The 57,671-nt window shown below is 40.3% G+C and carries 55 protein-coding genes and 1 pseudogene (1 of these 56 running past the window's edge); 30 read left to right on the forward strand and 26 right to left on the reverse strand.

Annotated elements, in window-relative coordinates; genetic code table 11:
- The first annotated feature begins 415 nt into the window (after nt 1-415).
- Nucleotides 416-1,000, forward strand: a complete 585-nt coding sequence (locus ACROAE_RS17465; RefSeq protein ID WP_432404260.1) for a hypothetical protein — start codon at nt 416-418, stop codon at nt 998-1,000.
- Nucleotides 1,001-1,070: 70 nt separating this feature from the next.
- On the opposite strand, the gene ACROAE_RS17470 is transcribed toward ACROAE_RS17465, so the two are convergent.
- From ACROAE_RS17470 to ACROAE_RS17500, 7 genes and pseudogenes are all read right to left on the reverse strand, one after another.
- Nucleotides 1,071-1,229: a hypothetical protein gene (locus tag ACROAE_RS17470; RefSeq protein WP_432404470.1), complete on the reverse strand. Its 159-nt coding sequence runs from the start codon at nt 1,227-1,229 to the stop codon at nt 1,071-1,073.
- Nucleotides 1,230-1,307: 78 nt separating this feature from the next.
- Complete coding sequence (locus ACROAE_RS17475) at nt 1,308-2,186, reverse strand: hypothetical protein (RefSeq protein WP_432404263.1); 879 nt, start codon at nt 2,184-2,186, stop codon at nt 1,308-1,310.
- A 2-nt stretch (nt 2,187-2,188) separates the two neighbouring features.
- On the reverse strand, nt 2,189-4,039 hold the full coding sequence (locus ACROAE_RS17480) for an NACHT domain-containing protein (protein ID WP_432404266.1): 1,851 nt from the start codon (nt 4,037-4,039) through the stop codon (nt 2,189-2,191).
- Nucleotides 3,988-4,323 (reverse strand): hypothetical protein, encoded by a 336-nt coding sequence (locus ACROAE_RS17485; RefSeq protein WP_432404269.1) that lies wholly within the window; start codon nt 4,321-4,323, stop codon nt 3,988-3,990. Before ACROAE_RS17485 ends, ACROAE_RS17480 begins: the two co-directional genes overlap by 52 nt.
- Nucleotides 4,324-4,476: 153 nt before the next feature.
- A pseudogene (locus ACROAE_RS17490) lies at nt 4,477-5,390 on the reverse strand (nuclease-related domain-containing protein).
- 54 nt (nt 5,391-5,444) lie between these two features.
- Nucleotides 5,445-5,993 carry a hypothetical protein gene (locus tag ACROAE_RS17495; protein ID WP_432404272.1) on the reverse strand — a complete coding sequence of 183 codons (549 nt, stop codon included), beginning with the start codon at nt 5,991-5,993 and terminating at the stop codon, nt 5,445-5,447.
- A gap of 588 nt (nt 5,994-6,581) precedes the next feature.
- Nucleotides 6,582-8,162 (reverse strand): isocitrate lyase, encoded by a 1,581-nt coding sequence (locus ACROAE_RS17500; protein ID WP_432404275.1) that lies wholly within the window; start codon nt 8,160-8,162, stop codon nt 6,582-6,584.
- Between the two features lie 109 nt (nt 8,163-8,271).
- Here ACROAE_RS17500 and ACROAE_RS17505 point away from each other — a divergent pair, with 109 nt between their 5' ends.
- The 5 genes from ACROAE_RS17505 (at nt 8,272) to ACROAE_RS17525 (ending at nt 13,834) form a co-directional block, all read left to right on the forward strand.
- On the forward strand, nt 8,272-9,222 hold the full coding sequence (locus tag ACROAE_RS17505) for a LysR family transcriptional regulator (protein WP_432404277.1): 951 nt from the start codon (nt 8,272-8,274) through the stop codon (nt 9,220-9,222).
- A gap of 340 nt (nt 9,223-9,562) precedes the next feature.
- Nucleotides 9,563-11,749, forward strand: a complete 2,187-nt coding sequence (locus ACROAE_RS17510) for a malate synthase G (RefSeq protein WP_432404280.1) — start codon at nt 9,563-9,565, stop codon at nt 11,747-11,749.
- Between the two features lie 285 nt (nt 11,750-12,034).
- Entirely contained in the window at nt 12,035-12,760 is a 726-nt protein-coding gene (locus ACROAE_RS17515; protein ID WP_432404283.1) for a CBM9 family sugar-binding protein, read from the forward strand.
- Between the two features lie 65 nt (nt 12,761-12,825).
- Nucleotides 12,826-13,296: an acyl-CoA thioesterase gene (locus ACROAE_RS17520; RefSeq protein WP_432404286.1), complete on the forward strand. Its 471-nt coding sequence runs from the start codon at nt 12,826-12,828 to the stop codon at nt 13,294-13,296.
- A 115-nt stretch (nt 13,297-13,411) separates the two neighbouring features.
- The gene (locus tag ACROAE_RS17525; RefSeq protein ID WP_124729825.1) at nt 13,412-13,834 is read left to right on the forward strand and encodes a CBS domain-containing protein; all 423 of its coding nucleotides are present in this window, start codon (nt 13,412-13,414) and stop codon (nt 13,832-13,834) included.
- 92 nt (nt 13,835-13,926) lie between these two features.
- Here the strand turns inward: ACROAE_RS17525 and ACROAE_RS17530 are convergent, their stop codons facing one another.
- Nucleotides 13,927-15,120: a serine hydrolase domain-containing protein gene (locus ACROAE_RS17530; protein ID WP_432404290.1), complete on the reverse strand. Its 1,194-nt coding sequence runs from the start codon at nt 15,118-15,120 to the stop codon at nt 13,927-13,929.
- A gap of 566 nt (nt 15,121-15,686) precedes the next feature.
- Between ACROAE_RS17530 and ACROAE_RS17535 the strand changes: the two genes are divergently transcribed.
- On the forward strand, nt 15,687-16,436 hold the full coding sequence (locus tag ACROAE_RS17535) for a putative porin (protein ID WP_432404294.1): 750 nt from the start codon (nt 15,687-15,689) through the stop codon (nt 16,434-16,436).
- Nucleotides 16,437-16,560: 124 nt separating this feature from the next.
- On the opposite strand, the gene ACROAE_RS17540 is transcribed toward ACROAE_RS17535, so the two are convergent.
- Genes ACROAE_RS17540 through ACROAE_RS17550 form a run of 3 tightly spaced genes read right to left on the reverse strand, consistent with a single transcriptional unit; the run spans nt 16,561 to nt 19,428 of the window.
- Nucleotides 16,561-17,100: a GDYXXLXY domain-containing protein gene (locus ACROAE_RS17540; RefSeq protein ID WP_432404297.1), complete on the reverse strand. Its 540-nt coding sequence runs from the start codon at nt 17,098-17,100 to the stop codon at nt 16,561-16,563.
- Nucleotides 17,097-18,305 carry a DUF4401 domain-containing protein gene (locus ACROAE_RS17545; RefSeq protein WP_432404300.1) on the reverse strand — a complete coding sequence of 403 codons (1,209 nt, stop codon included), beginning with the start codon at nt 18,303-18,305 and terminating at the stop codon, nt 17,097-17,099. The genes ACROAE_RS17540 and ACROAE_RS17545 overlap by 4 nt, the downstream gene beginning before the upstream one ends.
- Complete coding sequence (locus tag ACROAE_RS17550) at nt 18,298-19,428, reverse strand: DUF2157 domain-containing protein (protein ID WP_432404303.1); 1,131 nt, start codon at nt 19,426-19,428, stop codon at nt 18,298-18,300. Before ACROAE_RS17550 ends, ACROAE_RS17545 begins: the two co-directional genes overlap by 8 nt.
- Nucleotides 19,429-19,756: 328 nt before the next feature.
- Between ACROAE_RS17550 and ACROAE_RS17555 the strand changes: the two genes are divergently transcribed.
- Nucleotides 19,757-20,005 carry a DUF3297 family protein gene (locus ACROAE_RS17555; protein WP_432404306.1) on the forward strand — a complete coding sequence of 83 codons (249 nt, stop codon included), beginning with the start codon at nt 19,757-19,759 and terminating at the stop codon, nt 20,003-20,005.
- 242 nt (nt 20,006-20,247) lie between these two features.
- On the opposite strand, the gene ACROAE_RS17560 is transcribed toward ACROAE_RS17555, so the two are convergent.
- From ACROAE_RS17560 to ACROAE_RS17575, 4 genes are all read right to left on the reverse strand, one after another.
- Entirely contained in the window at nt 20,248-20,580 is a 333-nt protein-coding gene (locus ACROAE_RS17560) for a hypothetical protein (protein WP_432404309.1), read from the reverse strand.
- A 146-nt stretch (nt 20,581-20,726) separates the two neighbouring features.
- Nucleotides 20,727-21,320 carry a hypothetical protein gene (locus ACROAE_RS17565; protein WP_432404312.1) on the reverse strand — a complete coding sequence of 198 codons (594 nt, stop codon included), beginning with the start codon at nt 21,318-21,320 and terminating at the stop codon, nt 20,727-20,729.
- Entirely contained in the window at nt 21,320-21,676 is a 357-nt protein-coding gene (locus tag ACROAE_RS17570) for a hypothetical protein (protein WP_432404315.1), read from the reverse strand. The genes ACROAE_RS17565 and ACROAE_RS17570 overlap by 1 nt, the downstream gene beginning before the upstream one ends.
- The gene (locus ACROAE_RS17575) at nt 21,658-21,900 is read right to left on the reverse strand and encodes a hypothetical protein (RefSeq protein WP_432404318.1); all 243 of its coding nucleotides are present in this window, start codon (nt 21,898-21,900) and stop codon (nt 21,658-21,660) included. The genes ACROAE_RS17570 and ACROAE_RS17575 overlap by 19 nt, the downstream gene beginning before the upstream one ends.
- Before the next feature lie 315 nt (nt 21,901-22,215).
- Here ACROAE_RS17575 and ACROAE_RS17580 point away from each other — a divergent pair, with 315 nt between their 5' ends.
- Nucleotides 22,216-22,857: a LysE family translocator gene (locus ACROAE_RS17580; RefSeq protein WP_432404462.1), complete on the forward strand. Its 642-nt coding sequence runs from the start codon at nt 22,216-22,218 to the stop codon at nt 22,855-22,857.
- Nucleotides 22,858-22,949: 92 nt separating this feature from the next.
- Here the strand turns inward: ACROAE_RS17580 and ACROAE_RS17585 are convergent, their stop codons facing one another.
- Together ACROAE_RS17585 and nqrM are read right to left on the reverse strand one after the other, a co-directional pair.
- A complete protein-coding gene (locus tag ACROAE_RS17585; RefSeq protein WP_432404321.1) occupies nt 22,950-23,570 on the reverse strand; it encodes a protein-disulfide isomerase in 621 nt (206 codons plus the stop codon).
- A 215-nt stretch (nt 23,571-23,785) separates the two neighbouring features.
- Nucleotides 23,786-23,983: a (Na+)-NQR maturation NqrM gene (gene nqrM / locus ACROAE_RS17590; RefSeq protein WP_188923367.1), complete on the reverse strand. Its 198-nt coding sequence runs from the start codon at nt 23,981-23,983 to the stop codon at nt 23,786-23,788.
- 148 nt (nt 23,984-24,131) lie between these two features.
- On the opposite strand from nqrM, the gene ACROAE_RS17595 reads away from it, so the two are divergent.
- Complete coding sequence (locus ACROAE_RS17595) at nt 24,132-24,641, forward strand: PaaI family thioesterase (RefSeq protein ID WP_432404326.1); 510 nt, start codon at nt 24,132-24,134, stop codon at nt 24,639-24,641.
- Between the two features lie 136 nt (nt 24,642-24,777).
- Here the strand turns inward: ACROAE_RS17595 and trmH are convergent, their stop codons facing one another.
- The gene (trmH, locus tag ACROAE_RS17600) at nt 24,778-25,479 is read right to left on the reverse strand and encodes a tRNA (guanosine(18)-2'-O)-methyltransferase TrmH (protein ID WP_432404328.1); all 702 of its coding nucleotides are present in this window, start codon (nt 25,477-25,479) and stop codon (nt 24,778-24,780) included.
- Nucleotides 25,480-25,749: 270 nt separating this feature from the next.
- On the opposite strand from trmH, the gene ACROAE_RS17605 reads away from it, so the two are divergent.
- From ACROAE_RS17605 to ACROAE_RS17625, 5 genes are all read left to right on the forward strand, one after another.
- Nucleotides 25,750-26,136 (forward strand): ribosome recycling factor family protein, encoded by a 387-nt coding sequence (locus tag ACROAE_RS17605; protein WP_432404464.1) that lies wholly within the window; start codon nt 25,750-25,752, stop codon nt 26,134-26,136.
- A gap of 414 nt (nt 26,137-26,550) precedes the next feature.
- Nucleotides 26,551-26,760, forward strand: a complete 210-nt coding sequence (cspE, locus tag ACROAE_RS17610) for a transcription antiterminator/RNA stability regulator CspE (protein ID WP_160055822.1) — start codon at nt 26,551-26,553, stop codon at nt 26,758-26,760.
- A gap of 236 nt (nt 26,761-26,996) precedes the next feature.
- The gene (locus ACROAE_RS17615; protein ID WP_432404331.1) at nt 26,997-27,230 is read left to right on the forward strand and encodes a hypothetical protein; all 234 of its coding nucleotides are present in this window, start codon (nt 26,997-26,999) and stop codon (nt 27,228-27,230) included.
- Between the two features lie 501 nt (nt 27,231-27,731).
- Nucleotides 27,732-28,748 (forward strand): hypothetical protein, encoded by a 1,017-nt coding sequence (locus ACROAE_RS17620; RefSeq protein ID WP_432404334.1) that lies wholly within the window; start codon nt 27,732-27,734, stop codon nt 28,746-28,748.
- A 329-nt stretch (nt 28,749-29,077) separates the two neighbouring features.
- Nucleotides 29,078-31,264 (forward strand): OsmC domain/YcaO domain-containing protein, encoded by a 2,187-nt coding sequence (locus ACROAE_RS17625; RefSeq protein WP_432404339.1) that lies wholly within the window; start codon nt 29,078-29,080, stop codon nt 31,262-31,264.
- Between the two features lie 101 nt (nt 31,265-31,365).
- Here the strand turns inward: ACROAE_RS17625 and ACROAE_RS17630 are convergent, their stop codons facing one another.
- Entirely contained in the window at nt 31,366-32,850 is a 1,485-nt protein-coding gene (locus ACROAE_RS17630; RefSeq protein WP_432404342.1) for a CotH kinase family protein, read from the reverse strand.
- Between the two features lie 362 nt (nt 32,851-33,212).
- Here ACROAE_RS17630 and ACROAE_RS17635 point away from each other — a divergent pair, with 362 nt between their 5' ends.
- Nucleotides 33,213-34,616 (forward strand): hypothetical protein, encoded by a 1,404-nt coding sequence (locus ACROAE_RS17635; protein ID WP_432404345.1) that lies wholly within the window; start codon nt 33,213-33,215, stop codon nt 34,614-34,616.
- Between the two features lie 129 nt (nt 34,617-34,745).
- Nucleotides 34,746-34,994 carry a hypothetical protein gene (locus ACROAE_RS17640; RefSeq protein WP_432404348.1) on the forward strand — a complete coding sequence of 83 codons (249 nt, stop codon included), beginning with the start codon at nt 34,746-34,748 and terminating at the stop codon, nt 34,992-34,994.
- 116 nt (nt 34,995-35,110) lie between these two features.
- On the opposite strand, the gene ACROAE_RS17645 is transcribed toward ACROAE_RS17640, so the two are convergent.
- The gene (locus ACROAE_RS17645) at nt 35,111-36,313 is read right to left on the reverse strand and encodes an ammonium transporter (RefSeq protein WP_432404467.1); all 1,203 of its coding nucleotides are present in this window, start codon (nt 36,311-36,313) and stop codon (nt 35,111-35,113) included.
- A gap of 369 nt (nt 36,314-36,682) precedes the next feature.
- On the opposite strand from ACROAE_RS17645, the gene ACROAE_RS17650 reads away from it, so the two are divergent.
- The gene (locus tag ACROAE_RS17650) at nt 36,683-37,852 is read left to right on the forward strand and encodes a lipid-transfer protein (protein WP_432404351.1); all 1,170 of its coding nucleotides are present in this window, start codon (nt 36,683-36,685) and stop codon (nt 37,850-37,852) included.
- Nucleotides 37,853-37,936: 84 nt separating this feature from the next.
- Here ACROAE_RS17650 and ACROAE_RS17655 read toward each other — a convergent pair whose 3' ends face one another.
- Nucleotides 37,937-39,019 (reverse strand): PepSY domain-containing protein, encoded by a 1,083-nt coding sequence (locus ACROAE_RS17655; RefSeq protein WP_432404354.1) that lies wholly within the window; start codon nt 39,017-39,019, stop codon nt 37,937-37,939.
- A gap of 475 nt (nt 39,020-39,494) precedes the next feature.
- On the opposite strand from ACROAE_RS17655, the gene ACROAE_RS17660 reads away from it, so the two are divergent.
- From ACROAE_RS17660 to ACROAE_RS17685, 6 genes are all read left to right on the forward strand, one after another.
- On the forward strand, nt 39,495-40,037 hold the full coding sequence (locus ACROAE_RS17660; RefSeq protein WP_432404359.1) for a carboxymuconolactone decarboxylase family protein: 543 nt from the start codon (nt 39,495-39,497) through the stop codon (nt 40,035-40,037).
- 692 nt (nt 40,038-40,729) lie between these two features.
- Entirely contained in the window at nt 40,730-41,014 is a 285-nt protein-coding gene (atcJ, locus tag ACROAE_RS17665; RefSeq protein ID WP_432404362.1) for a cold adaptation protein ActJcold adaptation protein ActJ, read from the forward strand.
- A 7-nt stretch (nt 41,015-41,021) separates the two neighbouring features.
- Complete coding sequence (atcA, locus tag ACROAE_RS17670) at nt 41,022-41,543, forward strand: cold adaptation protein AtcA (protein WP_432404364.1); 522 nt, start codon at nt 41,022-41,024, stop codon at nt 41,541-41,543.
- On the forward strand, nt 41,540-42,295 hold the full coding sequence (atcB, locus tag ACROAE_RS17675) for a cold adaptation protein AtcB (protein WP_432404368.1): 756 nt from the start codon (nt 41,540-41,542) through the stop codon (nt 42,293-42,295). Before atcA ends, atcB begins: the two co-directional genes overlap by 4 nt.
- Nucleotides 42,296-42,306: 11 nt before the next feature.
- Complete coding sequence (gene atcC, locus ACROAE_RS17680) at nt 42,307-43,200, forward strand: cold adaptation protein AtcC (RefSeq protein ID WP_432404373.1); 894 nt, start codon at nt 42,307-42,309, stop codon at nt 43,198-43,200.
- A 972-nt stretch (nt 43,201-44,172) separates the two neighbouring features.
- Entirely contained in the window at nt 44,173-45,387 is a 1,215-nt protein-coding gene (locus tag ACROAE_RS17685) for a dicarboxylate/amino acid:cation symporter (protein WP_432404376.1), read from the forward strand.
- A 32-nt stretch (nt 45,388-45,419) separates the two neighbouring features.
- Here the strand turns inward: ACROAE_RS17685 and ACROAE_RS17690 are convergent, their stop codons facing one another.
- Complete coding sequence (locus tag ACROAE_RS17690; RefSeq protein WP_432404380.1) at nt 45,420-45,620, reverse strand: hypothetical protein; 201 nt, start codon at nt 45,618-45,620, stop codon at nt 45,420-45,422.
- Nucleotides 45,621-45,718: 98 nt separating this feature from the next.
- On the opposite strand from ACROAE_RS17690, the gene ACROAE_RS17695 reads away from it, so the two are divergent.
- On the forward strand, nt 45,719-46,249 hold the full coding sequence (locus tag ACROAE_RS17695; protein WP_432404383.1) for an NUDIX hydrolase: 531 nt from the start codon (nt 45,719-45,721) through the stop codon (nt 46,247-46,249).
- Nucleotides 46,250-46,341: 92 nt separating this feature from the next.
- Here the strand turns inward: ACROAE_RS17695 and ACROAE_RS17700 are convergent, their stop codons facing one another.
- Genes ACROAE_RS17700 through ACROAE_RS17715 form a run of 4 tightly spaced genes read right to left on the reverse strand, consistent with a single transcriptional unit; the run spans nt 46,342 to nt 50,382 of the window.
- Entirely contained in the window at nt 46,342-47,589 is a 1,248-nt protein-coding gene (locus ACROAE_RS17700) for a glutamate-5-semialdehyde dehydrogenase (protein WP_432404388.1), read from the reverse strand.
- Nucleotides 47,586-48,692, reverse strand: a complete 1,107-nt coding sequence (gene proB, locus ACROAE_RS17705; RefSeq protein ID WP_432404391.1) for a glutamate 5-kinase — start codon at nt 48,690-48,692, stop codon at nt 47,586-47,588. The genes ACROAE_RS17700 and proB overlap by 4 nt, the downstream gene beginning before the upstream one ends.
- Nucleotides 48,693-48,705: 13 nt before the next feature.
- A complete protein-coding gene (putP, locus tag ACROAE_RS17710) occupies nt 48,706-50,202 on the reverse strand; it encodes a sodium/proline symporter PutP (RefSeq protein ID WP_432404395.1) in 1,497 nt (498 codons plus the stop codon).
- A 3-nt stretch (nt 50,203-50,205) separates the two neighbouring features.
- Entirely contained in the window at nt 50,206-50,382 is a 177-nt protein-coding gene (locus tag ACROAE_RS17715; RefSeq protein ID WP_432404398.1) for a hypothetical protein, read from the reverse strand.
- A gap of 639 nt (nt 50,383-51,021) precedes the next feature.
- Between ACROAE_RS17715 and ACROAE_RS17720 the strand changes: the two genes are divergently transcribed.
- The 5 genes from ACROAE_RS17720 to ACROAE_RS17740 all read left to right on the forward strand — a co-directional run.
- A complete protein-coding gene (locus ACROAE_RS17720; RefSeq protein ID WP_432404401.1) occupies nt 51,022-51,654 on the forward strand; it encodes a TetR/AcrR family transcriptional regulator in 633 nt (210 codons plus the stop codon).
- Nucleotides 51,655-51,778: 124 nt separating this feature from the next.
- Entirely contained in the window at nt 51,779-52,762 is a 984-nt protein-coding gene (locus ACROAE_RS17725; RefSeq protein WP_432404403.1) for an MDR family oxidoreductase, read from the forward strand.
- Nucleotides 52,763-53,025: 263 nt separating this feature from the next.
- Nucleotides 53,026-53,463, forward strand: coding sequence for a response regulator (locus tag ACROAE_RS17730; protein WP_432404406.1), 438 nt, complete (start codon nt 53,026-53,028; stop codon nt 53,461-53,463).
- Nucleotides 53,456-55,195 carry a putative bifunctional diguanylate cyclase/phosphodiesterase gene (locus tag ACROAE_RS17735; RefSeq protein WP_432404410.1) on the forward strand — a complete coding sequence of 580 codons (1,740 nt, stop codon included), beginning with the start codon at nt 53,456-53,458 and terminating at the stop codon, nt 55,193-55,195. Before ACROAE_RS17730 ends, ACROAE_RS17735 begins: the two co-directional genes overlap by 8 nt.
- Before the next feature lie 45 nt (nt 55,196-55,240).
- Nucleotides 55,241-57,671, forward strand: the 5' portion of a protein-coding gene (locus ACROAE_RS17740) for a PAS domain-containing sensor histidine kinase (protein WP_432404415.1). The gene runs 452 nt beyond the window's last position; 2,431 of the gene's 2,883 nt are visible here — the first part of the coding sequence; it begins with the start codon at nt 55,241-55,243; its stop codon lies beyond the right edge, outside the window.

Raw genomic sequence — 57,671 nt, forward strand, 5'->3', positions numbered from 1 at the left:
ACGATTATTCATTGCGAAGGTGAAAGTTACCGACGCAAAACAGCGCTCAATAAGAGCAAATAAAATTCGGTGTCAACCGGCCAAGATAATTGACGCGGAACCGGCCAAGTTAATTGACGCTAGATACATTTACTCGTGGTAATTTTTGTTTGGCGATAAATTTGATCACCCAATGCCATGAATGTTCCTTAGTTTTTAACCTATCTCATTATTTTATTCATTCTTTTGTGGGGTGTCAGGCTCTGCCCACGCTTATGAACTTATGAACTTATGAACTTATGCACTTATGTGATGTCCATGATAAGTACAACAAAGTGACAGCTTTAAATTAAAAGAGTGTATGTTTTAAATTTTTTCTGAAGAAATTTTAAATAGATTTCAAACTAGTTTATTTTTAACAAGGTAATTAAGGATTATGAAGCGTATATTTGTATTTTTAATGATTTTTTGGGCTGTTTCTGGGTGCAGTAGTATACCGCTAACAACAATGTATAAAATGATGAGTGTCAATCCATTAGAACTTGAACCAGGTGAGATTGTTGTCGCTGTTCAAGCCCCAAATGGAATAGTTGTTAATAATAACGATGTAGTGATTACATTTAACTTTAAAACTAATGACCCTAACTATAGTTTTGAGCATGAATTTTTTGTAAAAGTGAATGATCAATATGTATTACCTGATGAGTTGAGACAAAAAAGTAATAATGACAGTAAATTTTTTATTTTAAAATTGAAAAAAGATGATGCGTTAAAAATGCTACACGGGCAGGAAATTGTAAAGAAATATAGAATTAACAATAGCGATGGTGCTGGTAGTTTTAATCTTAGCGTCGAGTCTGCATGTAAAAACAGTCAGTTCTCCAATAATAATAATGAATTAAATGTGTATTTAAAACTTAATGACAATGATGATTTTTTTACATTTATGGAAGACCTAAACGTGTTAGAGCTTGGTGAAGATAAGCCTGGTTATTTTAAACCTATTACGTTTTGTACGTAGGCAAAAATAACATAGACATCCATAATTATTGCAGTGTATACCTTATAATGCTCTACCATTCATTGAGCTTTCAATTGCAGAGAACAGACTTTGTCGGCGAGTTTTGTGCCTCTTTTGCGATAAAAGGGCGGGCGACAAGTGAGAGGCATTTTGGTAAAACTTGTTTTGCATTCATGGCATTGACTCGTGGTAATTTTTTTTGGCGATAAATTTGATCACCAAATGCCATGAATGTTCCTCAGTTTTTAACCTATCTCATTATTCTTATTCATTCTTTTGTGGGGGAGGCAGACTTTACCCCCACTTATTAAATTATAGGGTTTGTCATTGCTTCAATCATTATCGGTGGAACTAGCTTATTAATGTCCTCATTTTGAATTATTGAAATATTCGCAAAAAATATAATATTTTGAATGCTCATTGGGAAAAAGTAACCTCTTCTACTCATATCTTTAATTAGCTTAATCCTATCAATTCTGAAAAATCGTTTTACTAATTCATTATCATTTTTAAAAATTTCTCTAATTTCGGGACTGATAGTATCATCAGTAAAGCGCAACCTGAATTTTTGTCTAAACATTGCAGGCCAATCTTTGCTTTTATAGTGACTATAAGCAACTTCCTCAAAGATTTTTATCATTGTCCACTCACTAGTTTCCAGTGTGGCATAAACCCCGTTCAACAATCTACTCTCATTATCAAAGCCATCCCAGTCGCCTTTACATTTATAACGAAGGTCATGTTCGACTTCATGCCAACCTTCGGAGAAAATTGTTCTAATTTGCAGCTCGAAAGTACTATCGATTATATGTTTTCTATCACCAATATTTAATCGCTTCTCTAACTCTTCCCCTAGCGTATAAACAATATTGAAACGTGTTGCTTTAAATTCGTCATTTTTGTTTTTATCAATACTTACATCATTTTCCCGTTCTTCAAACTCATTAGAAATAATATCTCTAACAGTATCAATGTCATCATTAAAGTACAAAACAATTCTCACACCTATTAAATCTTGTAGTTTTTTACTTTTACCATATTCAGGCTCTGAATCTATTTTTCGCTTAATTGACTCTTCATCTTTTGCTCTTGAAAAAATTCTAAACATCAACCCAACATCAGATAGCTTATTTGAGATTGTTTCAGTAATTATTTTTAAAATTACTTCTGCATTTATAACTCCCACAATTAATTCCTTCCTAATATTTCTTTTATTTCGACGATTTTTGTTTTGTTGATACTGATAAAGTTGACATCATTGGCACCTAATAATAACTCTTCACGTTTCAATCTCTTTATTTCTTTATTTATTTCTCTTCTGCTGAATTCATCTGTTTTAAATAAATTTCCTGTGAAATAATGTAAACGATCAATTGAAGAGCTACCGATAGGCCAGATTTTTGAAAAAATATAGTAAACAATGTTAGGTTTAGATTCTGAATTATCTAATATTTCTTGTTTTTCTATGTTATGAATGAAATCATTGTTGTCATTGCAATTGTAAAAGTTTACTTCAGGTGGTTTATGAGATTTGAACGTACAGTCCCAAAACGCACAATTTAGAAAGGTAATATCTTCAAAGTTGTCTAAGTTAAAGTTAATGCGAGTAAATAAACACTCGTTAAAAATGCTGCCTTGTATTTTTCCCACTTTAAATATATCTAAATCCTTTATATTTATTGATGTAATATCAGCATTGGAATAAACTTCATTTTCTATATTATCTGTTAGGTAGGCTTCAAATTTCATTCTTGTTGAAAGTTCTAAAAACTCATTCATCGATTTTAAATTATGCCATAATATTTTTTTTGATGCGTAATCTCTTGCTAGATAAGAAAGTACTGCAGGTTCAACAAACCTTTCATCACTTGCAAACCACTCATCATTACAGGATATTATACTTTCGGAAATATAATTACCAAATACAAATTCGTTAATAAATTGAATGTTGTTTTCACCCTGGTTACTGCGATCAAAAAAAGCATGATTTGATAATGTTGTTGCTAATTTATCAATAGTTGGCCTGTCTTTTGGTGAATATAATGTACGGACTTCATTTAAGAGCTCTGCACCTTGTTTTTTTATTACTTTAATTATTCTTTCTTTACTATCAGCTGTATAATTATTATCACACATATCTGTAGCAACAAATTTAAGCAGTTCAGTCTGTTGCTGTGGACTCATTCTCAACTCTTGACGGTCCATTTCTCGATTTAGCATTGATGAAAAATAATACTCCACTATTTGTGATGGTGTTTTACATAACTTTTCAAAAAGCTCATCATTAATGAATCGTAAAAAACTTAGTAGTACTGGGTTTGATAATTTAGTTATATCTATAGAGGTGTTGTTAAGCATTTCTAACCTTGAAGATGGTAACCAATTTTGAATCTCAGGTTTATCTAATTTATAGCGATTTATGGAAAATTTGTCTTCATATCTGCTTATCCATTCGTTAAACATTTCACCATCAAATATTGCTGAACGTCTCGATGTTAATATGATCTTTGCATTACTCGTTAATAGTTCTCCGATGGTTTCTAACATCGGTTCGGCATTTTCAAACTTTACATTGTCGTCAAGTGAATCGCCTTTGTCATGTAATAATTCATCAAAACCATCCAGTACTACGACTATTTTTCCTTGTTTCACTTCATCTATTACTACATCAGATTTTACTGAATTAAATGACCTGTCGACCTCTCTAACAAAAATATGGCTAAAAACCCTTGCTTGCCTGTCTCTCGAAAATTCGGTGAAAAATGGTATTGGTGCATTTTTATAATTACTTACTAATGTGTTGATTATTTCGTAAGAAGTACACGTTTTTCCAAATCCTGCAGGTGCTTCAATGATGTTTAATTGTGGCCCATCAACAAGTAGATTATCGCAAATGTCTTGTATGATATCTGTCTCTTCTTTCTTATTATTTTTTAAATAAGGAACGTGAATATAAGAGTAAGTATCAGCTTCCTCTGGGAGAACACTTAACGTTTTTGTACAGTGATCGTTATATTCTTCCTGTATTTTTTTTTCCATTCAGTGACATTAAAAAAGCCATGGAATAAAGTTTTTTCGATCTCTTCAACATTTTTGTAGAAAGCTTTTTTGGTGGAAAAACCTAAGGATTCAAGTTGGGTTACAAATAGTTCCATTTCTTGTTCTATCTTGTTTCTTTCTTCAATGTTTAGCGAAACAATTTCCGCATTATGAAAAAAACCAGATTTAAAGGTAAATGCTAAAAAGTTACCGTTAGAGCAGCTCTGTCTATGATCAAACCCATACTTTTTGTATAAAGCTATGATTTTTTCTTTCTCGTCCATTTTGTCTATATACCTTGCTTTAATAATCTGAAAGCTTAGACGAACTACCAATTTATTATTTTCAATAGCATGGTTGCCCGTAATTGTGAATTTGAAATGTCACGATGAATTATTATGAATAAACCAGCTTGGAGTAATCTTTTTCAACATTCATCATTTCCCTACCTCACTCTTACTCAAACACCGCTGCGCGACTTGATACACAATGGCATCAACCTGCTGTTGGCTGAGTGCTTGGGCTCTGACTGAGGGTATGGTTTTAACCAACTGCTTGTGATTTAAAATCGGAAACGGTGGCTTTGTTTGGCTTGTAACATACCAGCCGGGGAATACGAGTACTGGGCTGGAGAACACCTGTTGGCCAGTGGCTTTGGTTAACCATTGGCTAACCATTGGCTAACCCATGTTGCCTGTCGGGTGGCTTGTTCTATTGGCTTAGTTTCAGTCCACGATGGAAAGCATAAGCGTCCGTCTTTATAGCATAGTTGGTAGTCTTTGCCTTTAGTGGCACTAGTTGCTTTACTGTCGCGTTTACGCTTGTGGCGGCCTTTGGTTTCTATGGCGAATACGCCATTTCTACCTATTGCTAAATGGTCGATGTTAAAGCCGTCGGCTTGTATGTCGTGAAACACTTGATAGCCCAAAGCTTGTAAGCCGATTAGCTCATTGGCAGTGGCGATTTCTGCGGTGTGGCCTAGACGTAATTTTGTGAGTTTGGAAAAGTTTTTCCACGTCTTGTGTCCGTAATATCCTATGCCTATGATGACTATCGGGGCGAAAGCGTATGGGAATGAATTGTCGCTAATATGCTTGACGATACTTTCGTAGGCAAACGGAAATGTCACTACAATAACGGCCATTGTTAGGCCAGCGATTAAATCAAACTGTAAGTCTTGAATTTGTTGTTGTAGGCCATATGCGGGGATGCGCTGGAGTTGTTCACGATCGACAGGTAGTTTTACCGTTTGGTCACGGTATTTAAGCATTAGGTGCATAATCAACACCATCAAAAACATGCCCGAAAGTAAGATGATGGTGGCGAATACATTGGTAAACAAGCTTGTCATTGTCGTCCTTGATATAAAACGAGTCCTATATGACTCGTTTTATAAATTTAATCGTTAACCAATAGCTCGACATTTTTGTAACTCAGCACTGTATACTTCAGTTAGTTCATTAGACTTACGCGTTAATTCTTTAATGTCTTTGCGATATTTGGTTCTTATTTCAGCAGATTCAGCGTGATACTTTTCGCTTGTTTTTTTACAGTTTAGTCTCACGTTTTCAGCATCATTGAAATCCATTTCGGCTTTAACTTGTATTTCACTTAGCTGCTGTTGAGAAATTCGTTCGTAAGTTTTTTTTCCAATAAAGAGTTTCTTGTTATCAGGTGATAAGGCAATCGGTTGTATGCCCATAATGGATAATTTCTCATTGTTATTTTGTAATAGGGTAGGTTTCGACGGCTTTATTTCTTTACCCCATAAATTTAACCCAGTTTTCTTTAGAATATTTTCACTGAAAAAATAGTTTTCACCATTTTTTGATATTTCTGCAACTTTAAGGGGTTTACTATCAATAGGTTGCCAATAACCTATATGATTGTCCATTGAATTACCGCCACAACCAATGAGCAAAATACTGATACAAAATAAAAATAACTTCTTCATATGTTCTAACTTCCTTGTTGATATAAATAGACTAGAAATAAGTGGGTAGAGTAAATCTTTTAAAATCTATTTCTGTTCCCAGTTTTCACCTGAAATACATCAAAAAGATCAAAGGGGTAGGGCGTTAAGCGTTTGGTGTGGCTTTATATAAACGATAGCGGGCAGGCTATGGTTTCATCCCTGATTTCGATTTGATCACTTGTCGCTTTGACTGCATTCGAGCCTGCATTCCTTGTGTGTTCAGACAATAACCGATTTTTACGCTTTTATTCAATCTATTTTTAACAATCTTGTGACTATTATGTATGTCAAAATGTCATTGCATAATAATGGCTTGTCTCAGGGGATATCTTAATAGGTAGCAGTAAAGGAGGCGCAGAATCAGCGTTAGCGTCACAGTGACCAATTTCCCTAACGTTTACCCTAATGCGAAACATAAAAAAGGCCTGCTTATTTTAAGCAGGCCTTTTGGGTTTAGTTTTCGCTGTTAGTCATGTTCACTTCAAAAACATCGCTTAAGCTAGTCACTATTTGGGTAATTTACTTTCTAGTTTCTACTCTCTACACAAGCAGTTTATAAAAGCTGTCTTAGAACTGGTTCATTGTGTTGTCTTTACCAGACGCTTTAAGCGCTTGGTCACCAGAGAAGTACTCTTTATGCGCATCACCCATGTCTGAACCAGCCATGTTTTGATGTTTAACACAGGCGATACCTTCACGGATTTCCTTACGTTGAACATTGGCAACATAACCCAACATACCTTGGTCACCGAAGTACTCTTTAGCCAAGTTATCGGTAGACAGTGCAGCTGTATGGTAAGTCGGTAGTGTAATAAGGTGATGGAAAATACCTGCTTCACGTGCCGAGTCAGCTTGGAAAGTACGAATTTTTTCATCAGCCTGGATAGCAAGCTCAGTGCCATCGTAATCAACACTCATTAATTGAGGGCGGTCGTAAGCTGATACGTCTTGTCCTGCTTTTTGCATCGCATCAAATACTTGCTGACGGAAGTTAAGCGTCCAGTTAAACGATGGCGAGTTGTTATACACAAGCTTAGCGTTAGGAATAACTTTACGGATTTCGTTAACCATGCCACCGATTTGCGATACATGCGGCTTTTCAGTTTCAATCCACAATAAGTCAGCGCCATTTTGCAATGAAGTAATACAGTCAAGTACACAACGCTCTTCACCGGTACCAGCACGGAACTTAAATAAGCCATTTGGTAGACGAGCTGGTTTCACCAGTTTGCCACCTTGCTTGAATACCACATCACCGTTTTCAAGTTTTGCTGCATCAACGGCTTCAACTTCAAGGAAGCTATTGTATAAGTCGCCTAGATCGCCAGCTTCTTTAGTGACAGCAATTTTTTGCGTTAAGCCAGCACCTAATGAATCGGTACGCGCAACAATCACGCCGTCATCGATACCAAGTTCTAAAAATGCATAACGAACCGCGTTAATTTTTGCTAAAAACTCAACATGTGGCACGGTGACTTTACCGTCCTGGTGGCCACACTGTTTTACGTCTGATACTTGGTTTTCTAATTGAATACAACAAGCACCGGCTTCAATCATCTGTTTTGCCATTAAGTAAGTGGCTTCTTCGTTACCAAAACCGGCATCAATGTCGGCAATAATCGGTACAACGTGGGTTTCGAAGTTTTCAATTTTGTGTTGAATTGCGGCTTTATCTGACTCTTTGGCCTTATCTAATTCGCGGAAAAGACCACCTAGTTCACGGGCATCAGCTTGACGTAGAAAGGTGTATAGCTCTTTAATCAACGCTGCTACAGAGGTTTTTTCATGCATAGATTGGTCAGGTAATGGACCAAACTCACTGCGCAGTGCGGCTACCATCCAACCTGAAAGGTATAAGTAACGACGCTTAGTCGTTAAAAGATGTTTTTTAATCGAAATCATTTTTTGTTGGGCGATAAAACCATGCCAGCAACCTAAAGACTGAGTGTACTGTGACGAGTCTTTGTCGTAGTTGTCCATGTCTTCACGCATGATCTTGGCAGTGTACTTTGCGATGTCTAACCCAGTTTTAAAGCGATTTTGTAGACGCATACGAGCGACTGACTCTGGGTTGATGGCATTCCATGCACTACCTTCTGAATTAATCAAGGTGGCAGCTTCATCGATATTATTTTTGTAGTGAGTCATGTGTTTATTCCTTAACAAATAGATTAGCGGCAATTGATTACGTTGAAAATAATAGCTAGATTTGGTTAAATAAGCCTAATTTATACTTACTATTTTCGGTATTCACCATATGAATGTATCTCGTATCGACTTGAACCTCCTTGTTTATTTAGATGTTTTACTACGTGAAAGAAATGTTACTAAAGCGGCAGACCAGCTTGGGATCACCCAGCCTGCAATGAGTAACGGCCTAAAACGCTTACGAAACTTGTTTGATGATCCGTTACTTATTCGCACGAGTCAGGGTATGACGCCGACCGAACGCGCAAATGAATTACAACCCATTATTAGTGAGTTGATTATTGGGCTGGAAAAGGCCGTACAACCGCGTGCCAATTTTGATCCACTCGACAGTGATAAAGTCTTCCGTGTTATGGCAAGTGATTATGCTGAAGCGACGTTAATTCCACCTCTTATTGCCAAGCTTCGTACTCAAGCGCCCAACGTTATTTTAGATATCATGACCCCAAGTGATGTCAGTTTCCCTGATGTAGAACAAGGAAGAGTCGATATGGTGATCAATCGTTTCGACAGTATTCCGCAATCATTTCATCAAAAAGTATTGTGGAGTGATGATTTTAGCTGTTTGATTAGTAAGAATAATCCTGTTTTAAAGAAGTTTTCTTTAGACAGTTATTTAAAAGCTAAGCATGTGTGGGTGAGTAAAACAGGAATGGGCGTTGGGGTAGGGATGAACCCAGATGATGTTCAGCGTTTAGGTTGGGTAGATGAAGCATTAACGCGAATAGGTGTTAAACGCCAGATCACCGTTTTTACTCGCCATTATCAAGCTGCCTGTTTGTTGGCTGAGCAACAAGATTTGATCGCAACCATACCAAGTAAGATGGCGCGTCATCATATTAATAATGATCGGGTTTGCATTGTGCCGCCGCCTTTTATTATCCAACCCATTGCATTAACTATGGCCTGGAGCCCTTTGCTTCAGAATAATCCAGCGCATCAGTGGATGCGTCAACTTATCACTAAAACCGCAGAAGAGATAAATAGAGGCGACGTTTAATGTTATTGGCATTATGATATTTAGTTACCTATATGTTGTAAAGTAACCAAAAAATGCCATTTTGCCATATCTTTGGTGAATAGTGGTGATAACGGGTATAAATTGGATAAATAAGATAACTTTGATATAGAGTAAAGTATTACTGCGTATGAACAGTATGCTGTTAACAGTGGAATGAGTTTGCGCTAGTGATTTGGACTAATGACTTATTGCTAATGATTTAGGACCAATGATTTATGGCTAATGATTTAGGGCATATGATTTAGGGCATATGATTTAGGGCATATGATTTATGGCTTAGTTTACGGTCAACGCACAGAAATTAAGGTAGGGATTAAACATGACAGCACGTATTCAAGTTGGTGGATTACAAATAGCGCAAGCATTGTGGCAGCTGGTCGACAGTGACATTTGCCCGGGTACTGGTATTGATTCAGCAACCTTTTGGGCAAAATTTGAGGACATTATTAACGAATTTTCTCCGGTTAATGTGAAGCTGTTAGAAAAAAGACAACAACTACAACAGCAAATTGATCAGTGGCATATTGACCATCCCACCAAAGATTTTGACCCTGTAACATATAAAGCTTTTCTGTCTGAAATAGGTTACCTGGTGCCTGAAGGTGAGGCTTTTCAAATTAGCACTGAAAATGTAGACCATGAAATTGCCGCACAAGCGGGGCCACAACTTGTAGTGCCAGTTAAAAATGCGCGCTTTGCGCTTAATGCTGCCAATGCGCGTTGGGGCAGCCTGTATGATGCGCTATATGGCACAGATGCGATATCTGAAGAAGGTGGCGCAGAGCAAACTAAACAGTACAACCCTGTACGCGGTAATAAAGTTATCGCTTTTGCCAAACAGCACTTAGATACCGCTTCGCCCTTAGCACAAGGCAGCCATGCCGATGTGACCCGTTATTACATCGACGCAGGTGTGTTACGGATGCAATTAACTGACGGCTCGACTACCACTTTAGCCCAAACCGATAAGTGTGTGGGTTACCAGGGTAGTGCTGATGCACCCAGTGCTATTTTGTTAGTGAATAATGGTCTGCATATTGAAATTCAAATAGACCCAAGCAGTGTAATTGGTGGCAGCGATCGCGCTGGCGTTAAAGACTTACTGGTTGAAGCCGCTGTTACCACCATTATGGACTGTGAGGACTCTGTCGCGGCAGTGGATGCTGAAGACAAGGTTGAAGTTTATCGCAATTGGTTAGGTTTGATGCAAGGTAACTTATCTGCCTCGTTGACTAAAAATGGTAAAGAGATCGTTAGAGAACTTAACGACGATCGCGTGTATACCGCTACTAATGCCCAGAGTGCCAAAACCGTTACTTTACCCGGCAGAAGTTTGTTATTTGTGCGTAATGTGGGTCACTTGATGACCATTGATGCCGTGCTGGATAAAAATGGCAACGAAATACCTGAAGGAATACTTGATGGCATGATCACTGTGCTTGCTGCGATGCACGACCTTAAAGGTAACAATAATGGTCGTAGTAATAGCCGCAAAGGTTCGGTGAATATTGTAAAACCTAAAATGCATGGCCCTGAAGAAGTGCAATTTACCTGTGACCTGTTTACTAAGATAGAAGATGCGCTCAAGCTACCGCGTAATACGATTAAGGTCGGCATTATGGATGAAGAGCGCAGAACGACACTGAATTTAAAAGAGTGCATTAGGGCTGCCAAAGAGCGCGTGGTGTTTATTAATACAGGCTTTCTTGACCGCACCGGTGATGAGCTGCATACCTCAATGCTCGCAGGCCCGTTTGTGCCTAAATCGGTGATGAAACAGCAAAAATGGATTAGTGCTTACGAAGATTGGAATGTTGATATTGGGCTTGAATGTGGCTTACAAGGTCGTGCTCAAATCGGTAAAGGCATGTGGCCAATGCCAGATGAAATGGCCGCGATGCTTGAGCAAAAATCGGCTCATCCTAAAGCGGGTGCAAACACTGCATGGGTGCCGTCGCCAAATGGTGCCGTGTTGCATTCTATTCATTATCATCAAATTAATGTGGCAGATGTTCAGCAAAAAATTAAGCAACGCCCACGTGCTAGCATTGACAGTTTGTTGACCATTCCTTTACTTGCTGAAGGGGTAACACTCACCAATGAGCAAATTACTTTTGAACTGGAAAATAATGCCCAGGGTATTTTAGGGTATGTTGTGCGCTGGATTGATCAAGGTGTAGGTTGTTCAAAAGTGCCTGATATTAATAATGTCGGCTTGATGGAAGACAGAGCAACCTTACGAATTTCATCGCAATATTTAGCTAATTGGCTTGAACATGACCTATGCAGTGAAGCTCAAGTGATGGCGGCGTTGAAAAAAATGGCCGCGGTGGTCGATACTCAAAATGCCGGTGATCCGCTGTACACTAATATGGCGCCTAACTTTGACGGCATCGCCTTTAAAGCAGCATGCGATCTGATTTTTAAAGGTAAATCTCAGCCTTCTGGTTACACAGAGCCGTTGCTACATGCTTATCGAATTCAAGCGAAAGCTAAAGCAGGCTAATCAGTACCGTTAATACTGGCTTTAAGCCTATGTAGTTACGCAATTAATAAGCCCTGATCTTGCAAAGATTAGGGCTTTTTTTGTGGTCATTTTTTAGTTGGTGTAAGAGTGATGTCAGAGTAAATTTTTAAAGTACTAGCTAGCCTACGGGGTGTTGACCAGATTGTTGGGCCGATTTATTTCAGACATCGCTTGATGCAGAGCTTTTAATCGCTGGTCTGATTTATGATTGTTTTCGCTGCCAGATTAAGCGAGGCTATATAAAACTGACTAGAAATGAGCCTTATGAAATATTCGTTACTTGCTTTGGGATTACTGTTTAGTAGCCCGACACTGTTTGCTATGGATGTTGACTATACTGCAACGCCTATCGATATTGATGGGGTTGCTGATCCTGCCTGGCAGAAAGCGAAGTGGCATACGATGCCGCATTTAATGGATGGGGTGTTGCCCGATTCTGCGAGTGATTTTAGCGGTAAATATAAGTTGTTGTGGGATGAACACTATCTTTACCTGCAAGCTGAAATTACCGACGATGTGTTGCTTGATACCCATGCCGACCCAAGGGTGAATTATTGGGATGATGACACCTTAGAAGTGTTTATTGATAGCGATGCCTCTGGTGGCGATCATCAATTTAATCACAGTGCATTTGCTTACCATATTGGCCTAGATAATCAGGCGGCTGATTATGGCCCAGACAAACAAGCTCACCTGTATACGTCGCATTTAAAGAGTCGTTGGCAGCGCAGTAGTGAGGCGCCTTACAATGTGATTTGGGAGGTCGCGATTAAGCTGTATCCTAATGATTTTAAACAAGGCCAACAAGATAAGCCTTTGCTGTTAACACCGAATAAAATCATCGGTTTTATGCTCGCCTATTGCGATAATGACGGCAGCCCAGTAAGAGAGCATTTTATGGGATCTCATGAGATTACTCCGGTTAACGGTGACAAAAACAGAGGTTTTATTGATGCCAGTGTGTTTGGCAAAATAACCCTGAAACGCTAGTGCCTGTTAATCTATCAAGGTTGTTTGTGCGTTTAATCGATTTTAATTACCAATAGGCGTAACGGATGCCCGATTCAAGTAACACTATTGCAGCTCAACAATGGCGGCATGCCGATCCTTTTATACTGAGTTGGACTGTTAGCCCAGATCAAATTGATCATTATCAACATGCCAACAATGTCGCGTATGTGAGCCAATTAGAGCAAACCTCCTGGGCACATTCTAATGCGCTTGGGTTAACGATTGAGCAATATAAATCGTTAGATAGAGGCATGGCGATTAGCCGACATGAGATTAATTATTTGGCTGCGGCTTATCTTAATGATGTGATCGATTGCGCCACCTGGATTGTTGAGTGCGATGGCAGGTTAAAGCTGGCGCGCCATTTTGAGTTTATTCGCAGAAGCGACGGGGTGTCTTTACTCACGGCCCGCACCGAGTTTGTGTGTATTGCCTTGTCTAGCGGTCGCCCAAAACGCATGCCTGAAATATTTGCTGATATTTATGGCCGAGCTAGCATTCAGATTAGCCCCTAGCATTCAAATTAGCGAGTAGGATCACAGTGTAGCGTTGTGCTTATTAGTTAAGGTTGTTAGCGTAACGTTTTACTTTTGACTAGTATTTAACCTATGTGAGTTAAGGAGATAGACCATGAATGTGCGCGATATTATGACCCCTAATCCGGTGTGTATTAGCCATGAGGCAAGCCTTAAAGATGCGCATCTGTTAATGCAAAGTCGAAATGTGCGCCATTTGCCGGTGATCAGTGAATCTACAGGTGAGTTTATTGGCATGCTGACACATAAAAAGATGATTGCCATGGTATTAACCATGCTTAATAAATATGGCCAAGGGGCACTTGATCGAAAAGAGCGTTACACCCCAATTGCCGAGGTGATGGATACTCAAGTGCAAAAGCTTGGATTAGATGAACCGTTAACCATTGTGGTGCAGTATTTTATCGATAACAAATTAGGCTGCTTGCCAGTGGTCGATGAGCAAAACCAGGTATTAGGAATTGTCACCTCGTCTGATTTTGTCAAACTGTGCCAGCGTTTATTGTTACAACAATAAACGCCGGCTGGCTTTGATGATTATTTGATGCGTTGTGAGTGTAAGGGCTTGAGTTGTCACGTTAGCGTAATACCATTAATAGCAGATACCTTTTACTCTAATGACGCGACAATCTCACGGAAAAACGCGATGGTTTCATGTTTTGATATTAGACTATCTTGAAAGCCTAAATCGGCGCTGTTTTTTACAATAACCACATTGTGTTGTTGATTGACATAGATATATTGCCCATATACGCCCACGCAAAAGAATTCCCCTTGCTGTGCTTGTGGTGGTAACCAAATTTGGTAGCCGTAGCCGAGTGTGTCTGTTTGCGGTTTAAGATATTCAGCTTGTGGTGTGGTGGCGGCTTTTATCCACTCTGCCGAGACGATTTGCTTGCCGTTAAACGCACCATTTTTTAGTAATAAACGGCCAAAGCGGGCGTAATCACGGGTAGTGACATTTAAGCCGCCTAATGCAAATTCAGCCCCTTGAGAGTCGGTGAGCCAAAACGCATCGCTTTCCATGCCGATGGTGTTCCACAGGTTTTGTTGGATCAGTTCGACTAATGATTTTCCGCTCACCCGCCTGAGGATCATGCTAATTACGTGGGTGTCCATGCTGACATAGTGGAAAGCTTTACCTGGCTCAGATTCATTCACCAGTTCACTGGTCATGTCGTCTAACGAGCCGCCAATGGCCAGCACTCGGCCCATTTTGTTAATGTCAGAATTAAAGTCTAGATAGTCTTCGTTCCACTTAACCCCAGACGACATTTGCAGTACGTGTTTAACTTTAACGTTGCCATAACCAGAGTTAGCAAGTTCAGGCAGATAAAAGCCGACTGTTTTGTTGATATCAATGTTGCCGGCATCGACTTGCATACCAAATAATATCGACACAAAGGATTTGGCCATCGACCACGAAATCCGTTTGTCGTCACTTTGGGTGCCTAAATAGTATTGCTCAAAGGTGATGTTGTCGTCTTTAAGCACTAACAATGCGGTTGTTGCTCTGCGCGCTAAAAACGCTTCGCTATTAGTTACTTTGTCTCGATAGGTGAAAGAGTCTGGCAAGGCTTTTGGTTCGACGCCAAATGCATAAGGTTGACCTTGATGAACAATTTTTTTGTTGAAAAAGACGTCATTCATGTGGGAAAAGTTATTCACGATGAGTGCTTCATCAAACAGGCTGATGACGCTGTATAAGCGGTTTGCGCTTTGCCAATTAAATGCCAGTAAAATAACGGCAATGGTGATAAGGGCTATAAAAGAGCCTTTGATGAACTTGAGCAAAGTCGACATGAGTATTTCCAAATAGCGTAGGCGTTAGCAATAACCTAATGCTATCGAGACTATAAATCAAATAGTTAACGAATTGTTATGGTTAGCTTTGGGAATGGTATGCCCTGTGTTGAATGGCTAACAAGACTCTTGGCATTAGGTTGTTGTTAATCAAAAACAGCCATTAGATTTACCATTACTTTTGTTAATTTCCGTGAGTCTTAAAACCGCTATTTTGTTTATTCTTGATGTTATTTACCTTGCTGCCATTGGCTTATTCGTTAGAACAACTGTTTTAATTAACATTTTTGCAACCAAATGATTACGAGTTTATCTATTGCTAAAGTAGGTGGTGGCGATATGGCTTACATTACATGTAATGTATTTAATTGAAAAATATCATTAATTCTTTGTTTTGGGTTTATTTTAGCATTTTATTATTTTAGAGTATGCGCCGCTAGGAAAGCACGTTGGCCAACATTACGGTTAGCCCACTGTTGAGTTAAAGGATTAACCCATTTGGTTAACCCACTCTATTTATCTGCTTGAATCACCTAGCGTAAAATAATCAAATAAAGGAATGATTGATGAAAAACGTTACTGCATTAGCATTAGTATTAGGTTTTACTGCTTTACCTGTTATGGCTGCACAAGATGCGCCATTTCACCACGAAGCGGGTCTAGGATATTCTGCTAATACTGAAGAGTTCGGTGATGGTCAATGGGATCTAAACTACCGTTTTTATCTTGACTCAGTATCACAAGAAAAAGGCCCATATGCATTAAATGGCTTTTTAGCACAATCTACCAATGTTGGCGCTAGCTATTCAATGATTGATGATGCTGACCTTGATATTTTTAATGTCGATGGCACCTATGTTTTCGATTCTAAGTGGTTTGTTGGCGCGGCAATCCAACGTTATGACGCTGGTGCTTTTGATACTGATACTTACAAACTTGATGTAGGTTATTACTTCAACGACAGCTCAAAAGTTGCTGCGTTCTATGTTGATGGTAGCGATATTGATTCAATCTATGGTCTTGAAGCGCGTAGCTTTATTGATCTTAAGAGCACTACTGGTATCGATTTAGGTGCGATGTGGACTCATACTGATGATGACGATATGTTTAACGTAAACGCTGACTGGTATGTGACTAAAGCATGGTCTGTGGGTTTAGGTTATGAAGATAACGGTTTAGACGATAACTTTACTGCCAAAACAGCTTACTGGTTACGTATGTCAGATTCTTTTTCAGCGACTTTTGAGCTAGCAAAAGTACTTGATTCTGACGTAGACGGTTTGTTTGTTGGTGTAGGTGTTGTTGGCCGTTTCTAAGCTAAAACATCTCTAATAAAATGTTATCAATAAACGCTTATTGATACAGATCATCTCCCTTAAAGAAAGGAGCCTTAACCAGGCTCCTTTTTATTTTTTATTATCTTTAATCATTCGCTGTCGCTTAAATCCGCTTAAAATCTTTGTCTATCATGTTACTCAGCAGTATTTGTCCTGCTTGGTTAACTCTAAACTCGCCATATCTAGCTTCTTCAAACTCTTCTGCTCGACCTTCTTGAAAGAAAAAAGCGTTGCTGGCCAGTTTCACACTGCCGTCACGAACACGGTATTGGATCAGTCGCTGTGCTGGTGTTAACGCTGCACCGTGGTAGATGCCATCGAACTGAGCAATGCGGTTATTGTCGAGTGTGACAATAAAAAAGCCATCATGGTTATTTGGCGTGTTTGAGAGTTCATCAACTGACTGGCTAACGATTCGGGCAATGTCGTAATTTAATGCCATGTAATCGCCTTGCATTAACGACCTTGGATCGACAGGTGCGAGTTCAAACAGGATTATTTCGCCATTAGCTAACAGCTGTTCTTGCTGAAAAATCTTGTAGTTAATACCGGCGAGTATCAACAATGCTGCGATAATAGCCCAAAGTGATCGCTGACTTAGCTGGCGTGAATTGAGCGGCGCCACAGTATTTAACACCATCATGGTTGCTCCTTATTTTGCGCCGTTGTAACTGTATTTATTATGGTTTCAGCTGTCTTGCTAGTATTCATGCCCATGGCAAATCTCAGCAGGAGTAATACTATGCCGCTGGCCATTAACCACAATGACTTATCAAACAAGTCGATGTGGAGTGAGTAATAATACATGCTGATAAAGGCGAGCAGGGCGCATACCGAAATGATGACTAATTTACGTTCGTTATAAAAATAACCTAGCAGTAGCATGAGTAGTGCTGCGCTTAATCCGCTCATGACGATGGACAGTAGACCGATTAATATCGCCGTTAGGATAACCATTAACATGTCACGAGGACGTATAGTAATCACTTGATCGCGATTGCCATATTTAGTGTTATCGGTATTAGCAGTGTTATCGGTATTGCTATTGCTATTGGCATTAGTATTAGCATTAGAGTGGAGCTGGTTATAAATTTGATTCATCAACCATAGCGCTGATAACAAGCTGATGACGATCGCTAAGTAGTCACTGAGGCTAGAGCTTAGTGCCATGAGTACGTTGGGCAATTCCATTGTGTCGCTAATTTCAGACAACATGATATTGACGAGCAGTAAACTGATAGCAACAGCGTAGCCTAGCATTCTAATGCGCTGGTAATGTTGTGGCCATCGATAAAGTTGAGTCCAGATAACCACTAAACTCAATACCAATAATGGCAATACAAGTAATGATAAATGGTTAATCACTAAGATGGCTAATAAGCTGGGCACCATAGCTAATGCCGCGACAAATTGGTTAGCTTTGTGGGGTATGACGAGCCAGTGTATGGCAAAAGTGACCCCATAAATGACTGCGATGAGGGTTTCGTTACTCGATTCTAAGCTTTCGAAGGTCCCCCCAAGCAGCATTATTTGTCCGCATAGGCTAAACGCAAATACCATTTGTAGAATAAACTCTTGGCGATTTTGCCCTAGCCGGTAATACGCTAAGCATCCGAGAGTGAGCGTGGCGCCAAAGCCAATAAACGATTCGGTTATATCACTAACAGATGACACGCCCAGCATGACAAAGGCCAATAAGAATAGCGAGGCAACCCAACCGCCAAGCATTTGTGCTGCAATGATATACCAAGGGCTAGCTAACAAGGATTCTGGTGCGGTATCTGCGTTAACCAGGTCTTTGTTTCGCAGTGACAACCATAATGCGTTGGATGATTTTATGTTACTCATGGCCAGTCTCCTCAATATTTAACATTGCCGTTTGAGCAAACTCTTTTTGTAATTGTTTTAGCCAATATAAACTGCCGCTGGTTAGGCCTATAACCACCATCGCTATCAGAAAAAAGCCTTCAATGGTGTCGTTGCTATCAAATAGCGCTCTTGAAAGTAGCGAGACAATCGCGGTACTTATGCTGGTTAACACTAACGTAATGGGATATAAGGCTGGATCGCGGTAACGATACCAAACAAATACGCAGGCCAGAGTGACGAGATAAAGCAGTGCATAATAGGCAACATGTTCGCTGGTATCGTAATTATAACTAAAGTCAAAAATGAGCCACACTATGAGCCAGGTAAATGCACTTATACTAGCCAGTAAACTGCTTGCTTCTACCATGGGGCAGTTAAAGCGCAATTGTCCACGCCAATGACAGCGTTTCGCAACAATAAATAATAGGTGAATAGCGAAGTTAGCTAAACCAAACAGAGCGATTTGCTGGATGTCTTCGAGTAAAAAACTAAATACCGATGCAAAGGATTGCAGATATAGCCCTAAACTGACGTTGAGTAATACCACAATGAGTAACCACAACAGATCAAAACCTGCAATGTAAGCAAAGGGTAAAACTAATACTGCCCAAATAGCGAATAGTTGCCATGGGTCAGCGCCTGTTTGATAGGTTTGCCCTACTAATGCCAGTAAAGCCCCAAGCATAATGCTGGCACCCAATAACATGGCGTTAGGCAGGTTCCAACCATAAATAGTTGAGCTAGGCTGGCTTTGCTGAAAATGCGGCGCATGCTGATTATGTGGAAAACTGGATGGTGGAAGGTGCTTTTTTTGTGCGTGATTAGCGAGATAAAATCCGCCAATAAACAGCGCAAATAGGGTTTCGACTATGGCAAATTTATTCAGGTGCGATAGCGCATCCCAGTTAAACGCCATGAAAAATATCACGCCCGCGCCCACTAATAGCACCCCGAGATACAATAATAGATTGGCAATTAATTGCTGCCACTTGTTTGCATTGGGGTGAGGGTAGGCCTCTAACATTGCGGCCTTAAAGTTAGCGCGGTCTATCTTACCGTCTAAAAACCAATGCCATATAGTGGATCGTTTTTGCGTCATCATTCCCTGTCCATTATCCCTTTATTGAAGTGTCCGGCTAATTCAACCACAACAACTGTAGTCTAGCGCTTCATTCTTCCCTACTTTAATTCAAGTTAACGGTATCGATATACAATTTAAAGGTATTAATGCATAAAACGATTAATCATTAAAACACTGCTTAGGTGAAAAATTGACTGATAACAGGCGTTTTCGTGATAGTTGATCGCAGCGGTTTTATTATCGGCACCGGTATCTTTTGATTGGGCCTCACATTTATGATCGCCGCTATTGAGCATCTTGCTGCTATTGCCTACAATAACGCACGTTTTATTAATTACAGAATATGATCATGAACGACACTACTGCTAAACCTGCTTTACCCGATCGCCTTAGCGTTAATCCACGTAGCCCACACCATGTGGCTGCCATTTTCGAACATGAGATTGGCATTTTGTTTAATGGTAAAGAGCGAAATGATGTAGAAGAATACTGCATCAGTGAAGGCTGGGTAAAAGTTGCCTCGCATAAAGCATTAGATCGTCGTGGCCAACCGCTTACGATGACAGTAAAAGGCAAGGTTGAAGCGTTCTACAAGTAGAACTGAGTAAGCTGACTCTTAGCGTCAAAAAACGAAAGGCTAGCCCAATGGGCTGGCCTTTTGCTTTGGTGAAAGTTTAGATAAACAATTAACGCTAGATTTACTTATCAAGTATTACTCATTAAGTTTCGCTCATGGCAGCGCATGTGATGTTTTATTGCAGTTAAAAAATCCATAACAATATATAAAAATTGATTAGACTAATTCTTAGCAATGCTACAATCTACCTTGTAGACTTGTTATTAATCGATCACGAAGCCTGAAAATGTCAAAATGAAATATGCGGCGATACTGATAACGAATAAAACAAAATGACTTATTATACAGATAAGCATGACTGCTCCAGTACCTGTTACATCGCCTGCTAGTTTTGCTTGTCCTATCGATATAGATGTAAGGAATGCAACTATTATACTCACGAGTAACTGAGACCAAAAATCACCTGTAAAAAAAGGGAGTATGTAGCATAATGCCGGTCCTAAGATGTATGCTACCTCATTATCTTTAGATGAAGAAAAGGCAATACTTAGAAAAAAAATTAATATATAACTTCCTATGATTTCTGTTAATTCCATTTATCTATGATCCTATTTAGTCTGGTCTTGTATTAAAATTGATACTACATCGGAATTCAGAAGTATTAGGTAGTTCAAATTCAACTATTTATGTTAATTCATGTACTTAAGTGAGCGCATATTATTAGTCCCAATCTGGTATGAGTTTACTTGCATTGCCATGTATTAAGTTTATTGAGTACGAATTCATCAATTTTTTGATGTAAAAGTATATTTTCATCTTTAATAGCATAAGTTCCAACTGTGTCTCCGATGTTGAATTGATGTGTACATCGATAACTCGGATCTGTTTCGCCGTGACCATCTAACATACAATCGCCCCAATATAAGTAATCGCTTCCAGCCTTATCATATGCCACCCAATGATATGGGCTTTGATCTTCAAATTTGATGTTTTCCATATCAGAATGTCTTAAATCTTCAATATTCAATACATGTTTAATAATTTTATTGTTAGAAAGATTAACTTGAATATGGTGATAGATATTACCTATTGAATGGCTAGGTGATGTTACTTTAAAAGCAGAAATATGTTTGTGTAGCTCTTTACCTTCAAAAAAAATTGAAGGGCCATAACCTGTATTTTTATCAAAGTTTGAATCGTTACTTGATGCGGTAGATAGTGACGCTGGGGTTAAATATTCCTTCGGTAAACAGTATTTATCCCATTTTATTGTACTGGTACTAGGGCTGCATGCCGCGATTAATAATAGTGGCGTTAATATGATTAATTGATTCATTAGTTAGCTCCTTTATATCCAACAGCAGAATCACAGTCATGGCAGTAAAGTTCACCATACAATGTAAATTCCGCTTCATCAGGAACATTATTAAGCCAAGTACCACCATAAAAATGGTTAGGGATATTGAACAATTTAAATGCGATGTGATGGTAGTCAGCCATTTGCTTAAGGCTGAGCAAACCTTTTACTTCGCCAATATTGCCATTGTCATAGTCATGTGTAACGAAGGATATATGTTGATTTGCCACTTCAATACCGACGTCTTTAATTTTCGCTCTCATTTGTGAAAATGTACCCCGAAAGCCGCCACTTTCAAGTCCGGTTGCCAAATTAACTACAGTCGAACGAGCCATAAACTCCCAGTAAGCAAACCCTTTGTTATTCCAATATTCCAAAAATTAGTATCGCCGCTTTGAATAACATGTTTTAATTTTGTGGTATCGGTTACCCATAAAGCATATCCAATCCGAGCGACAGGATCTTTTTTGCTTAGTCTACTTCTCCAGAAAGCTTCTAAGTTGCCATTAAGCACATTTGTTCGTTCTTGAGCGGTAATCGCCAAATCACTAGATGCCATATTTAATTCCTTTTAAATTATTCTATTTGAACCATTCTCATACTATAACTGATATTGACTTAACTGAATAATTATTAGCCATATCTATATGAAATATATTGTTTTATTTTTTTATCCTATTATAAATGATTAGTCTGTAGTAATCAGAATAGCTAGTTTGAGGGTAAAATTTGTCTACTTCTTATTTCATCATCTCATCTGTAAACAAACTCTGCCAAGCGTCACTCTGTTTAAACACAACATGACTTTCATTCATGTTCAATCACTGTAGAATCCGCGCCGTGTTTTACCATTCTTATAATTTGTGTATTTATGATGATTGATCTGGCGTTACTTCCTGTTTACCTGACCACTGTGGTGGCATTACTGTTAATTCCTGGCCCTGATATGTTGTTGATTGCCAGTTCGAGTTTGAGCTATGGCCGCAAAGTGGGCGTGTATGCCAGTTTTGGCAATGCGACTTCGGGTCTTATTTTAACCTTACTTGCGGCAATGGGTGTTTCGGCGCTGGTGGCGATGAATCCAATGGCATTAGAGTTATTACGGATTTTAGGCGGCGCATATTTGCTAAAAATGGGCTGGGATTGCATGCGTAGCAGTGCCAGTGAGGCGCCCGAGATTGCTCAGCAGAATAACTTAGCCAAATTACTTTATCGCCGTGCAGTAATGAGCAATTTATTAAATCCTAAAGCATTACTGTTTTTTGTGTTGTTTTTGCCCCAGTTTGTGTCGACTCAACTCAGTGCTAGTTCTGGTGAGCAAATGTTGGCGTTAGGGCTATTACTGAATGTGATGGGACTGGTGTTTAATTTATTGCTGGTGGTTTTAGTGGGAAGTTTGGGTAAGTCATTACTCAATAATGCTAAGTTTCGTACTTATCAAAACAAGTTTATGGGCGTGATATTTTTTGCGCTAGCACTTTGGTTACTGGCATCCCAAGTACAAAGTGTAAGTTAACGCGATTGAGTGTTACATATATAAAAACCACGGTTAATACCGTGGTTTTTTGTTATGCGCTGTTTAACTCATTTTAACTATGATGAGTGCGATTAATGTTTTGACTGTTTGATCGCTGCGATCTCTTGCTCTACCGCAGCAACCACGTCTTGTGGATTTTTGAGGTATTTAGAGTGGTCGATGAATATGGCATTATCATTAACGGTCATAATTAATGCCGGAAAGCTCGTGGTGCCAATGGATTGCTGTATCTCTTCAATGGCTTCTAAAATGTATTCAGCATCGGTACTCAGCTCGTCTTTAAACACTTTATTGGTCGGCGATAACTTAAACTTTTCGACGATGTCGTTAAAGTCGTGTTTATTGTTAAATGGATTGCCTTCAATAAAATGCGCAGCTTGAATGGCATTAAGCACTGGTAATTGTTTACTGGCTTGCTTGTCTTGCATCCAGGCCATAAAGTTAGCTGTTTTTATTGAGTTTTTTGGGCTGTTTACATAACGAATATGCTCACGTCCAAATTTAAGGCCACTGGCTTTGGCTGCCGCTTGCATTTGCTCTTCGCCGGCACTGTCTTTACCAATGTAATGCGCACTGTGCAGTAAATGTACTGTCATGTCTGGATAGGCTTGTTGCAGTGCATTCACCAACGGAGTCGTGGCGTAGCTCCAGGGGCAGTGTGAGTCGAAGATAAAATAAAGCTCAGTGGTCATGATATTGATTCATATTGGCGATCAGATGAGCCGATCCTAAATAGTTTATCGCCAATATACAATCATTGTCGTCGTGCTGTTTTAATGGTCTGTTCTGTATCGCTTAGTTGAATGCTAGACCATTATTGCTCAGTCACAATCAAAGATACAATTTTAGGCTGCTGTAAACGGTCGCCTAAATTAAGGCGTAATCAATGCACAGCAGGTCCTAAGGATTATTTTTGAGTGGGCTCTTGTATTTGGTATAGGGGTTTGTGTTCTTCGCAGGTGACTTCACAATCACAGCTCTTTTCTATTCCTACATTCGCAAGCCCTGCACAGCTGCCTTGAATGGGTTTTCGTCCTAAAAAAACACCTAATGCCATCACTGCAAAAAACACTAAAAACACCGTAAAAGTTATTATAAATTGCATGCCGATTTCCTTTGTTGTTGCAATGATTGGCTTAAACATCACGTTTTAGCACGCATCAAGTTACTCAAATTGATATTGATGTGGTATTCTAAAATAATTAATAGCATATGCCAATAATGGTTTTGTGTTTTTCTTTTTGTGAGGTTTTATGAGTCAGCAGCATCAATCTGAAAAAGCGTTATTAATTGAAAGCTTAAGCCTGGTTTCTCCTGAAACATCAGCAGATGATTTATGCGCAGTCGTTAAGCCATCGAGTCATCAGCATTGTATGTTATGTGGTACGCAGCCTTTATTAGGATTGCATTTGCAATTTTATAGCACTGCAGATCAGCAAGTATGGGCTCGCGCCAAAGGGTCGATTCATCAACAGGGGTATCAAGGGATTTTGCACGGTGGATTTTTATCAGCACTACTTGATAGCGGCATGTGTCAGGCCCTTTTTCAGCAAAATATAGAAGCTGTTACGGCTGATATGAATATTCGTTATTTGCATGAAGTCCCTGTAAACAGTGAGATTTTAATTAAAGGTAAAATTATCTCATCCCGCTATCCATTATATAAAGTTGAGGGCGAACTTTATGTTGCAGGCAAACTCGTGGTGAAAAGTAGCGCGCGCTTTATGGCAAAAGGTTTTGGTAAAAAGCGCAATGCTTGTTAGTACTGCTTGACGCTAGATTGATCTTTTATACTCTAAGCAGAATAGCTTGAAGATATAACTGCAGAGTTTGTTCACAAACACGAGGTGACTAATGTGATTAACCACCTACATGAGTTACGGTTGTTTACCTTAATGTTTATACTATTAAGGCTTCTGGATCGGGTGCGCGCATTCTGTCCCACCATTCTTTGTTAGCAACAATTTGGCCTTGATCATCAATGGCTGGATAGGGAATTTGTTTGCGCCGACAGGCTTTGGCGTAAATGGGATGACCTTGTTCAAATAACATGGTTTGGCAATAGGCAGCATCAAGTTTACGGGTGCCGTACATATTGGCGACTTCACGTTGACGCTGAGCTTCATACATCACTAATGCCGATGCAACAGAGACGTTGAGAGACTGCACCATGCCGCGCATTGGAATAATAATATGCTGATCTGCTGCTGCAATAGCTTCGTCGCTCACACCATCACGTTCATTGCCCATGACGATCACTGTGGGCTGCGTGTAATCAATCTCGCGAAAATCAACGGCAGAGTCAGAAAACGTAGTGGTTAATACCTGCATGTTTTGCTTTTTAAACGCTTGGAGAGCTTCATCAAAGGTGTAATGTTTAACCGTACTCACCCATTGCTGGCTACCAGAGGCTGTGTTCCCTGACACCCGCATATCAATATCGGGCCACACCGCATGAATTTGGTGGATACCCACACAGTCGGCTGAGCGAATAACCGCGGCAATATTATTGGTCATATGCACTTTATCAAGGCAGATGGTGAGGTCTACCTGGCGGTTATCTAGCATTTGATTTATTCGGGCAAAACGTTCTGGGCTCATGAGGTAACTCTATTGATTCATCTATTTATTCAACGATTAATTTCACTGATGCATATCATGCTGGTCATGTGTTTGATGTTGAAGAGGTTCTATAAGGTCGAGATTATTTGAGCAGCATTATAACGCATAAATAATCTTAAATCGGTAATGATATGTTTTATGTGAAGTACTGCTTGTGGCAAGCTTGCCTATTAATGTTTTTTGTTAAATACATTATGATTTTACTGATTTTAGATTATTTCGACATTAGAGGCGGATGTATTGACTGGCATAAATGATGACATCACGATTCGATTACCTTCGTTAATTCATCGTATTGGTAGTGAAAAAACCAAGCAAGCCAAAGCAATTGCGCTGCAATATGACTGCGAGCTCAAGCGTGTGCGTCGATCTCGCAATTGGGCATTGATTGGTGAGGCGCTCAAGATTCAAGCTTTTACCATCGATTTACGTGCACTAGATGATGATGGTTGGCGTTATCTTATTCAAAAAATTACCACGGCGCTTCTTGAACATGCTGACAAGTTAGAACCGCTTGACACTAAACTAACGCGATTAATCACTGAAACCCCTGGCATTACATTAGGGGAGTTAATGCAACTGACTCAATGCAGTATTGCTGAAGCTCGCATAGCCCGTTTTAATGCTGAAGTGTAGAGATTGTAATCAAGACTTTTGTACAGCCGCTGCTGGAACATATGGTTAGATTACAGTGAAATAGTTGTGTAGATTGCTTTGTCGATTATCGTGTTGGGTATTGTTTAAATCACTGGGTAGGGAGTTGACCGTTTTAGCGCGATTCGAAGACCTACAGGATTGTGTGAGATATATTATTATCATGGAAGTTAAAAGAAATGCTTTACAATATTTAAAACTCATGTAGTATCTACCTCGCTCTGACATTCAGAGTTATTAATGAACACCAAGTAAAAAGAAAGCCTTAGAATCTCTTCGTTATCGTTGTTATCCTCTGTGTTTCCCTTAGCTTCATAGTGCCATTCAATAATTCAAGCTTGAGCGCATCGCATTTTCGCGACAGATTGATTAATTTAAATATATAAGGGACATAACATGTCTAAAACTACTGGTTTAGTAAAATGGTTCAACGAAGATAAAGGTTTTGGTTTTATCACTCCTGATAACGGCGGCGCTGACGTGTTCGTTCACTTCCGTTCAATCACTTCAGAAGGTTTCAAAACTTTAGCTGAAGGCCAAAAAGTATCTTTCGAAGTTGAGCAAGGCCAGAAAGGCCCTCAAGCTGCTAACGTAGTAGCTGAGTAACTCTTACTTTGTAAGATAGCGCAAATAGTCTAGCGACTGTTTGCGCTTTTTTTTGCCTGTTTTTTAGCAACATTAATACCATCAAACTTTATGGGTTTACTCTTTGTCGAGTTGCTCGCCCCGCGGCTATTTCGTTTTTCTCCTCGCACTTCTATATTGATCTACATCAACGCCAATTTGTCTAAAACACGCCATTATATTAGTCGTACTTAATGCTAATTTTATAGGCGCCAGCAATGACGGATGAAAAGTTAATGGTATGCCTAAAAGTCTGCATTTTTACTGGTATCTGTCTCATTTTATTGGGTGTGTATTTACATAATTTTAGTGATGTGATTGAAGCGATGGCTGTAAACGGCATTATCATCAGTGCAATGTGTGTCGCTTTTGGCATGATTTTGTCTCTACCGACCAAAATGTATCTGACATTTTTGTTAGTGATGCGTGAAGCTGAAATCTGCCATAAATAGCAAACGTACGGCCTTTAATACTTCAAGAATGGTGTTGTACACCTTACTCAATTAACGATTCTGCTTTTACGCATATCCTCATTTTCTGTTGTCTTTTTTGTTATTAATGATTGTGCATTAATTTGCGCTATTTGCTGTGCTACATGTATTTCTGATGCCAATTTGGAATGAATTGTATTGCTAATCCTTCATTTTTTTTCATTAGCTGCTTTTAAGTTCGCCAATCTATTTCTAGATAAATAGCAGTAATAAAGTGGTAATGCAGCAGTGATTATTACTTAATTGATACAACAGGTTTTTAATGCAGGATTAATTCTTAATGTATTGATTTAAATGATTTTTAAAAAATATTACTTACAGTCATTATGTAGTTTTAATCATTTTTTGTAACATTTTTGTGTGATTTATGCAGCCTTTTCATATTGAATCGGGTGACATTCAGTATTGGATCCGTTATTACTGTTAATGACACGATAAATAAATGACATTTAAGGGAAAAAAATGAGTCCATGGTTTACTAATGTTCAGCTTGGCTTTGACATGGCGACCAGCCTGACGATTGTTGGCGCTGCGATTACTTGGGTTATACGAGAAAAGAAGCAAGCGGAAGCTGAAAAAGCCCGTGGTATTAATCAACAAGTGAGATCGACCAGTCTTAAAAAAGTGCAAGATGTACTGTTTGAGATGGAAGATAAGTTTTCCGTGTTGATTAATGAAACGCAATCCTTTGAAAATATGATTGATAACCGGGTGCGTAAAGTTAATGACCAATTAGACTTTACTCGTTTAAATGCGGCACTTAAACGAGACGAGAACTTTTTAGTGAAAGCCATCGACCGCCTACAAGCCATTCGTTTAGAGCTAGGTCAATTTTATGAGCTCATCCAGGTGAGACGTTATAGCTTAATACCGTTACTTGATGCGATTGAAGAGGGCGATAAGTACATTGGTGTGTTCCAGCGTAATATTGATGAAGTGGGTGATGCATACAATCAAATGACATCGGGTAATGTGTCACTGCTTAAAGAGTTACAAGCGGTTGTCACCTTACTTAATAATGAATACGGTGACGAGCTGGTTGACGTGACTGATGAGCTTAAAAAAGAACTGTTTCAGAAAATTTCTGCAGATGAAAAATTCATGAAACCGATTCAGTCTATTATTTATGATGAAGACTATTTTTACTGGGTTCAGCGATTTGTTCCTGCTGGCAAAGAAGAAGACTACTTAGAAAAAGTCGTTAGACCGAGTAAAATTGAAGACAAAGATTTGTGTTCTGAAGTGATGGTTCACTTTATATTAGCCTTGATAGGTAAGAACCATGAATTGATCTCTCAAGTGCTCAGAACCGCTTCTGGCTCGGTGATGAAAGCGCGGATTGAATGTAAGGATATCTTGATTTCACTGAGTGCGATTTCACATAAGTTGGTGATGGATAATAACAGTGAATCACTCGAAAAAGTGATTGAGAAGTATGAAGCTGAAGAATATTTTGGCAGAAATGTCACGATTCGCTAACTGTGTTGATTCTTAAACCATAACTGCAAATATTGTCATACTCATAAATCGTCTAGAGAGAGCTACCTTTCTAGGCTTTTTTGTATTTAGGCTGCTCAGTTAATATAGCTGGTTGTTCATCTTACGTTTCTGAAACCGTTTAATATATGCCGTTTAACATCGATATCTGATCAATTTTGATTTGTCTCATTCGACACTTTTTGGGGCTTAATAAGTTAAATTGTATTCTTTTCGGCAATTAACCCAAGACTAATGAGGCAAAAACACCGATAATTCACGGTAATTAGACAAGCTGGCCGTTTGGCTGCGCACGACTGTGGAAATATTCAATGGAAATCAAAGTAAACTTTCTCGATAACTTGAGACTCGAAGCCAAATTTGACGACTTTACCGTTACGGCAGACCAACCGATCCGCTACAAAGGTGATGGCTCAGCCCCTAGTCCTTTTGATTATTTCTTAGCATCGTCAGCGCTTTGTGCTGCTTACTTTATCAAGGTGTACTGTAAGGCTCGTGATATTTCAACTGAGCACATCAGGCTGTCGCAAAACAACATTGTTGACCCTGAAGATCGCTATAACCAAATCTTCCAAATTCAGGTTGAATTACCTGATGATATTTCGGCTAAAGACCGTGAAGGTATTTTACGTTCTATTGATCGTTGTACCGTTAAAAAAGTGGTACAAACTGGCCCTGAGTTTAAAATCGAAACCGTTGAAAACCTCGCTTCAGACGCCAATGCGATGTTAATGGGCCAACCCGATGGTGATAGCAATACCTTTATTTTAGGTAAAGACTTACCGCTTGAACAAACCATTCAAAACATGACGGGCTTATTAGCTGACCTTGGGATGAAGATTGAAATCTCATCATGGCGAAATATTGTACCTAACGTGTGGTCTTTACACATTCGTGATGCCGCATCACCGATGTGCTTTACCAATGGCAAAGGTGCGACCAAAGAGAGCGCCTTATGTTCTGCTTTAGGCGAGTTTATTGAGCGTTTAAATAATAACTTTTTCTATAATGATCAATTCTTTGGTGACGAGATTGCCAATAGCGAATTTGTCCATTATCCAAATGAAAAATGGTTTGCACTTGAAGATGATGATGCGCTGCCTACGGGATTATTAGATGAATATTGCCTAGACATCTATAACCCAGATGAAGAGTTATGTGGCTCGCACTTAATTGATACTAACTCAGGCAATAAAGCTCGCGGTATTTGTGCTATTCCTTACACGCGCCAATCTGACGGTGAAACGGTGTATTTCCCGTCTAACTTGATTGAAAACTTGTTCTTAAGCAATGGCATGAGTGCAGGTAATAACTTGCAAGAAGCCCATGTTCAGTGTTTGTCTGAAATTTTTGAACGTGCAGTAAAACGTCAAATTATTGAGCAAGAAATTGTACTGCCAGACGTGCCAATGGCGGTATTAGAGAAGTACCCAAGTATTTTAGCGGGTATCAAAGGCCTAGAAGAGCAGGGCTTCCCTGTTGTAGTGAAAGACGCATCATTAGGCGGTCAATTCCCAGTGATGTGTGTCACCTTAATGAACCCACGTACTGGCGGTGTATTTGCCTCGTTTGGCGCACACCCAAGTTTTGAAGTGGCATTAGAGCGTAGCTTAACTGAGTTATTACAGGGCCGTAGTTTTGAAGGCTTAAATGATGTGCCAAAGCCTACATTTAATAGCATGGCCGTGACCGAGCCAGAAAACTTTGTTGAGCACTTTATTGATTCTACTGGAGTTATTTCCTGGCGTTTCTTTAGTAGCAAATTTGATTATGAATTTTGCGAATGGGACTTTAGCGGCACTAACGAGCAAGAAGCTAAGGCGCTGTTTGGCATTTTAGAAGACATGGGCCGCGAAGTGTACATTGCTGAGTTTACTGATTTAGGTGCATCAGCATGTCGTATTTTAGTGCCTGATTACTCTGAAGTGTATCCGGTTGATGATTTGATTTGGGATAACACCAACAAATCACTTAACTACCGCGAAGACATTTTAAATCTGCACTCATTAAGCACTAAAGCCTTGTCTAAGCTTGTTAATCGTTTAGAAGAAAGCCAATTAGATAATCAAACCGATATCCCGACATTGATTGGCATCGTGTTTGATGAAAACACCGTTTGGGGCCAGTTAACCATTATCGAGTTAAAGATTTTGATTTATCTTGCACTCGGTGAGCATGAAGATGCGTTAGAGTTAGTTGAAGAGTTTTTGCAGTTTAACGACAATACAGTTCAGCGCCGTTTGTTTTATCAAGCAGTCAATGCCGTGCTTGAAGTGACTTTAGATGAAGACTTAGCACTTGAGCACTTTATTGGTAACTTTACCCGTATGTTTGGTCAGGAAGTAATAGACAACGTGGTGGGCTCGGTCAATGGCACGGTACGTTTTTATGGCCTAACGAAAACCAGCATTAAGCTTGAAGGTATTGAGCCACATTTACGTTTAATTGAAAGTTATAAAAAGCTGCATCAAGCGCGTAAAATCAAAGCGGGTTTGTAACGTTTAGACAGATAAACGATTAGCATAATAAAAAAAGCGAACCTAACTGGGTTCGCTTTTTGTTTTTGTCAGCGGTTCTGCTGTCAGCTTGCTTACAGTAATTATTGTTTATCTAAATAAGTATCTACTGCAGCTGCTCTATCTTCAGCGTGCTGTAACAACGCATCAACAGCGCGATAAAAATCACTGCTGCTTTCTAGGAAGCTATAGCCCGATACTTCAGTAGTCGCATAGGGTTCAATAAGTGCTGAGTAAGCATTGTAGCTTGCTTGCATCTTATTGGTTTCAAATGCATCGCTAATCACCTCAAGTAGATACTCGTTATAACGGTCACGATATACATCATCTGCGTATAGCTTAGAGATGAGTGGCCAGCTGCTTGAGTTGAGGTCAGAGAAGTCTAATGCTAATGCACCACCTTGCTTGCCGTCTTGCAATGCTTCGTTATTATCCCAAGGGATCCAGGTGAGCTTTGATGTGTCAGGATCGTTATATAAATAATAGTTGTGTGGCATTAAGCCGTAAGTGTCCCAGTTTTGAATGATGCCATTAACGGCTAAGTATTTTAAAAATACATCAACATCAAATACCGCTTCTAGATTCGCTCGCCATGTTTCTGGATCTGTGGTGCGAGTGTCGTCATGCAAGGCGGCAAATAGAGCTTCAATGTCTGACCAATCTTCGTCGTCTTCATTGGTTTTTTTCTCAAAGTCTGTTTGGTTAAACGAACCCTCAACAAACATTGCGCCATCATCTTCGGGTTTATATAAGTTACCTTTGTCGCTAGAAAATTGTGTGTCGATTACCGTGTCATCAATTTCTTCTACAAGCGTATATAAACCAAAATATTCAGGGCCGTCTCCATGGTCAACGTATAAAGTATAAAATCCGGTGTGTGATACCGCCAATCCGGCGTCTTTAAACACATCAGCAGCGACTTTTTCACGTAATAATGATTCGTCGTCATAGTTGTTTTTTAGACTAAGTTTTTTGAAGCCATAAAATCGTTGGTTTTTAATTTGCGGGTAATCGTCTTCGTACTCATCAAAATCGAGTTTGAAGGCTAACTTTAAAATGCCTTGCTGCCAGCTGGTTTGTAGTGACGAGTTGCCTTTAAAGCGGATGCCAACGCGATACCATTCAATCCCATTATAAAAGACCTCAGCGGGAACAAATATTGCGTCTTCTTCAGTATCGGTTAATCCATTTGAAGTGGTTCTTCCAAACTCACCATAGGTAGCCGTCATATCATCTAACATGCTCTGCCAACGCTCTTCGGTGACAACGATATCGAATCGTTTGACTTCAGTATCATTAAATACTTCATCAAAGTTAGGGTCGATATTTTTACTGTGAGTTTCGTCAGTCCAATCGGTCGCTTCAAAATCTGCGTCGGTGACTTCAGTTGTCGTGGTATCGGTTTCGGTGGTGTCGGTACTTGTTACTGTTTCTACGGCATCAGTTGTACTGTCGCTTTCACCACAACCTGTCAGTAATAATAAGCTACTGAGTGTGAGTGTAAATAACAACGTAATCGGCCGGTTAAACAACCTATTGATTGGGTATAAATGATTACTGGTCACCATCAGATTCTCCTAACATTTGCTTATGCTGAGTGATACGATTAATTGAAATAATCTCGTTAACAGTATGTTAGAGAACAAAAGTGTAAAAATTGTGCAGATAGCGTGGATATCTACAGCAAGTCAATAAAAGTGAGGTGTGGGTCATTACTCATGTATTGGGTGCACTTTATTAATCGAGTCAGTATCCATTGAGGCAGTGTTTACTTATCGCAATAGAGTGACCATAAGCGTTAATCGTTTACGCTGTTTTAGCGCTTAGCAAGCTGTGGGTTTACTGTGATTGCATTTTACATTAATGTAGTGAATACGATTAAGTGTTAATAATATGTAAAAACAAAATCTTAGACACTCAAGGACGATAAATGAAATCTTCACTTTTTTTGCTCAGCTGTGCAATGTTAAGCCCTATTATTAACGCCAATGAGCTACCGCCAATTTTAGATTTTTACCCACTTTGTACACCGAAAACTATCGATACTGCCAATGATAAAATAGTCTACGATATTGACCCAGGCTTGCTGGAATCGTCTAATGATGGTGTGCTATCCCATCGTGATGTTTATGTTCAACAAGCCTTGGTGGAAATACAGCGCAAAGCCGCAGCAGCAGGAGCTGATGCGGTTATTGTTGATAGATTAACAGTAGGCGGAATTGATCGAAGTATTGACTTGCAAGATGACAGTAGCCGAGTTAAGTCGAACACCCAACAAATCCATGTGATTACCACTGTGCAATACGTTAACTTGTGTGACGATACACGGCTTAGCAGCGACCCCACACCTTATAACAGTAAGGGTAAAGCTGTTTCGTATACCCAAACCACCGTTAAGTTGACAATGCCAAACGAGGGCAATGTATTAAAGCAAGCGCAAAAACATCAAGCACCTGATGCGCTTATTACAACCGACAGTGCTTATGGCATACACATTGGTGATTCGGTTGATGATTTATTACCTGCATTAGGCCCTCACAGTATTCAATTGCAACTCGACAATGGTGCAACCGTTTTTGGTTACGGGCGCAGTTTATGGTTTGTGATTAAAGACAGTCGTGTCGCAATGATTACCCAGAATTTAGGCTTGTTAAATGGTCATGGTCAAAACCAAATTGCCTTAAGCGAAAACTATGATAGCGATAATTGGGTGATTGCGAACCAGGTACATCAAGGTGATGAGCTTTCTAGTGTGAAAGCGCATTTAGCGCTTAAAAAGCAAGGTGATGTTTACAGTGTGGCAGGTAAAAATAGCCGCTTGTTATTAACCTTTGAAGACTATAATGAAAGTCTAGATAATGCGGCTATTTCTCGGCTTAACAGTTTTGCCATTATGCCATTAACAGTAACCGATGAGCATCACGTTAAATTGGGTAATTTTGACGATATTGATATCGCAACATTGCTGACATTAACATCTAAGCAAGCTTATACCCTACAATCACAACAGCTTATCAATCAAATCCAATTGACAGACAGCGGCCCCAAAGTGCTGGTGAATAGTAATGTATTATTGGGATTTGACCGCCAAGGTGTCGTTAACTCAATCAAAATTACTGAGTCCATGCTGGGCAAGCAAACGGTGAGTGAATTTAATGCAGTGCTTGCTAGTTACAACTTGCCCACTATTAAGTCTGAATTGTTAGCGCGATACCCAAATGCAGAGGATAATTTTGATAACATCATGCTGACAAAAGGGGTGGTAATGTTGTCAATTAATTTTGATTCATACGATGATGATGCGCAGCTAATTGATCTCACTTTACGATTTTAATTTAGATAATCACGAAAGAGAAAAGTGGTGTTAAGAGTGAAACCTCCGCGGATAAAGAGAAGATTATTGAGGGTCAATGCGCTAAAGTACCCCCCAAGTTAGTTGGGTATTAAGTTGTTAGGAAGTGAAATGAATATTGAAAATGCTGTGATTGATAATTTGGCTGATTTAGAGCGCTTTTTAGTGTTAGTTGAAAAGGGTGGTTTAGGTTTAGAAGGCGTTGCTGGTGTAGGTATGGCAACCAGTAAAGCTGATGGTCGTCATTTTGTTGCGGTATTTGGTGATAACCATAAGCTTTTACTTAGCCGCTGGGTGACACCTGAAATTTTTGAAACGGGTCAAGATATGGTTAAGAATGGGGTTAAGTCTAAGCACTGATCACCCTAGGTCAAATCAAGACGAATACCGTTTAAACAAAAAAGGCAGAATAGATATTCTGCCTTTTTTAATGGTTATGGTGCAGTTATTTCATCATTTAGCTTACGGTAAGTGTATTACTTATCTGAATTGGTTGAGCCAATTTTATGGATGGCTAAGTCGGCGCCAATAAATTCGTCTTCCTGGCTTAAGCGTAAGCTGGATACTTTATTGACGATACCGTAAACAATGAAACCGCCAATTAACGCCACCATCACGCCAGCAATACTGCCGACTAATTGCGATAGAAAGCTCACCCCACCAAGGCCGCCTAATGTTTGCTGGCCAAAAATACCGGCTGCAATACCGCCCCACACACCACATAAACCGTGAAGTGGCCATACACCAAGTACATCGTCTATCTTGCTGCTGCGCTGTAATTTAGTGTACACCCAAACAAATAAACCGCCAGCCACACCGCCGACAACAAATGCGCCAACAGGGTGCATTAAATCAGAACCCGCACATACGGCAACTAAGCCTGCTAAGGGGCCGTTATGAATAAATCCTGGGTCATTTTTACCCACAATCAACGCGATAACCGTGCCGCCGACCATGGCCATTAAACTATTCACCGCTACTAAACCGCTAATGCCATCGAGTGTTTGTGCTGACATCACGTTAAAGCCAAACCAACCGACAATGAGTATCCATGAGCCAAGTGCTAAAAAGGGAATGTTAGACGGGGCGAATGCAATACCGGGTTTACGGCCACGGCGAGCGCCAAGTAAATAAATCGCCACTAATGCAAGCCAACCGCCCATAGCGTGTACCACCACTGAGCCGGCAAAATCATGAAATTGCGCGCCAAATTGACTTTCTAACCAGGCTTGAAAGCCGTAGTTACCATTCCAAATAATGCCTTCAAATAGCGGGTATACAAAAGCCACTATCATAGCCGAGGCAAATAAGAACGGCCTAAAGCTACCGCGCTCGGCAATACCGCCAGAAACAATGGCTGGGATCGCGGCAGCAAAAGTGAGTAAGAAGAAGAATTTGACTAACTGATAGCCGTTATCAGCTCCAAGTGTTTCAGCACTGACAAAAAAGTGGCTGCCGTAAGCGATTTGATAACCAATGACAAAGTAGGCAATGGCTGAAAAAGCAAAGTCCGTTAGAATTTTAACTAGGGCATTAACCTGATTTTTGTGTCTGACGGTACCGACTTCTAAAAATGCAAAGCCAGCGTGCATGGCTAATACCATGATTGCACCAAGTAAGATAAACACCGTGTCTGCACTTTGTGCAATAACCCCAATTGCATTACTAATATTGTTCATTTCAATTGCCATATACCGATTCTCTTTGGAAATTCATGCGTTTATAAAGCAAAAGCCATTCCGTTTTTATAGTTCAATTACAATATGGCGGTCTCTTATGGTGCAAATTGCTGAAAATGTTGCTGAAATGTTTTAGGTTATGCTCAGTGTTTGTGCAATCAATAAACTTGATTATGCTAAAAAAGCGCCTTGAAACAGTGAAAAGTATTGATGATGTATCATGCTGGTGCGCTCCCGCTTTATTTTGGTGCGTCGCAGTGTCGATTTAATTAACCTTACATTAACCGCTATTATTGGGATAACCTTGTGTATATCTAAGCGATATTTAAATCGTTGGCCGATGCAATTAAACGGTGTAATAGGAACTTTATGACAACAGTAAGAGTGGCTGGGGTAGGAATGATCCCATTCTGTAAGCCGGGACAGCAGCAACCCTATCGTGTGATGGCTGCTGAAGCCATTAAGTTAGCAATAGCAGATGCTGGCATCAATGCTAAAGCAATTGGCCAGGCATATGGCGCTTATATCTATGGTGACAGCACTTGCGCGCAACATGCCTTTTACGATGTGATACAAAGCGGTATTCCAATTATTAATGTGAATAACAATTGTTCGAGTGGTTCTACTGCACTGTTTTTGGCTCGTCAGGCGGTGCTATCGGGTCAGGTAGAGTGTGCATTGGCGTTTGGTTTTGAAGAAATGCAGCCCGGTGCATTAGGCTCACACTGGGAAGACAGAGAAAGTCCATTCGAACGACTCGATCCCGTATTGCAACAGTTCAATGCACCACAAGGTCCTATTGCGTTACGTGCTTTTGGTGCGGCAGGGCGTCATTACATGGATAAATACCATATAGGCGCAGATATCTTTGCTAAGGTGGCCGAGAAGTCACGCAGGCATGCCATTAATAATCCTTACTCAATGTTTTCAACGCCATTAACTTACCAGCAAGTGCTCGACGATAAGGTGATATACGACAAGTACCTCACACGTTTAATGGCGTGTCCGCCGACTTGTGGTGCCGCGGCGACGATTGTGTGCAGTGAAAAATTTGCCCGCCAGCATGGCATCGTATCTAAAGTAAAAATTATTGCGCAAGCGATGGCCACTGACACCGAACTCTCGTGGCAAGACCCTATTAACGCTGTAGGTAAAGCCATGAGCCAACAAGCGGCAGAACAAGTGTATTGCGATGCCGGAATTGGCCCAAGAGATATCGATGTGATTGAACTGCACGATTGCTTTACCCCAAATGAAGTGATCACTTATGAAGCCCTAGGGCTTTGCCCTGAAGGTGGTGCGGTAGCGTTTATTGCCGATGGAGACAATACTTATGGCGGACGATATGTGATTGGGCCATCGGGTGGTTTGATGTCAAAAGGGCATCCCATCGGGGCAACGGGGCTTGCGCAATGTACCGAACTAACCTGGCATTTGCGCGGGAAAGCAGGTAAACGACAAGTTGAGAACGCGAGGCTAGCACTGCAACATAATGTCGGTTTAGGCGGTGCAGTCGTGGTGACCTTATACGGGGTCTAGCTATGTTCATGCGCCGTAAAACCGCCAATACAGTGAGAAATATTTCACACTGTATTGGCGGTTAACGTTATATCTAATATTCAGCTAAGTGGTTTTTTTCGTTTTGCGACCAAATGTGCGGCGACAAAATGTGACGAGACTGAACGATAATATGCCCGTGCCAATCAATGACACCAATGTAATCAATGCCACATAACTGGCTGGCATATTCAATCCATCGTGGAGTGGGCGAACAAAGCTGGCTATTCTGCCCGATATCGGTCTGTCGCTGTGGGTTAATGCAGATTCGATAACGCCTGTAGTATGGTTAATGCTGATCCGATCGGCTTCTCGTAACCATACGCCCGGATGCTCATCGAATTGAATCGAAAATATCTGTGCTACTGGTTTATGGCTATCAGACTGCGGTTTCTTACTCGGTTTTGAGCGTGGTTTGCTTACCGAAACTAACTCCGCATTTGGCCACACTTGTTGAGCACTGGTGAGTTGGCTTAACCAATTATTGCCCTGGCTTATCGGAAACGACTGAGCAACAGGTTTTTGATTTAACGCCCCAGTCCATAAGCTATTGTAGGTAATTAAAAACCCACTCACACACAATATAAATAATGGTATTGAGATAAACAGCCCTAACTGAATATGGCTTTTAAGCAAACTGCTTGAACGGGTATTTTTAGGTAACGTTTGTTTTAAACGAAAACCATTACGTACTCGCCACCATAAATACATTCCGATTAAAGTCACAATGCCGCCAGCCAAAGAAGCCCAGGCATTGATGTACTTGCCGCCGTTTTCGATTAAAAAATTACGATGTAACCAGAAGGCGGTTTCATAAAAAGGTAAATCGAATGAAGAGCGGCTTGCCAGTTCGTTTAGTTCATTATCTAAGGCAATGGCCTTACCGCGTGCACTTGCTTGAACATAAGGCGTGTGTTCAGTGGGGAAGCGCACCGAACTCATTTCTGGATAGAGTTCAAAAACGGCAGTGACCGTATTGGCTTTTTGCTCCAGTGTCATTGGTGCAAATGTTTGGCCTAAATTATCTGTGCGTTTTAATAAATCAACGCTGCCTAAATAAACCCCTGTCGTTAGTACAATTAGCATCGTAATACTAACCGTGAAACCTACCCAGTTATGAAACCATTTTAATGCTGAAACTATGTTCATATTATGTGCTCAAATTACATTACAAAAAGCTGATTTTATTGTGCTTTTAGATTGTGATAATGATGAAGAGAAATTGATGGTAATGATAATTAATCTCAATAAATTGTTCAATTAAATAAGTGTAAAGATCGCTGGCTAAATAGCCGTAAAAAATATTTTTTAACTGAAATCTTGAACTGAAACTGAGTATCAATGACAGCATGGCCGTTGACGTTTTATATGGGTAGGCTGCTTGTTGAGGCATACGGACAATAAGCAAAACTAAAAAACACATCGATTAAATTTTTAATCTATTGATTATTATGGGTAAAAAACTCCTGGCGGGCATGCCGGTTAAATTATTTGAGTAATCGTTCAAAACAAGCTTGAGCGATCGTTCAGTATGGTCTATAGTTATTTCAATTCGAAAACCTGATTCGAAAAACTTAGTTTAAAAAAGAATGCCCAAATTTATTAATCTATCCGAGGTAATATTATGACTTCATTTACTATCCATACCGTCGAAAGCGCACCACAAGAAAGTAAAGCCATTTTAGAGGGTGCTAAAAAGCAAATGGGTATGATTGCCAATTTATATGGTGTGTTAGCCGAGTCGCCAAGCACACTCAAAGCATACCAACAGTTACATCAATTATTTTCAGACACATCATTTGATGCTGAAGAGTTAACAGTAGTATGGCAAACCATTAATGTTGAAAACGAATGTACTTATTGTGTGCCAGCGCATACTGCAATTGCCCATTCAATGAAAGTTGATCCTGCAATTACAGAAGCGCTTCGTAATAAAACCGCTATGCCAACGGCTAAATTACAAGCGCTACACGATGCAACATTAAGCATTGTTCGTAACCGCGGTAATATTTCGACAGCTGAACTTGAAGCTTTTTATGCAGCAGGTTATGGCCAACAGCAAGTGCTAGAAATTATTTTAGGCTTGTCACAAAAAGTGATCAGTAACTACACCAACCATGTTGCAAAAACACCGGTTGATGACGTATTCAAAAAGTTTGCTTGGTAATATCTGTTATCGACAATCTGTTACCGACAAATCAGCCTTGATTGCTAATAGATTAAGGCATGACTCTTTAGTACCAATTTAGTACCAATGCCAGCGATATCGCAAATGGCATTGGTATTTTTTTGTGTGAATTAATTGATAAAGCCCAGCGCTAACGGCGCTGGGCTTTATCATTGGCGTTGTGAAGCCAAAATATGCGGCTTAGGTAATACATTGATAATGCGATTGTCAGCAGCGGTATTGCAAAATCGGCTCAGCAGTTATTCAATCTGCATTACCGACCACTGCAAGGTATTGAGTCGGGTAATACCGTGTTTATTACCGGTAAATACAGTGTCTCAGCAGCGATGCGCGAATTTGTAAGCCTGATTGAAATAGGATGATTTTTGCGTGTGTTTTACGGGTTAAACGTCATGCTAGCAAACTCCAATAAGCGTGGATGTTGTTAATATCGCATCATTCAACTTAGCGAGTGGCATCTTAACGGCAGCAAAAATCACAGTGGTTAATGATAACGCTGCTTTTTTTTGGGGCTTGCTGTCCTAAAATAGGTGTCTTAAATGATTGCAACATAACTTGGGTTTATATTTGCTGCATGCCTGTGAATGTTGATATAATAACGGGTTACAAAATTACCTATTTACAGACTTTTTTATCTCGCAATCAATGCCACATCGCCTGCAGGAATACCTATGATTAACCACTTTAGCGTACTGGGCGTCAGAGCCAATGCCAAAGAAGATGACATAAAAAAAGCCTATAAACGTTTATCGAATAAGTATCACCCAGACAAATTACTTGGGGCATCTGACGATGAGAAACAACAAGCATCAGTTCAGCTCCAACGAGTCAAAAAAGCTTACGAAGTGTTGTCAGATAAAAAGCAGAGAAGTGCTTTTATCAATGATTTTAACAACGTAATTGTTACCGATCCTGCAGCCGCTATGCGCGGATTGTGGGACGAATATTATTCCTGAGTATCTCATGGCTAAACATCTTAATATCTCACGCATTAATGAGCTAAAAAATAATGCCAATGACAATATAGAATCTTACAACGACCCTGATACGCCCAATGCACTGGCAAAGTTTACCAGCCAAATCAGAGAGATATTGTTGGCCGACCCAGGGATGCTAGATTCAGTCCCTGAATATTTACCTGTCGCGCTGTATGAAAGAGTTAAGTTCTCACCTGAGTCAAAGCGCCAATGGGCGCATTGGATTAGCTTGAATATTCACCCTGGCTGGGATGAATTTAAAACGACGATTGCGTTTAATAACGCCGATCTTCCTCTGGCGCTTGCGGTACGTAAATATAACGAAGATTTGCTTATCGAAAGTTGTGCCGTGGTGTATTTGTTAGAGACTCAGGGAGATACAGCACCCAAGCCTGACGAAGATGATTCTTATGGTCTTCATGAACGTGATGAAAACGATGAAGATGACACGGACTATGATAGCGATGAAGAAGGTTATTATGACCAATATGATGAGGATATCGAATGAACAGTCTCATTGAAATAACAGCCGCTGAAATACAAGAGCTGGCAAATGTTGAGCCTAAACAGGCCAGCAAGCGATTTGAATTGATTGCGACATCAATGTCAGATGATCAGTTAGTTGAAGTTATCGAGAAAATGGATATCGTCACGCTGACACAAATTAATAGTCAACATGATATTTCGTGTCCATCGATTATGTCTGAGTTAATGTCGCCAGAACAGATCCGCGACATTGTTTGTCAGCAGCCGCTTTATTGGGAAGAGAAAATCAAAAGTAATGCCGAAGAGTTAATGCATCATACCTTTGATTTTATGACTTATCTTATTCGAATCCAAGACAGTGAAGAGAAGCAAACTGCAATTTTAGAGTGTTTGGCCGAAGATCCAGCCGCGCTGTTTTATCTATCGATTCCGTTTATCGAGCTTATTTTAGGCGGTACCAGCAGTGATGACGAAGAGATAAACGACACTTTTGATGATGAAGCTGATGAAGAAACCGTGGGTTACTCAGATTGGCAAGCCGATGAAGAGGCTCACAGTCTTAGCATTGATGACCCTCGTAGTTTATTAGCATTGATCCGCGATCGCGCGCCTAATGTTGAAAAGGCGATTAAGAACATGCTGCGTAACACCGGCTCTGACTGGCAGTTAATTATCAGCCAGTTTGCCAGCGAGTTAGTGATACAGGCGAAAGAAAAGAACCAGGTCACCGACGAGTATGCTGAAGTTGATGACATGTTTAGCTTTCTTGATTAAGGGTTCTGCAAATGCAATTGGTATTACGTGACGAAAATCAGGGGCCCTATCTGAGTCGGGTGCTGGCTTATGGCCGAACCGAAGAATTGCTCAGTAATGATCAATTGGGACAGATCAAAGCGAAAGCCATTTTGATGAGCCTTAAGTTCGCTGATAAATTTTATAACAAGTATAAAATGCATTTGCTTGAAGAAGCCGCACAAGATGTCATTGGCATTGTTAGCATTGGTTTAATGGCATTATCCGACCAAAGTCAGGCTAATGCTATTCGGTTGCTATTGACTGATGACGGCGTAGTTAAGTCGTTCCAGAAGGGCTGGGGAATGTTAACTCAAGTGAGTCAACACAGGCTTCATGGTAAATCGGTTTACGGTGATGTGGATAAAGTGTTGCTTGATCAAGTCTCGAGTCCACCAGATTGTGACGAATGGCAAGGCTGGGCGTACTACCAAGAAGCATTAGCTGAGCATAATCGCCAGCAATCTATTAATGCCTTATTGGCTCAGTTCTACATTACCGGCACTTTTGATCCAATGGATTATATTAATCTAGAAAGTACTCTGGCAGAAGCTGTGTTGTATCGGATATTTTTTGACGGTAAAAAAGTCCGTCAAGATCTTAAACGACGTATGGTTAGCGTAGAACTTAAAGATGAATGGTTTGACCTCGAATTTATCGAGCAACAAACTAAGGCTGCCTTAGCTGAATTACCTAACGAGCTTGCTGATGCCATTCGTTTAGATTTAGGTAAGCATTTTAATGCTGCTTTATTACGCACGCTGCATTTCTCTCGTAGTTATCAAGAGTTGGCCATTCAAAATGCCTCTCCTGAACGATTGGAGCGCCTGGAATACAAAGAAGGCTTAATTGGTCTACTTGGTTGGCCAATTTATATCGACTTATAGTTGGGTTTTAGGAAGCTTGTGAGTGAGCAAGCTTCCTACATCCACTGGTTATTCCTACGATTATTCACTTCCAAATTACCCATCATGATAAAACCTCTCATTACCGTTATGTTGTACATCATTTATCGCCACTGTGTTAAATAGCTTACTTCGAGGTTTTTGTTGCAACTCTTTTCTTTCAAATTACACTCGTTGTAAACACGCCTGTTTCCCTATTCAACACTGACTTAATGGTTAACTTATTCATATATAAAACATATGTGGGTTGTATTTTCTGCTATCAGGTCGATACAGAGGTGTGGATAGTGTGGTGTAAAAGGTTTTAATGTTTACTGAAGCATTGTCTCGATGATTGATTACCAACTCATTTTTGATAATGTTTAGCTTTTGTGGTGGTTCATTGGCAGTCATAATCCCTGTAATATAAGGCATTGCTGATAAAGATAGTTAAAATCGGCTATATTCTAAAAAAGTGTTGTATGAGAATTCGCTTTGATCATGTGTACAAGGAAGAGACTTTTGGGTGTAGATATACTGCATAAAAAGTCGATAACGCAGCCGAAGGGTTCGGCTAAAAAACGTTTTATTCTTTGTTGAGCTATTACTTTGTTAAGCAACTAGTGCTTAGATTGCTTGGCTGCAATGCACTCACCGCCATGAGTACGTTTTTATTGAGAACGAATTTTAACCAATAAAAAACTATATTGAGGTCCAAGCATTTCAAAATAACTAATTTGGTTTGTAGTTGTGTATGGTATTGGTTTTGTGTCATATTTTACCATTAAGTTAAGTCGTTTTTACGTCATTGAAAGAGTGATGGTCGACAGCAATTGTTGGTAATGATATTGGCTAGCTAATTGATGGGGTTCAATTTACATCTGTTTTCCGTTAGTTGTTAACACGTTAATCGTTCTTTGGGCCGAGTCTACTGCCTATTCCACCCTTTTTATTTTATTGCTCCTAGGATCCAATATGCTGAGTAGTTTACGTGCTTATCGTTCGTCCATTATTTTACTGAGTGCCTTACTGCTGGGCGGATTATTTGGCGGGTTATTTCCTGAGTGGGCTATTAAGCTTAAACCTATTGGGCAAATTTTCCTCAATCTATTATTTATGATCATCGTGCCATTGGTCGCGGTGAGCGTGATGTCATCTATTGCTCACATGACCGATTTAAAGAAATTAGGCGCGATATTAGTGTCTATTATGGCGGTGTCGATTGTCATGGCGATTATTCCGTCTGTGGGCGTGGTGTTGTTGGCGTTAGCATATGATCCCGCGCAAGGGGTGACATTAGACTTAGCTAATACCGTAGAGGCAGCCTCTGGCAGTATGGATTTTGTCAGCTTATTAACCACCAATGATTTTGTTGGGCTGCTGTCTAAGTCGAATATTTTAGCCTTGATTATTATGTCGGTGATTGCTGGAGTTGCCATTGGCCAGTCTGGTGAAGACGGCCAAAAAGTCAGCCGCATGTTAGACAGTTTAAATACCGTTATTATGAAAGTGATTTCACTATTAATGTATGTTGCACCTATTGGTTTAGGGGCTTATTTTGCCGCAACCATGGCCAGCCAAGATACTGAGTTAATGGGCACCTTTGCCCGTGCGGTTGGATTGTTTTTTGTTGCTATGGCGCTGTATTTAACCGTGGGTTCAACCATCTATGCCTGGATTGGTGGTGGGGTAAAAGGGGTTAAGCAATTTTGGCAACACATGCTTGAGCCAGCCGTCACCGCTTTGGGCACCAGTTCATCTTTAGCCACATTACCGGTGACCATTCGCAGCGCCGCTAAAATGGGTCTAAATGAGCAAATTGCAGAGATTAGCTTGCCGTTGTTGGTTAATTTAAACAAAGGCGGTGCCGCTGCCATTACCGCGTTAAAGATTGTGTTTATTTATTCGTTATTAGGACTCGATTTCACCACCGACGTATTTATGCTGACCATTTTGATTTCGGTGTTGTCTGCATTTGTTATTGGTGGCGTACCGGGTGGGGCGTTTTTAGGTGAGATTTTTATTGTCACCACCTTAGGCTTACCAATGGAGGTTATCCCGATTTTAGTGGTGATAGGGGCGATTACCGATGCGGCATCAACCGTGATAAATGTGGTGCATGACTTAACCGCAACACAGATTATTGAGCGGATTAACGGCAAGCATTATCAAACAAATACCACTGAATAATTGATAACATATCTTGGAATACTCATCATTCCTCATGCTTGCAATGGAGCATCCAATAGCGCTTGAGCAACAATCCATTTTTTGGGTGCTTGGCTAAAAATATCAATAGTCTGGTCCATTGGGTTCAATGGACGTGCTGCTATTCTCAAAAAGCGGAATAAGTGTTTAAGATTGTGTTTTTTGTCACCATGATTAGGTTGCCAGTGCAGGCCACAATGATCCAATGTTGTCATTCAGTCAGCTGATTGAAAGCCCCTGATTATTGAATCGCAGTGCCTAGCAACGTATGATGCGTTTTTTGATTTAACCTCCAAGTCCTAATCCAAATACTATGCGCCATTTAACCACTAGCTATCATCCTGAAACGCCTCTCGATTTTATCAATCATAACCCATCGACCATGCTAACGCGTTTGGCCGCACGAGCGATTGTGTTGCGCGGTAATCAAATATTAATGTTATACACCAAGCGCTATCACGATTATTCATTACCTGGTGGTGGTGTTGATGACGGTGAGCATATTGAGCAGGGTTTAATTCGCGAGCTACTTGAAGAAACCGGCGCTCAGGTGATTGGTGATGTTATTCCGTTTGGTTTGTATCAAGAATATCGTCCGTGGCGCAGAGATGGCTTTGAGTCAGTGAACATGCTGTCTTACTGTTATGTGTGCAATATTGCTGACGAGCTTGGGGAAACCCAGTTTGAGGCTCATGAAATCAATAATGGCATGGTGCCAGTGTGGATGGATATTGATGCTGCGGTTCAACATAACCTCGACACCATGGCAAACAGCAACAAAAAAGGCCTCTCGATAGAACGAGAGACCTTTTTATTAAAACTGATTAAACAAGAACTGTTATAACGTTATGAATCTTTCATCAGTTTGTATTAATCAACTTGTATTAATCAGCTTATAACAATCAGCTCGTGTTAACTCACTGACGTTAAATAAGATTACGCGCGCACTTGACCAACACCACTCACTAGATACTTTTCTGTCGTGAGTGACTCAAGCCCCATAGGGCCGTATGCATGTAGTTTGCTGGTGGCAATACCAATTTCGGCGCCAAGACCCAGCTCACTGCCATCAGAGAAGCGCGATGATGCATTCACCATCACTACAGAGGCATCAACGGTGCGTTGGAACCGCGCTGCAGTTACGTCATTTTGAGTACAAATCACTTCAGTATGGTGGCTACCAAAACGACGGATATGGTTAATGGCGCCGTCAAAATCATCCACTTGCTTAATGGCAATTTCGAGGTCTAAATATTCCTGACCGAAATCGTCATCACCCATCACATTGCAAGCCGTAAAGTATGATTTTGCTTGCTGACATGCATTAATCGTTACTTTATGTTCAGCCAGTGCGATGGCGACTTTTGGTAAAAATTCGGCTGCAATATCTTTATGGACAATCAGTCCCTCTAGGGCATTACACACACCGGTACGTTGGGTTTTACCGTTAAGTAGTAATGATAATGCGATATCAAGATCAGCTTCTTTATCAATGTACAGATGACATACGCCTTTAAAGTGCTGAATAACGGGCACTTTGCTGTTGTCGGTGACAAAGTTAATAAGACCTTCACCACCACGTGGAATAATGACGTCGATATATTCACGTTGCTGCATTAGTTCGAGCATCAGTGCACGATCAGGATCTGGGATCACTGTGATTAACGCTGGCGGTAGCTGATACACTTCGAGCACTTTTTGTAAAATAGAGGCTATCATTTTGCTCGAATGTAACGCTTCTTTGCCGCCACGCAGGATGACGGCATTGCCTGACTTGAAGCACAGTGCGCCAGCATCGGCGGTCACATTTGGGCGAGCTTCATAAATCATGCATACCACACCTAAAGGAACACGCATTTTACGAATGCTTAAGCCATTAGGTCTGTCGCCTAAGTCACGTTGAATGCCCACAGGATCAGGTAGCGATGCCACTGTTTCAATGCCAGCGGCCATAGACTCAATACGTTCATTATTTAATGTTAAACGGTCTAACATTGCCGCGCCCATATCGGCACTTTCAGCGTTTGCTAAATCTAATAGATTAGCTTTAATGATTTCATCACTGTGTGCCCGAAGTGCACGTGCCATGTCTAATAAAATAGTATTTTTAACTTGTTCATCTAATACGGCAAGTGTTTGTGCTGCAATAGCGGCATTTTGAGATAAGGTCTTAATCAAGCTCATATTTGCTCCAAAATGGCGATGTTTTTGTCTGAAATCAATGGTCCGGTTTTCTGTTGCGCATTATTGGCAAACTCGCGGTCATCTTTATCAGAAATAAAGTGAAGTAAGCAACTACTGTAATTTGATTTGGCTTTTGCCAATTTAGTGCCATCGCCTTTGCGCACTAGTACAGTATCACCGACGGAAAAGTTGCCTCTAACGGCGACTACATCGTCACTGGTGAGTTGCGTATCATGTTCTTCAAGGTTGGCACTAAAGTCATTTTCGACAATGAGCTCACCTTGTACTTGAGAGGTATGTGTCATCCAATGTAGATGCTCTTGCATTGGTACATCATACGGGGTGAATAACGTACCCGGGTTTTGACCTTTTAAAAGCTGGTTAAAGGTGTCAGCGTCAAAACCATCCACAATCATGGTTTCAATTCCGTGTGAAATCGCTTTCTCAGCGGCTTCAATCTTGGTTAACATGCCACCAGTACCTACGCTGCTCGTAGCACCGCCAGCCATAGCATAAATCTCAGCATTAATTTCACTGACTTGCTTAATTAGCGTGGCATCTTCATGTAAATTAGGGTTTTTAGTATAAAGCCCTTTCACGTCAGAGCAGATAATTAACGCGTCTGCATCCGCTGCTGCGGCAACCATAGCTGATAAATTGTCATTATCACCCACACGCAACTTGGCAGCGGTAACAGCATCGTTCTCGTTGATAATGGGAAGTAAGCCATTGTCTAACAGGGTAAAAATAGTATTTTTAATGCTGATATAACGCTCACGATCACGTAAATCACCATGGGTAAGTAATAACTGCGCCGAAGGGAAATCAAATAACTTATCCCAAGTGGCCATCATATCGGCCTGACCTGCTGCAGCCATGGCTTTTTTAAGCGAAATACTTGGTTCTGCCGTCTCAGGGAATCGATGTCTACCAGCGGCAACTGAACCTGAAGATACCAATACAACTTGGCATCCTTGAGCGCGACATGTAGCTATAAATTGTGCAATACCCAATAGATAATGACTGCTACAACCTTGTTGATGAGGCGCAATAAGTGCACTGCCTACTTTAACGACAATGCGTTTCCAATGTGAAGTTGACATTATATTCTCTCGGTTATTTCTGCTCAGCTAATACGCGACCGGCTTCATGGAAGGTATCAATTGTTTTTTCGCAAGGATCGGTATCGATAGCACTAGTCACCCAAATGACAACACTGCTGACAATAAAGCCAGGGATCATTTCGTACATCACGCTCGATAACACTTTGCCGTCGGCAAGCACGGGTGCATATATCCAAAATAGCACTGTAGCAGCACCTGAAATAATGCCGGCAACGGCCGCTTTGTGGGTTAAGTTATGCTTGTAAAGGCTAAATAAGATTAATGGACCAAAGGCCGCACCAAATCCTGCCCAGGCATTACTGACTAGAGATAAAATACTGTTTGAACGGTCAAGTGCTAACAAGCTTGCTACTACAGCTACGCCTGCCACACCGTAACGGCCCATTTTCACCATTTCTTGTTCTGTCGATTCTTTCTTAGAAACTACACGATAAATATCTTCAGTCAGTGAGCTTGATGACACCAATAGCTGTGATGAAATGGTACTCATAATCGCCGCTAAAATGGCTGCCAATAAGAATCCACTGATCATCGGATGGAAAAGCAATTCAGAAAACACAATAAAGATGGTTTCAGGGTCGCTTAACTTCATGTCGAACTTATTTGCATAAGCGATACCCACAAGGCCGGTAGCCAGTGCACCAATAATGGTGACGGTCATCCAACTCATGCCAATTCGACGTGCAATTTTGATGTCTGATACTGAACGAATCGCCATAAAGCGAACAATAATGTGCGGTTGACCAAAGTAACCTAAGCCCCAAGATAAGCTAGAAATTAAGCCTAATAGGGTGACGTTTTGCATACCGTCAGAAAAGTGTGGAATAGACTCATAAGCAAAGTTCATCATTTTGTCTGCGCTGGAAAACTCTTGATAAGCCACTACAGGTACCAAGACTAATGCCACAAACATAATACAACCTTGAACAAAATCCGTTAGGCTCACCGCTAAAAAGCCACCTAATAAGGTGTATGACACAACGACACCTAAAGTAACTACAAGTCCTAATTCGTAACTTAAATCAAAGGCTGAAACAAACAATTTACCGCCAGCAACTAAACCCGCTGAGGTATAAAGGGTAAAGAAAATAACGATAATAACAGCCGCGATGATACGCACATTGCTGTTAGGTGCGTGGAAACGCTTAGCAAAAAACTCAGGGATAGTGAGTGCGTTATTTGCAACCTCGGTATATACCCTCAGCTTAGGCGCTACGACAAGGTAGTTAACCAAAGCACCAATTAATAAGCCCAGTGCAATGTAGATGGTTTCGAAACCCACCAAAAACATTGCTCCAGGTAAACCCATTAGCATCCAACCACTCATGTCAGATGCGCCAGCAGATAATGCAGTAACCTGCGGGCTAACCTTGCGGCCGCCAAGAATGTATCCAGATACGTCACTGGTAGACTGCTTATAGGCAAACAAACCAATGCCAAGCATGACCAGAAAATAGATAGCTAACGAAACGTAGGTTAAGTAATGCATGAACTACTGGCCCCCTAACGCTTTGTTATTTTGAATCCCATTAGGTTTCAACATGACAAAGAGATAGGTACTTAAAATAGCAAATAAGCACAGTAATTGTGTGGCGTCTTTCAGCTTGAGTACTGATTTATTCCAAACTTGTGTGATGAGATTTTCTTCCGTCTGAATGTCTGCTGACATTGTGCCCTCCTGAGCGTGTAAATCGTGTCGATCAATCATGTGATACTAACGAATAGGGATAAAAAGCAATAAAAAAACCACCTAATTAGTTAGTGGTCTAATTATATTAACACGATTCAGTGCTAAATTTCCAATCTAATACTCGGTGTTTAACTCTATACGAGGCTATTTCAACTTATTTTCCGAGGTATTGAGTCGAAGGTAAGCACAAGAAAAAATAAACCTATAGGGTTATATTGGCCATTCGCAGAGTGCAGTGATAAGGCTATTATATATGATGTAAAAGTGTATGAAGTTAGGTTGCCACTGAGTTGTGGCGGTATGGCTTAATTGTAAAGTGGATCGGTTTATGATTTTCTCTATTGACATAAATGAGGTTTATTGGTGATTTAATTGGTGTTTTGATATCAAGAAAACACTCTAAATATGAGTGCTAAATTAAATATTTATTGATCAAATTGTTACAGTTCAAATAATTTTAATAATAACTAAATAAAATTGTCATCTTACTTTAGCGTCACAGGCTCTACGTGGGCTACAACATTATAAATAGATAAAACCGTGGGTAAATATTGTGTTCACTCACATTTTTGATATTGGCGATTGCATTTAACTAGACGGTCAGTCTAATATAGCGGTATGAATACAAATACCCTAAAACCTCGTAGAGGCAGACCGCCAAAAGTCTCTAGAGAAAATCCAGATACTCGCGCTGCATTAATCCGCAGTGGCCTCGAACAATTAACTGAGCATGGATTTGCTGCGTCGGGGATTGAACCTATTCTCAAAAAAGTTGGCGTGCCGAAGGGCTCCTTTTACCACTATTTTGCCAGTAAAGAGGTGTTTGGTCAGGTTGTGTTACAACATTATGCTGACTATTTTTTGGCTAAACTAAAAACGCATTTGTTGGATGAGTCGAATGACCCTTTGGCTCGGATCCGCCATTTTGTTGCAGATGCTAAAGCCGGTATGACCCGTTATCAATTTAAACGTGGTTGCCTAGTGGGTAATTTAGGCCAGGAGATTGGCATGTTACCTGAAAGCTTTAGACCGCAATTAATTGCTATATTTGCCAGCTGGCAAAATTGTTTAGCAAAATGCCTTGAAGACGCTGTAGCGCAGGGGCAAATCGCTGCTGGTGCTGACTGCCAATTATTAGCAGAGAGCTTTTGGGTCGGTTGGGAAGGCGCTGTGAGTCGCGCTAAGTTAGTTGAACATGGCGCGCCGCTAGATAATTTCAGCGATCTTTTTATGGCGGCATTGCTAAAGTAGTTAGTTTGTTACTGAAGTAAACCTGCGTTTAGCTTGTGGGAAACTCGTGCTGGTATATGCCGCTGAAGTGAAATAAAAATTTTTTAACCATTAATAGACGATCAGTCTAAATTAGGAGCGAAACATGTTTACTGCAATGTTAATTGAAAAAGATGATCAAGGTTACCGCACCACTGTTAAAAATGTTGATGAGTCAGTGTTACCTGAAGGTGATGTGACCGTTAAGGTGCTCTATAGCACGCTTAATTACAAAGACGCCCTAGCGATTACGGGTAAAGCACCGGTGGTGCGAAGCTTTCCCATGGTGCCAGGTATTGATTTAGTCGGCGTTGTTGAACAGAGTGACAGTGATAAGTTTAACGTCGGCGACACAGTATTATTAAACGGTTTTGGCGTAGGTGAAGTTCATTGTGGCGGGTTAGCGACAAAAGCGCGTTTAAAAAGCGATTGGCTTATTGCATTACCAAATGGATTTACACCGCGCCAGGCTATGGCGATTGGTACCGCGGGATATACCGCGATGCTATGCGTTATTGCGCTTGAGAAAAATGGTGTCACACCAGATAAAGGCGAGATTTTAGTGACTGGTGCTAATGGCGGCGTAGGCAGTTTCGCTATCGCTATTTTAGCCAAACTCGGCTATACCGTCGTCGCATCTACTGGCCGAGTAGATGAAAGTGATTATCTTAAAAAACTCGGCGCCAGTGACATTATCGATAGAGCTACACTGTCTGAACCCGGTCGGCCATTAGCGAAAGAGCGTTGGGCTGGTGCCGTTGATTCTGTTGGCAGTCACACGTTAGCTAACGTATGTGCCAGTACTAAATATGGCGGTGCCGTAGCCGCGTGTGGGCTCGCCCAAGGTATGGATTTACCTGCGAGTGTGGCTCCGTTTATTTTACGTGGCATTACCCTTGCTGGTGTAGATAGTGTTATGCGACCGATTGCCGATAGAGTAGAAGCCTGGCAACGTTTGGCTGATATTATTGATCCTGCGGTATTTGACGACATCGTACAAGAAGTCAGTTTGACCGAAGCATTAAATGTGGCGAGCGAATTAATGGACGGTAAAGTACGCGGCCGTGTAGTGGTTGATGTTAATCGTTAACAGGCTCTGATATGTTTGTTTGAAATCTTGTCTGATTTTGATTAAAAGAAGGCAGAAAAGCTTGAATAAAAGTCCAATTGAAACCGTGGGCTTTTTTATTTGTATAAGCTATTATGAATATAAGATCACACTCACTTTAAAGAGGTTGACGTCACCTTATATTGGCTGTGAGTAAAGCAATACTGTAATTGGATTGCTCTAGTTATAGATATTTTTCTAGAGCACGTCGTTACTGAGTTAATTTCAAGGATTGAGAGCTGCTTATGAATGGAACTGAATTACAACATAAACATGTGACTATATTCATTATTGACGACGACGATGTTGATGTTTTAGGGATAGAAAGAGCCCTCAAAAAACTGAAAATTGCGAATCCAACTATTCGTGCTAGAGACGGTATAGAAGCGCTCGATTTACTGCATAGAAATGCGATCCCCAAACCGTTCATTATATTGCTTGATATCAACATGCCGCGCATGGGGGGTATCGACTTTTTAAAAGCTATCCGCGCCGACGACGCGCTCTGCGATAGCGTGGTGTTTATGCTAACCACTTCAAGTGCTGATCAAGATAAAACCCTCGCGTATAAAAAAAATGTCGCGGGTTACATGGTTAAAAAACAAGTCGGTGAGTCATTTTTAAATATCGTGAGTATGTTAGGCCATTATTGGCGTGTAGTGGAGTTACCAGTGCATGAATAATACAGCTGCTAATCTTGAACAACCCATTACATTATTAATCATTGATGATGACTCCGTTGACAGAAAATCGATTCGGCGTGCGCTAATGTCTAGCCAACGTCCTATTTTTATTATTGAAGCGCAAACGGGTGAAGAAGGAATACACCAGTTTGATAATAATATGGTCGATGTATTATTTATTGATTATCGCTTACCAGATATTGATGGTTTAACGTTAATTAAAAAGTTGTTAATGCGTAAAAAAACCGATGCAACCATTATTATGGTGAGTCAACATGAAGACGAGATCTTGTCGTTAAATGCGCTTAATGCAGGCGCGCACGATTTTATATTAAAAACAGAAGTGAATGCGGATCGGTTACACCGCACCATTCGCCAGGCACAACACCGCCAGTTTCTCGAAGGCGTAGTACGTGAAAAAAACAACGCCTTGGAATGGCTGGCTAAAAGGGATTCCCTTACTCAACTAATCAACCGGTATACGTTTGAGAAGACCCTCAAAGATGCTTGTGACAGAGTGCTATTTACGTCTTCAAATATCGCGCTATTCTTTATTGATTTAGACAATTTTAAAAAAGTGAATGATTTTTTAGGCCATACGGTTGGTGATAAATTATTACAAACGGTTGCCGCTAAGTTGACGTCCGTTGTTAACGAAGGCGATTGTTTAGCGAGGCTTGGTGGTGATGAGTTTGTTATTTTGGCTCAAGGTATCAATGATGAAAAGCAGACTAAAATCATCGCTAATAATGTGATACAAGCACTGAGTAGCCCCTTACAAGTTGGCAATCATTGTTTTTCAGTTACGGCGAGTATTGGGGTATCAATGTTGGGGCAATTTGCCGATAGCCCTGAAACAATGATGAAGTGTGCAGATATTGCCATGTACAAAGCAAAGCAAACTGGTCGCAATAAAGTGTGTTTGTATAACGGCAGCCTGCACCAAGAAACACAGAAAAAAGCCCTTCTTGAACAAGATATTCATCAGGCGCTTGCATTAAATCAGTTTACCGTACATTACCAGCCGCAAATATGTGTAAAAACACAAAAGGTAAAAGGGGTTGAAGCGTTAGTGCGTTGGCAACATCCTACTCAAGGTATGCTCAGTCCGATTATGTTCCTTGAGTTAGCCGAAGAGTTGAATCTTATTGGCGATATTGGTCAGTGGGTACTCCATACCGCTTGTCATCAATTAAAGCATTGGCAGCGTCAATATCACCTCAATGATGACCAGTTAAGTATGTCGGTCAATTTATCGACCTTCCAACTGCAAGATATTAATTTGCTCAACCTTGTGTCAGATGTGCTGGCATCTTGTGATTTATCGCCAAGTTGTTTGGAATTAGAAATCACTGAAAGTTCAATTATCCATAGTCCTGAGAACATTGTTGAGCGACTCAATGAGCTTACTCAACAAGGGATTAAATTATCCTTAGATGACTTTGGCACAGGTTACTCATCGATTAAACACCTACATCTCTTTCCCATCCATTCATTAAAAGTCGACAAAAGTTTTATTGCGGCTTATAAGCAAAAACAATCTCAAGATAAAGTGCTTGAGGCCATGATTAAATTTGCCAAATATCTCGGTTTATCAGTTATCGCAGAAGGAGTTGAAACCGTCGAACAGCTTGCGTTTTGTCAAGCTCAGGGATGCGATTTGATACAAGGTTATCATTACTCAAAACCGATAAATGCCATGGATTTCGAAGTTAAATATTTAGTTAAATAACTAATCGGTTGACCTGCCTTATTGCTGAAACTTATCGAGATTACTATGTTAAAGCATTTTTCGTTATTGCCTAAATTTAAGCTACATTCATTATCGATGATTCTGTTTGTAGCCTTTATGCTCATGCTGGCGCTGTGCCATATTGTCTATTGGCATCAAATGGATATTATCAAAAATGATCTTGATGCGGTGTCTCATGCAAAAGCCAATTTATTAGGCGAACATATTGAGCATTTAAAGCGTGAAGCGTTATTTTTATCTAATCTGGCCGATGCAAAAGCCATTGCAGACTTAAGCCAAACCCCACTCATTGAGACCGAACTGCAAGTGCGATTGCAGTATCATATGGATGCGTTAACAGATGTGTTTACGCATTATATGCACAGTATTCCGAATCTGAATCAACTGCGCTATATCGATAATCAAAATGGATTTGAAAAAATTAGGCTTGAACGCCAAAAAGGACAATTACTCAATGTCCCTCCCTCATCCTTACAACAAAAAAACACCAGAGATTATTTTATTCAAACCACCAAATTGAATGATGGTGAGGTGTATGTGTCGCCCATTAATTTGAATCATGAAAATGGCGCTTTATCATTTCCGTATTTACCTGTTATCCGTGTGAGCACACTCGTCAGAGGACACACCAATCAACATCCTCAAGGGCAGATAGTTATCAATGTATTAGCCGAATCATTATTTAGTCGCTTAGCCATTGATTCGGTTTATTTTGATGCAAATATCCTCATGTATCTAGTCAATGATGAGGGGGATTATTTATTTCACCCCGATAATAGTAAAACTTTTGGCTTTAATCACGGACAACGATATACCTTTGAAGATGAATTCCAGAGTGTTGACGAAGGTATGTATACCACTCAAGGCGATACATCATTACTGAGCGGATTAACTGTTTCTTTGGTATCGAAAGCTAACATTTATCTTGATAATCAACAACGGCGAAAAGTCGTGGTCATTGCAATGGCTACCAATGATGAAGCGAAGAAACAAACCGCGTTAGTTGTGTTTTGGTATTGGGTTGTTATTGGAATACTGATACTGATCTTTAAAAACATCAGAAAAGATATTGAGCTTAATGCAAAACAGTTACACCTTGATACTGTGGTGACAATGGAGCAAGAGCTCAATGCGATTTTGAGCCATGCTCCCAGTGGTATTATGGTGGTAAATCGCCAGGGTATGATTACACTCGCCAATACTCAAATAGGCCGCGTTTTTGGCTACTCACAAACCGAATTGCTAGGTCAAACGATGGCGGTATTATTACCTGCTAGATTTTGCCATATGCATCCTGAATTTATGCAAATGTTCTTTGCTGCCCCGGAAGCCAAGTTAATGGGTGGCGGACGAGAAGTTTACGGTTTACATAAAACCGGTATCGAAATACCACTTGAAATAGGCTTAAGTGTTATTGAGTACAAAGGTGAATTACAAGCCATTTGCAGTGTCGTTGATATCTCGTTAAGAAAACAGTTTGAACATTTATTTGAACGTGTTGTTGATACGCTACCTAATGCTGTTTTATTAGTGGATTTTGACGGGGTGATAGAGCTTGTTAATCAAGAAACTGAAACACTATTTGGCTATTCGCGAGGTGAGTTATTAGGGCTGAACATCGATAAGTTGGTGCCTGAATCCTTCCGTGAAGATCATTTGCCATGGCGGCAATCATTTTTGAGCGCGACACAAGATACTGTTGAGAATGGGCGACATGACATTAATGGTTTATGTAAAGACGGCAGCGAGTTTCCTCTCTCTATAGGCTTGTGTACGTTAGAAACTCATAAAGGTAAAAAGCGACTGTTATCCATCATTGATCTAACTGAGCGTGAACGTAAAACTCAAGCGATTACTAAGCTTAAGGATAACCTTGATCGCACCAGTAAAATGGCAGGGATTGGCGGTTGGGAACTTGACCTTATAACCCAAACCCTTTTTTATTCAGAAGAAACATACCACATTTATGGTTTGCCTCTTGGTTCATCATTAACTGTTGAACAAACTATTGATTTTTACACCCCAGAATCACAACCGATTATTCGTCAAACTTTGGCTGAAGCTATTGAAACCGGCAAAACATGGGATGTTGAAGTGCGCTTTGTCAATGCCAAAGGCAAAATGATCTGGGTGAGAGTGATGGGGACTGTTGAATATAACAATGGTATTGCGGTTAAGCTGGCTGGTACGATGCAAGATATATCGGAACGTAAATACTACCATGAGGAGTTATCTCGCAGTAACGCCGAGTTACACAATTTTGCGTATGTTGCTTCTCACGATCTTAAATCGCCTTTACGTGGAATAGACCAGTTAGCAAGTTGGTTAGAAGAAGACTTACAAGGCAAACTGGACGACGAAGATGCTGAACACTTACGGTTAATGCGAGGACGGATTAACCGCATGGAGAAATTACTCGATGATCTGCTTGCCTATTCAAGAGCCGGTAAAAAAG

The sequence above is a fragment of the Shewanella sp. MF05960 genome (assembly GCF_050849305.1).
Classification (GTDB): domain Bacteria; phylum Pseudomonadota; class Gammaproteobacteria; order Enterobacterales; family Shewanellaceae; genus Shewanella.

Excerpts from the sequence above, each read along its gene's own strand:
- ACROAE_RS17465 (WP_432404260.1), top strand. The coding sequence starts at position 416 with ATGAAGCGTATATTTGTATTTTTAATGATTTTTTGGGCTGTTTCTGGG.
- ACROAE_RS17470 (WP_432404470.1), bottom strand. The coding sequence starts at position 1,229 with ATGGCATTTGGTGATCAAATTTATCGCCAAAAAAAATTACCACGAGTC.
- ACROAE_RS17480 (WP_432404266.1), bottom strand. The coding sequence starts at position 4,039 with ATGGAAAAAAAAATACAGGAAGAATATAACGATCACTGTACAAAAACG.
- ACROAE_RS17485 (WP_432404269.1), bottom strand. The coding sequence starts at position 4,323 with ATGGACGAGAAAGAAAAAATCATAGCTTTATACAAAAAGTATGGGTTT.
- ACROAE_RS17495 (WP_432404272.1), bottom strand. The coding sequence starts at position 5,993 with ATGAAGAAGTTATTTTTATTTTGTATCAGTATTTTGCTCATTGGTTGT.
- ACROAE_RS17500 (WP_432404275.1), bottom strand. The coding sequence starts at position 8,162 with ATGACTCACTACAAAAATAATATCGATGAAGCTGCCACCTTGATTAAT.
- ACROAE_RS17505 (WP_432404277.1), top strand. The coding sequence starts at position 8,272 with ATGAATGTATCTCGTATCGACTTGAACCTCCTTGTTTATTTAGATGTT.
- ACROAE_RS17510 (WP_432404280.1), top strand. The coding sequence starts at position 9,563 with ATGACAGCACGTATTCAAGTTGGTGGATTACAAATAGCGCAAGCATTG.
- ACROAE_RS17515 (WP_432404283.1), top strand. The coding sequence starts at position 12,035 with ATGAAATATTCGTTACTTGCTTTGGGATTACTGTTTAGTAGCCCGACA.
- ACROAE_RS17520 (WP_432404286.1), top strand. The coding sequence starts at position 12,826 with ATGCCCGATTCAAGTAACACTATTGCAGCTCAACAATGGCGGCATGCC.
- ACROAE_RS17525 (WP_124729825.1), top strand. The coding sequence starts at position 13,412 with ATGAATGTGCGCGATATTATGACCCCTAATCCGGTGTGTATTAGCCAT.
- ACROAE_RS17530 (WP_432404290.1), bottom strand. The coding sequence starts at position 15,120 with ATGTCGACTTTGCTCAAGTTCATCAAAGGCTCTTTTATAGCCCTTATC.
- ACROAE_RS17535 (WP_432404294.1), top strand. The coding sequence starts at position 15,687 with ATGAAAAACGTTACTGCATTAGCATTAGTATTAGGTTTTACTGCTTTA.
- ACROAE_RS17540 (WP_432404297.1), bottom strand. The coding sequence starts at position 17,100 with ATGATGGTGTTAAATACTGTGGCGCCGCTCAATTCACGCCAGCTAAGT.
- ACROAE_RS17545 (WP_432404300.1), bottom strand. The coding sequence starts at position 18,305 with ATGAGTAACATAAAATCATCCAACGCATTATGGTTGTCACTGCGAAAC.
- ACROAE_RS17550 (WP_432404303.1), bottom strand. The coding sequence starts at position 19,428 with ATGATGACGCAAAAACGATCCACTATATGGCATTGGTTTTTAGACGGT.
- ACROAE_RS17555 (WP_432404306.1), top strand. The coding sequence starts at position 19,757 with ATGAACGACACTACTGCTAAACCTGCTTTACCCGATCGCCTTAGCGTT.
- ACROAE_RS17560 (WP_432404309.1), bottom strand. The coding sequence starts at position 20,580 with ATGGAATTAACAGAAATCATAGGAAGTTATATATTAATTTTTTTTCTA.
- ACROAE_RS17565 (WP_432404312.1), bottom strand. The coding sequence starts at position 21,320 with ATGAATCAATTAATCATATTAACGCCACTATTATTAATCGCGGCATGC.
- ACROAE_RS17570 (WP_432404315.1), bottom strand. The coding sequence starts at position 21,676 with ATGGCTCGTTCGACTGTAGTTAATTTGGCAACCGGACTTGAAAGTGGC.
- ACROAE_RS17575 (WP_432404318.1), bottom strand. The coding sequence starts at position 21,900 with ATGGCATCTAGTGATTTGGCGATTACCGCTCAAGAACGAACAAATGTG.
- ACROAE_RS17580 (WP_432404462.1), top strand. The coding sequence starts at position 22,216 with ATGATTGATCTGGCGTTACTTCCTGTTTACCTGACCACTGTGGTGGCA.
- ACROAE_RS17585 (WP_432404321.1), bottom strand. The coding sequence starts at position 23,570 with ATGACCACTGAGCTTTATTTTATCTTCGACTCACACTGCCCCTGGAGC.
- nqrM (WP_188923367.1), bottom strand. The coding sequence starts at position 23,983 with ATGCAATTTATAATAACTTTTACGGTGTTTTTAGTGTTTTTTGCAGTG.
- ACROAE_RS17595 (WP_432404326.1), top strand. The coding sequence starts at position 24,132 with ATGAGTCAGCAGCATCAATCTGAAAAAGCGTTATTAATTGAAAGCTTA.
- trmH (WP_432404328.1), bottom strand. The coding sequence starts at position 25,479 with ATGAGCCCAGAACGTTTTGCCCGAATAAATCAAATGCTAGATAACCGC.
- cspE (WP_160055822.1), top strand. The coding sequence starts at position 26,551 with ATGTCTAAAACTACTGGTTTAGTAAAATGGTTCAACGAAGATAAAGGT.
- ACROAE_RS17615 (WP_432404331.1), top strand. The coding sequence starts at position 26,997 with ATGACGGATGAAAAGTTAATGGTATGCCTAAAAGTCTGCATTTTTACT.
- ACROAE_RS17620 (WP_432404334.1), top strand. The coding sequence starts at position 27,732 with ATGAGTCCATGGTTTACTAATGTTCAGCTTGGCTTTGACATGGCGACC.
- ACROAE_RS17625 (WP_432404339.1), top strand. The coding sequence starts at position 29,078 with ATGGAAATCAAAGTAAACTTTCTCGATAACTTGAGACTCGAAGCCAAA.
- ACROAE_RS17630 (WP_432404342.1), bottom strand. The coding sequence starts at position 32,850 with ATGGTGACCAGTAATCATTTATACCCAATCAATAGGTTGTTTAACCGG.
- ACROAE_RS17635 (WP_432404345.1), top strand. The coding sequence starts at position 33,213 with ATGAAATCTTCACTTTTTTTGCTCAGCTGTGCAATGTTAAGCCCTATT.
- ACROAE_RS17640 (WP_432404348.1), top strand. The coding sequence starts at position 34,746 with ATGAATATTGAAAATGCTGTGATTGATAATTTGGCTGATTTAGAGCGC.
- ACROAE_RS17645 (WP_432404467.1), bottom strand. The coding sequence starts at position 36,313 with ATGAACAATATTAGTAATGCAATTGGGGTTATTGCACAAAGTGCAGAC.
- ACROAE_RS17650 (WP_432404351.1), top strand. The coding sequence starts at position 36,683 with ATGACAACAGTAAGAGTGGCTGGGGTAGGAATGATCCCATTCTGTAAG.
- ACROAE_RS17655 (WP_432404354.1), bottom strand. The coding sequence starts at position 39,019 with ATGAACATAGTTTCAGCATTAAAATGGTTTCATAACTGGGTAGGTTTC.
- ACROAE_RS17660 (WP_432404359.1), top strand. The coding sequence starts at position 39,495 with ATGACTTCATTTACTATCCATACCGTCGAAAGCGCACCACAAGAAAGT.
- atcJ (WP_432404362.1), top strand. The coding sequence starts at position 40,730 with ATGATTAACCACTTTAGCGTACTGGGCGTCAGAGCCAATGCCAAAGAA.
- atcA (WP_432404364.1), top strand. The coding sequence starts at position 41,022 with ATGGCTAAACATCTTAATATCTCACGCATTAATGAGCTAAAAAATAAT.
- atcB (WP_432404368.1), top strand. The coding sequence starts at position 41,540 with ATGAACAGTCTCATTGAAATAACAGCCGCTGAAATACAAGAGCTGGCA.
- atcC (WP_432404373.1), top strand. The coding sequence starts at position 42,307 with ATGCAATTGGTATTACGTGACGAAAATCAGGGGCCCTATCTGAGTCGG.
- ACROAE_RS17685 (WP_432404376.1), top strand. The coding sequence starts at position 44,173 with ATGCTGAGTAGTTTACGTGCTTATCGTTCGTCCATTATTTTACTGAGT.
- ACROAE_RS17690 (WP_432404380.1), bottom strand. The coding sequence starts at position 45,620 with ATGACAACATTGGATCATTGTGGCCTGCACTGGCAACCTAATCATGGT.
- ACROAE_RS17695 (WP_432404383.1), top strand. The coding sequence starts at position 45,719 with ATGCGCCATTTAACCACTAGCTATCATCCTGAAACGCCTCTCGATTTT.
- ACROAE_RS17700 (WP_432404388.1), bottom strand. The coding sequence starts at position 47,589 with ATGAGCTTGATTAAGACCTTATCTCAAAATGCCGCTATTGCAGCACAA.
- proB (WP_432404391.1), bottom strand. The coding sequence starts at position 48,692 with ATGTCAACTTCACATTGGAAACGCATTGTCGTTAAAGTAGGCAGTGCA.
- putP (WP_432404395.1), bottom strand. The coding sequence starts at position 50,202 with ATGCATTACTTAACCTACGTTTCGTTAGCTATCTATTTTCTGGTCATG.
- ACROAE_RS17715 (WP_432404398.1), bottom strand. The coding sequence starts at position 50,382 with ATGTCAGCAGACATTCAGACGGAAGAAAATCTCATCACACAAGTTTGG.
- ACROAE_RS17720 (WP_432404401.1), top strand. The coding sequence starts at position 51,022 with ATGAATACAAATACCCTAAAACCTCGTAGAGGCAGACCGCCAAAAGTC.
- ACROAE_RS17725 (WP_432404403.1), top strand. The coding sequence starts at position 51,779 with ATGTTTACTGCAATGTTAATTGAAAAAGATGATCAAGGTTACCGCACC.
- ACROAE_RS17730 (WP_432404406.1), top strand. The coding sequence starts at position 53,026 with ATGAATGGAACTGAATTACAACATAAACATGTGACTATATTCATTATT.
- ACROAE_RS17735 (WP_432404410.1), top strand. The coding sequence starts at position 53,456 with ATGAATAATACAGCTGCTAATCTTGAACAACCCATTACATTATTAATC.